Annotated in this window: 56 protein-coding genes (2 of these 56 running past the window's edge); 23 read left to right on the top strand and 33 right to left on the bottom strand. The window is 62.4% G+C overall.

Going from position 1 to position 55950, the window contains the following annotated elements:
• On the top strand, window positions 1-355 hold the 3' portion of the coding sequence (locus M0D67_RS29035) for an ABC transporter ATP-binding protein (RefSeq protein ID WP_266240646.1). 371 nt of this gene lie to the left of the window's left edge; the window shows 355 of its 726 coding nt (coding positions 372-726); its start codon lies beyond the left edge, outside the window; its stop codon occupies window positions 353-355.
• A gap of 100 nt (window positions 356-455) precedes the next feature.
• Here M0D67_RS29035 and M0D67_RS29030 read toward each other — a convergent pair whose 3' ends face one another.
• A complete protein-coding gene (locus M0D67_RS29030) occupies window positions 456-659 on the bottom strand; it encodes a cold-shock protein (RefSeq protein ID WP_007181784.1) in 204 nt (67 codons plus the stop codon).
• A 311-nt stretch (window positions 660-970) separates the two neighbouring features.
• On the opposite strand from M0D67_RS29030, the gene M0D67_RS29025 reads away from it, so the two are divergent.
• On the top strand, window positions 971-2416 hold the full coding sequence (locus M0D67_RS29025) for an NAD-dependent succinate-semialdehyde dehydrogenase (RefSeq protein WP_266240645.1): 1446 nt from the start codon (window positions 971-973) through the stop codon (window positions 2414-2416).
• A 127-nt stretch (window positions 2417-2543) separates the two neighbouring features.
• Entirely contained in the window at window positions 2544-3119 is a 576-nt protein-coding gene (locus tag M0D67_RS29020; protein WP_171927544.1) for a GNAT family N-acetyltransferase, read from the top strand.
• Between the two features lie 71 nt (window positions 3120-3190).
• Here M0D67_RS29020 and kdgT read toward each other — a convergent pair whose 3' ends face one another.
• On the bottom strand, window positions 3191-4213 hold the full coding sequence (kdgT, locus tag M0D67_RS29015) for a 2-keto-3-deoxygluconate transporter (RefSeq protein WP_171927545.1): 1023 nt from the start codon (window positions 4211-4213) through the stop codon (window positions 3191-3193).
• A gap of 303 nt (window positions 4214-4516) precedes the next feature.
• Here kdgT and kduI point away from each other — a divergent pair, with 303 nt between their 5' ends.
• From kduI to kdgR, 3 genes are all read left to right on the top strand, one after another.
• Window positions 4517-5353, top strand: a complete 837-nt coding sequence (gene kduI / locus M0D67_RS29010) for a 5-dehydro-4-deoxy-D-glucuronate isomerase (protein ID WP_154567799.1) — start codon at window positions 4517-4519, stop codon at window positions 5351-5353.
• Window positions 5354-5470: 117 nt separating this feature from the next.
• Window positions 5471-6226 (top strand): 2-dehydro-3-deoxy-D-gluconate 5-dehydrogenase KduD, encoded by a 756-nt coding sequence (gene kduD / locus M0D67_RS29005; protein WP_171927546.1) that lies wholly within the window; start codon window positions 5471-5473, stop codon window positions 6224-6226.
• 122 nt (window positions 6227-6348) lie between these two features.
• Window positions 6349-7224 carry a DNA-binding transcriptional regulator KdgR gene (gene kdgR, locus M0D67_RS29000; RefSeq protein ID WP_266240644.1) on the top strand — a complete coding sequence of 292 codons (876 nt, stop codon included), beginning with the start codon at window positions 6349-6351 and terminating at the stop codon, window positions 7222-7224.
• 109 nt (window positions 7225-7333) lie between these two features.
• On the opposite strand, the gene M0D67_RS28995 is transcribed toward kdgR, so the two are convergent.
• Together M0D67_RS28995 and M0D67_RS28990 are read right to left on the bottom strand one after the other, a co-directional pair.
• Window positions 7334-8266 carry a TauD/TfdA family dioxygenase gene (locus tag M0D67_RS28995; protein ID WP_266240643.1) on the bottom strand — a complete coding sequence of 311 codons (933 nt, stop codon included), beginning with the start codon at window positions 8264-8266 and terminating at the stop codon, window positions 7334-7336.
• Between the two features lie 473 nt (window positions 8267-8739).
• Window positions 8740-9300 carry a cytochrome b gene (locus M0D67_RS28990; protein ID WP_266240642.1) on the bottom strand — a complete coding sequence of 187 codons (561 nt, stop codon included), beginning with the start codon at window positions 9298-9300 and terminating at the stop codon, window positions 8740-8742.
• A 567-nt stretch (window positions 9301-9867) separates the two neighbouring features.
• On the opposite strand from M0D67_RS28990, the gene M0D67_RS28985 reads away from it, so the two are divergent.
• The 3 genes from M0D67_RS28985 to M0D67_RS28975 all read left to right on the top strand — a co-directional run bounded on the left by M0D67_RS28985 (window position 9868) and on the right by M0D67_RS28975 (window position 10769).
• Window positions 9868-9996: a hypothetical protein gene (locus M0D67_RS28985; RefSeq protein WP_266240641.1), complete on the top strand. Its 129-nt coding sequence runs from the start codon at window positions 9868-9870 to the stop codon at window positions 9994-9996.
• Window positions 9997-10049: 53 nt separating this feature from the next.
• Entirely contained in the window at window positions 10050-10442 is a 393-nt protein-coding gene (locus M0D67_RS28980) for a hypothetical protein (RefSeq protein ID WP_154567781.1), read from the top strand.
• Between the two features lie 78 nt (window positions 10443-10520).
• Window positions 10521-10769 carry a hypothetical protein gene (locus M0D67_RS28975; RefSeq protein WP_154567779.1) on the top strand — a complete coding sequence of 83 codons (249 nt, stop codon included), beginning with the start codon at window positions 10521-10523 and terminating at the stop codon, window positions 10767-10769.
• Between the two features lie 139 nt (window positions 10770-10908).
• Here M0D67_RS28975 and M0D67_RS28970 read toward each other — a convergent pair whose 3' ends face one another.
• From M0D67_RS28970 to M0D67_RS28960, 3 genes are all read right to left on the bottom strand, one after another.
• Entirely contained in the window at window positions 10909-11157 is a 249-nt protein-coding gene (locus M0D67_RS28970; RefSeq protein ID WP_154567777.1) for a hypothetical protein, read from the bottom strand.
• Window positions 11158-11424: 267 nt separating this feature from the next.
• Window positions 11425-12597: a 4-hydroxybenzoate 3-monooxygenase gene (locus tag M0D67_RS28965; protein WP_266240640.1), complete on the bottom strand. Its 1173-nt coding sequence runs from the start codon at window positions 12595-12597 to the stop codon at window positions 11425-11427.
• Between the two features lie 175 nt (window positions 12598-12772).
• Window positions 12773-13333 carry a TetR/AcrR family transcriptional regulator gene (locus M0D67_RS28960; RefSeq protein ID WP_233468938.1) on the bottom strand — a complete coding sequence of 187 codons (561 nt, stop codon included), beginning with the start codon at window positions 13331-13333 and terminating at the stop codon, window positions 12773-12775.
• A 343-nt stretch (window positions 13334-13676) separates the two neighbouring features.
• Between M0D67_RS28960 and M0D67_RS28955 the strand changes: the two genes are divergently transcribed.
• Window positions 13677-13988 (top strand): hypothetical protein, encoded by a 312-nt coding sequence (locus M0D67_RS28955; protein ID WP_154567772.1) that lies wholly within the window; start codon window positions 13677-13679, stop codon window positions 13986-13988.
• Window positions 13989-14049: 61 nt separating this feature from the next.
• Here M0D67_RS28955 and ilvA read toward each other — a convergent pair whose 3' ends face one another.
• From ilvA to mprF, 6 genes are all read right to left on the bottom strand, one after another.
• Window positions 14050-15621 (bottom strand): threonine ammonia-lyase, biosynthetic, encoded by a 1572-nt coding sequence (ilvA, locus tag M0D67_RS28950; RefSeq protein ID WP_266240639.1) that lies wholly within the window; start codon window positions 15619-15621, stop codon window positions 14050-14052.
• Between the two features lie 352 nt (window positions 15622-15973).
• Entirely contained in the window at window positions 15974-17791 is a 1818-nt protein-coding gene (locus tag M0D67_RS28945) for an alpha/beta hydrolase (RefSeq protein WP_233465152.1), read from the bottom strand.
• 22 nt (window positions 17792-17813) lie between these two features.
• Window positions 17814-18074, bottom strand: a complete 261-nt coding sequence (locus M0D67_RS28940) for an acyl carrier protein (protein ID WP_154566642.1) — start codon at window positions 18072-18074, stop codon at window positions 17814-17816.
• Window positions 18075-18118: 44 nt separating this feature from the next.
• Window positions 18119-19666, bottom strand: a complete 1548-nt coding sequence (locus M0D67_RS28935; protein ID WP_266240638.1) for an amino acid adenylation domain-containing protein — start codon at window positions 19664-19666, stop codon at window positions 18119-18121.
• A gap of 341 nt (window positions 19667-20007) precedes the next feature.
• Entirely contained in the window at window positions 20008-21273 is a 1266-nt protein-coding gene (locus M0D67_RS28930; RefSeq protein ID WP_266240637.1) for a virulence factor family protein, read from the bottom strand.
• Window positions 21270-23822, bottom strand: coding sequence for a bifunctional lysylphosphatidylglycerol flippase/synthetase MprF (gene mprF / locus M0D67_RS28925; RefSeq protein WP_266240651.1), 2553 nt, complete (start codon window positions 23820-23822; stop codon window positions 21270-21272). The genes M0D67_RS28930 and mprF overlap by 4 nt, the downstream gene beginning before the upstream one ends.
• Window positions 23823-24072: 250 nt before the next feature.
• Here mprF and M0D67_RS28920 point away from each other — a divergent pair, with 250 nt between their 5' ends.
• The 3 genes from M0D67_RS28920 (at window position 24073) to M0D67_RS28910 (ending at window position 25139) form a co-directional block, all read left to right on the top strand.
• The gene (locus M0D67_RS28920) at window positions 24073-24225 is read left to right on the top strand and encodes a hypothetical protein (RefSeq protein WP_154566646.1); all 153 of its coding nucleotides are present in this window, start codon (window positions 24073-24075) and stop codon (window positions 24223-24225) included.
• Window positions 24226-24338: 113 nt separating this feature from the next.
• Window positions 24339-24470 (top strand): hypothetical protein, encoded by a 132-nt coding sequence (locus tag M0D67_RS28915; RefSeq protein WP_266240653.1) that lies wholly within the window; start codon window positions 24339-24341, stop codon window positions 24468-24470.
• 126 nt (window positions 24471-24596) lie between these two features.
• Window positions 24597-25139, top strand: coding sequence for a PaaI family thioesterase (locus tag M0D67_RS28910; RefSeq protein ID WP_154566647.1), 543 nt, complete (start codon window positions 24597-24599; stop codon window positions 25137-25139).
• 152 nt (window positions 25140-25291) lie between these two features.
• On the opposite strand, the gene M0D67_RS28905 is transcribed toward M0D67_RS28910, so the two are convergent.
• Window positions 25292-25441 carry a hypothetical protein gene (locus tag M0D67_RS28905; RefSeq protein WP_171927554.1) on the bottom strand — a complete coding sequence of 50 codons (150 nt, stop codon included), beginning with the start codon at window positions 25439-25441 and terminating at the stop codon, window positions 25292-25294.
• Between the two features lie 235 nt (window positions 25442-25676).
• On the opposite strand from M0D67_RS28905, the gene M0D67_RS28900 reads away from it, so the two are divergent.
• Complete coding sequence (locus M0D67_RS28900; protein WP_171927555.1) at window positions 25677-27074, top strand: MFS transporter; 1398 nt, start codon at window positions 25677-25679, stop codon at window positions 27072-27074.
• 38 nt (window positions 27075-27112) lie between these two features.
• Here M0D67_RS28900 and M0D67_RS28895 read toward each other — a convergent pair whose 3' ends face one another.
• From M0D67_RS28895 to M0D67_RS28870, 6 genes are all read right to left on the bottom strand, one after another.
• Complete coding sequence (locus M0D67_RS28895) at window positions 27113-29086, bottom strand: PAS domain-containing sensor histidine kinase (RefSeq protein WP_266240636.1); 1974 nt, start codon at window positions 29084-29086, stop codon at window positions 27113-27115.
• Window positions 29087-29219: 133 nt separating this feature from the next.
• Complete coding sequence (locus M0D67_RS28890; RefSeq protein WP_266240635.1) at window positions 29220-30782, bottom strand: DHA2 family efflux MFS transporter permease subunit; 1563 nt, start codon at window positions 30780-30782, stop codon at window positions 29220-29222.
• A gap of 79 nt (window positions 30783-30861) precedes the next feature.
• Window positions 30862-32103, bottom strand: a complete 1242-nt coding sequence (locus M0D67_RS28885) for an HlyD family efflux transporter periplasmic adaptor subunit (protein ID WP_266240634.1) — start codon at window positions 32101-32103, stop codon at window positions 30862-30864.
• A 42-nt stretch (window positions 32104-32145) separates the two neighbouring features.
• Entirely contained in the window at window positions 32146-33678 is a 1533-nt protein-coding gene (locus tag M0D67_RS28880; protein WP_171927559.1) for an efflux transporter outer membrane subunit, read from the bottom strand.
• Between the two features lie 72 nt (window positions 33679-33750).
• Window positions 33751-34188 carry a MarR family winged helix-turn-helix transcriptional regulator gene (locus tag M0D67_RS28875; protein WP_154566652.1) on the bottom strand — a complete coding sequence of 146 codons (438 nt, stop codon included), beginning with the start codon at window positions 34186-34188 and terminating at the stop codon, window positions 33751-33753.
• A gap of 197 nt (window positions 34189-34385) precedes the next feature.
• Window positions 34386-35435 carry an NAD(P)/FAD-dependent oxidoreductase gene (locus M0D67_RS28870; protein WP_266240633.1) on the bottom strand — a complete coding sequence of 350 codons (1050 nt, stop codon included), beginning with the start codon at window positions 35433-35435 and terminating at the stop codon, window positions 34386-34388.
• 260 nt (window positions 35436-35695) lie between these two features.
• On the opposite strand from M0D67_RS28870, the gene M0D67_RS28865 reads away from it, so the two are divergent.
• Entirely contained in the window at window positions 35696-36805 is a 1110-nt protein-coding gene (locus M0D67_RS28865; protein WP_266240632.1) for a porin, read from the top strand.
• A 2-nt stretch (window positions 36806-36807) separates the two neighbouring features.
• Window positions 36808-37926, top strand: a complete 1119-nt coding sequence (locus tag M0D67_RS28860; protein ID WP_266240631.1) for a nucleoside hydrolase — start codon at window positions 36808-36810, stop codon at window positions 37924-37926.
• Window positions 37927-37988: 62 nt separating this feature from the next.
• On the opposite strand, the gene M0D67_RS28855 is transcribed toward M0D67_RS28860, so the two are convergent.
• The gene (locus tag M0D67_RS28855; RefSeq protein ID WP_266240630.1) at window positions 37989-38915 is read right to left on the bottom strand and encodes a LysR family transcriptional regulator; all 927 of its coding nucleotides are present in this window, start codon (window positions 38913-38915) and stop codon (window positions 37989-37991) included.
• 83 nt (window positions 38916-38998) lie between these two features.
• Here M0D67_RS28855 and M0D67_RS28850 point away from each other — a divergent pair, with 83 nt between their 5' ends.
• Window positions 38999-40345, top strand: coding sequence for an NCS2 family permease (locus tag M0D67_RS28850; RefSeq protein ID WP_266240629.1), 1347 nt, complete (start codon window positions 38999-39001; stop codon window positions 40343-40345).
• Between the two features lie 111 nt (window positions 40346-40456).
• Window positions 40457-41554, top strand: a complete 1098-nt coding sequence (gene add, locus M0D67_RS28845; RefSeq protein ID WP_266240628.1) for an adenosine deaminase — start codon at window positions 40457-40459, stop codon at window positions 41552-41554.
• A 44-nt stretch (window positions 41555-41598) separates the two neighbouring features.
• Here the strand turns inward: add and M0D67_RS28840 are convergent, their stop codons facing one another.
• Window positions 41599-42459: a LysR family transcriptional regulator gene (locus M0D67_RS28840; RefSeq protein ID WP_154566661.1), complete on the bottom strand. Its 861-nt coding sequence runs from the start codon at window positions 42457-42459 to the stop codon at window positions 41599-41601.
• Between the two features lie 165 nt (window positions 42460-42624).
• On the opposite strand from M0D67_RS28840, the gene M0D67_RS28835 reads away from it, so the two are divergent.
• Window positions 42625-44025, top strand: a complete 1401-nt coding sequence (locus M0D67_RS28835; protein WP_154563827.1) for a DHA2 family efflux MFS transporter permease subunit — start codon at window positions 42625-42627, stop codon at window positions 44023-44025.
• 3 nt (window positions 44026-44028) lie between these two features.
• Here the strand turns inward: M0D67_RS28835 and M0D67_RS28830 are convergent, their stop codons facing one another.
• Complete coding sequence (locus M0D67_RS28830) at window positions 44029-44802, bottom strand: SDR family NAD(P)-dependent oxidoreductase (protein WP_266240627.1); 774 nt, start codon at window positions 44800-44802, stop codon at window positions 44029-44031.
• A gap of 251 nt (window positions 44803-45053) precedes the next feature.
• Here M0D67_RS28830 and M0D67_RS28825 point away from each other — a divergent pair, with 251 nt between their 5' ends.
• Window positions 45054-45983, top strand: a complete 930-nt coding sequence (locus tag M0D67_RS28825; protein ID WP_266240626.1) for a LysR family transcriptional regulator — start codon at window positions 45054-45056, stop codon at window positions 45981-45983.
• Between the two features lie 179 nt (window positions 45984-46162).
• Window positions 46163-46405 carry a hypothetical protein gene (locus M0D67_RS28820; protein ID WP_266240625.1) on the top strand — a complete coding sequence of 81 codons (243 nt, stop codon included), beginning with the start codon at window positions 46163-46165 and terminating at the stop codon, window positions 46403-46405.
• Between the two features lie 63 nt (window positions 46406-46468).
• Here M0D67_RS28820 and M0D67_RS28815 read toward each other — a convergent pair whose 3' ends face one another.
• From M0D67_RS28815 to M0D67_RS28805, 3 genes are all read right to left on the bottom strand, one after another.
• On the bottom strand, window positions 46469-47185 hold the full coding sequence (locus M0D67_RS28815; RefSeq protein ID WP_154563821.1) for a Crp/Fnr family transcriptional regulator: 717 nt from the start codon (window positions 47183-47185) through the stop codon (window positions 46469-46471).
• Window positions 47186-47404: 219 nt separating this feature from the next.
• On the bottom strand, window positions 47405-47647 hold the full coding sequence (locus tag M0D67_RS28810) for a hypothetical protein (RefSeq protein ID WP_154563819.1): 243 nt from the start codon (window positions 47645-47647) through the stop codon (window positions 47405-47407).
• A gap of 117 nt (window positions 47648-47764) precedes the next feature.
• Window positions 47765-48016 (bottom strand): DUF1488 domain-containing protein, encoded by a 252-nt coding sequence (locus M0D67_RS28805; protein ID WP_093644935.1) that lies wholly within the window; start codon window positions 48014-48016, stop codon window positions 47765-47767.
• 405 nt (window positions 48017-48421) lie between these two features.
• Between M0D67_RS28805 and M0D67_RS28800 the strand changes: the two genes are divergently transcribed.
• A complete protein-coding gene (locus M0D67_RS28800) occupies window positions 48422-49501 on the top strand; it encodes a glycosyltransferase family 2 protein (protein WP_266240624.1) in 1080 nt (359 codons plus the stop codon).
• 107 nt (window positions 49502-49608) lie between these two features.
• Here M0D67_RS28800 and M0D67_RS28795 read toward each other — a convergent pair whose 3' ends face one another.
• The 3 genes from M0D67_RS28795 to M0D67_RS28785 form a co-directional block, all read right to left on the bottom strand.
• Window positions 49609-50334 (bottom strand): amino acid ABC transporter permease, encoded by a 726-nt coding sequence (locus M0D67_RS28795; protein ID WP_154563817.1) that lies wholly within the window; start codon window positions 50332-50334, stop codon window positions 49609-49611.
• A gap of 2 nt (window positions 50335-50336) precedes the next feature.
• On the bottom strand, window positions 50337-51062 hold the full coding sequence (locus M0D67_RS28790; RefSeq protein ID WP_154563815.1) for an amino acid ABC transporter permease: 726 nt from the start codon (window positions 51060-51062) through the stop codon (window positions 50337-50339).
• 105 nt (window positions 51063-51167) lie between these two features.
• Complete coding sequence (locus M0D67_RS28785; protein WP_154563813.1) at window positions 51168-51989, bottom strand: ABC transporter substrate-binding protein; 822 nt, start codon at window positions 51987-51989, stop codon at window positions 51168-51170.
• A 302-nt stretch (window positions 51990-52291) separates the two neighbouring features.
• On the opposite strand from M0D67_RS28785, the gene M0D67_RS28780 reads away from it, so the two are divergent.
• Entirely contained in the window at window positions 52292-52513 is a 222-nt protein-coding gene (locus M0D67_RS28780; RefSeq protein ID WP_054039606.1) for a hypothetical protein, read from the top strand.
• Window positions 52514-52638: 125 nt separating this feature from the next.
• Here M0D67_RS28780 and M0D67_RS28775 read toward each other — a convergent pair whose 3' ends face one another.
• From M0D67_RS28775 to M0D67_RS28760, 4 genes are all read right to left on the bottom strand, one after another.
• Window positions 52639-53952, bottom strand: a complete 1314-nt coding sequence (locus tag M0D67_RS28775) for an MFS family transporter (RefSeq protein ID WP_266240623.1) — start codon at window positions 53950-53952, stop codon at window positions 52639-52641.
• 187 nt (window positions 53953-54139) lie between these two features.
• Window positions 54140-54619, bottom strand: coding sequence for a hypothetical protein (locus tag M0D67_RS28770; RefSeq protein ID WP_266240622.1), 480 nt, complete (start codon window positions 54617-54619; stop codon window positions 54140-54142).
• Window positions 54597-55163, bottom strand: a complete 567-nt coding sequence (locus M0D67_RS28765; protein WP_266240621.1) for a nucleotidyltransferase domain-containing protein — start codon at window positions 55161-55163, stop codon at window positions 54597-54599. Before M0D67_RS28765 ends, M0D67_RS28770 begins: the two co-directional genes overlap by 23 nt.
• Before the next feature lie 177 nt (window positions 55164-55340).
• On the bottom strand, window positions 55341-55950 hold the 3' portion of the coding sequence (locus M0D67_RS28760; protein WP_266240620.1) for a GSU2403 family nucleotidyltransferase fold protein. The gene runs 443 nt beyond the window's last position; the window shows 610 of its 1053 coding nt (coding positions 444-1053); its start codon lies beyond the right edge, outside the window; the stop codon is at window positions 55341-55343.

Here is a 55950-nt window from a genome sequence, read left to right as displayed (position 1 = left end):
GCAACGCGTGGCGCTCGCGCGCGGCCTCTTCTCCCAGCCCGACCTGTTGCTGCTCGACGAGCCGTTCAGCGCCGTCGACGCGATGACCCGCATGCGCCTGCAGGACCTCTTGCTGTCGCTAACGCGCGCGCACGGCTCGGCGGCGCTGATCGTCACGCATGATCTGGATGAGGCGCTGTATCTGTCCGATCGCGTCCTGCTGCTCAACACTGAGGGACAGCGTGGCGCCGGACGGCTGGTGTGCGACATCGACGTTGCCGCACCGTATCCGCGTGACCGGCGCGACACGGCGCTCGCCGGCGTGCGAAACGAATTGCTCGATGGGATGGGTGAGGCGCGAAACGCCTACGCGTAACCCGACTCGCGTTTTGCGTTAGAAGCGCGAGCGAATCGCGCCTGGACGCGAAAAACCACTGCCGGTCCGCCCGCCTGCGCGTGCGGACCGGTCACTGCTTTTACACCGGCTTGATGTCCGCCGCCTGCTTGCCCTTCGGTCCCTGCTTGATTTCGAAGCTGACCTTCTGGTTTTCCTGCAGCGATTTGAACCCTTCGCTGCGAATTTCCGAGAAATGGGCAAACAGATCCTCCCCACCGTCGTCCGGTGTGATAAAGCCAAAGCCCTTTGCGTCATTGAACCACTTCACTGTACCGGTTGGCATGTCGATTCCTCGTTTGCACCTTGGTTGATTGGGTTGCATTCACCGGCTCCCGCCGGTTCGTGCTACTGCTGCTTGACTTTACGCCTGTTTGCGCGGCACCGCTCAGGTAGCCCTCAGGTACCCGTTTCTGCGCCGCGGCAACCGGAGTAGCAAAGCCCGTGCCGCCCGCCGCCCGTGGGCTCAGCGCCGATGCGATCGCGCGCAATCAGATAAGATGATTGGTATCGGCAGTCCATCCTTGGCCGCGCAGGGTCAGCCCAATGCATCACGACCGCGCGAGCTATCGTTCTCCCCACTTACAGGAACCCAGCATGGCCACCTCGAGCTATACCGACACCCGTCTTCTGATCAACGGCGAGTGGTGCGACGCCGCCAGCGGCAAAACCCTCGACGTCATCAACCCCGCCACCGGCAAAGCTATCGGCAAGGTGGCTCACGCCGGTATCGCCGATCTGGATCGCGCGCTGGCCGCCGCGCAGCGCGGCTTCGAAGCCTGGCGCAAGATCCCGGCCAACGAACGCGCCACCACCATGCGCAAGGCCGCGGCCCTGGTGCGCGAGCGCGCTTCCGACATCGCCCGCCTGATGACGCAGGAACAGGGCAAGCCGTTCGCCGAGGCGCGCGTCGAAGTGCTGTCCGCGGCGGACATCATCGAGTGGTTCGCCGACGAAGGCCGCCGCGTCTACGGCCGGGTCGTGCCGCCGCGCAATCTGGCGGTGCAGCAAACCGTGCTCAAGGAGCCGATCGGCCCGGTGGCGGCCTTCACGCCGTGGAATTTCCCGGTCAATCAGGTCGTGCGCAAGCTGAGCGCGGCGCTCGCGTGCGGCTGCTCGTTCCTCGTCAAGGCGCCGGAAGAAACCCCGGCGTCGCCGGCGGCGTTGCTGCAGGCGTTCGTCGAAGCCGGCGTGCCGGCCGGTACGGTCGGCCTCGTGTTCGGCGATCCGGCGGAGATTTCCAGCTACCTGATTCCGCATCCGGTGATCCGCAAGGTCACGTTCACCGGCTCGACGCCGGTCGGCAAGCAACTGGCCGCGCTGGCCGGCACGCACATGAAGCGCGCGACGATGGAGCTGGGCGGTCATGCGCCTGTGATCGTGGCCGAAGACGCCGACGTGGCGCTGGCCATCAAGGCCGCGGGTGCCGCGAAGTTCCGCAATGCCGGCCAGGTCTGCATCTCGCCGACGCGCTTTCTGGTGCACAACAGCATCCGCGAAGAATTCGCCGCGGCGCTCGTCAAGCATGCTGAAGGTCTCAAGCTCGGCGACGGTCTGGCGGAAGGCACCACCATCGGACCGCTCGCCAATGCGCGCCGTCTGACCGCGATGAGCAAGGTGCTCGACGACGCGCGCAAGACCGGCGCAAAGATCGAGACGGGCGGCGAACGCGTGGGCTCGGAAGGCAACTTCTTCGCGCCGACCGTGCTGACCAACGTGTCGCTCGAATCGGACGTGTTCAACAACGAGCCGTTCGGCCCGATCGCCGCGATCCGCGGTTTCGACACGCTCGAAGAAGCGATCGCCGAGGCGAACCGTCTGCCGTTTGGTCTCGCGGGTTATGCGTTCACGAAGTCGTTCCGCAACGTGCATCTGCTGTCGCAACAGATGGAAGTCGGCATGCTGTGGATCAACCAGCCTGCCACGCCCTGGCCGGAAATGCCGTTTGGCGGCGTGAAGGATTCGGGCTATGGGTCGGAAGGCGGTCCGGAGGCGATGGAAGGTTATCTGGTTACCAAGGCGGTTTCGGTGACGGCGGCTTAAAACGCCGAAGGCCGTCATCAGGCTTTCAGGGCGAGGTTTCTGACTTCGCCCGCCTGATTGATTGCTGTGCCAGGTCCGCGAGCGCTCGTTCGCGGACTTTTTTGTTTATTGCAACTTCCCTCACGTCATGCAACCCACACTGATCGGACAAGCCGTCGAACTCAGGCCACTTCAACAGGAACACGCCCAGGCACTGCTCGACGCAGCCGTGGACGGGCAATTGTGGAATATGAAGCTGACTGTCGTGCCGGGTCCTGAAACCATCGGCAGCTATATCGCGACCGCGCTCGACGGGCGCGCGGCCGGCACGGTGATGCCGTTTGTGATCGTGAGGCGCGACACCGGGGCGATTGTCGGCAGCACGCGGTTCTGGAAGATCGATCGGATGAACCGGAAGCTGGAAATCGGCCACACGTGGCTGGGCGAATCGGTACAGCGCTCGGCGGTGAACACCGAGGCCAAGTACCTTCTGCTGAGTCAAGCGTTCGAAGCGATGCAGTGCGTGCGCGTGCAGTTCACTACCGACGAGCTCAACGAGAAATCAAGAGCGGCGATTCTGCGGATCGGCGCGAAACAGGAAGGGATTGTCCGGCACGAGCGGATCATGCCGGATGGGCGCAAGCGCAATTCGGTGCGCTTTAGCATCATCGATGAAGAGTGGGCGGAGCTTAAGGCGATGTTGGAGAGGAAGCTGGGGCGGTGAAGCCCCACCTCCACGTCACGTGACTCGCCCCACTTCTTCGCGTTCAGACGCAAACCAGCCGCCCCACCCCTTCAAACGTGCACGTCCCGCTCACTAAGCGGCTGCGGTGGCGTCGTCGCTGCCGCAAACTCCTCGCGCAACGCATCGCGCGTATGATGCCGGCGCACCCAAAGCGCGGTCAGAATCGGCACCAGAATCGCGGTCACGAGACACGCCGTCGCGACCATCGCCGTCGCAGCCGGCACCAGCGGCTTGAAGCGCGGAATCATCTCGCCGATGATCGCCGGATTCGCCACCGCGGCCCCCGCCGTCGACGAAGCCGCCAACCCCGCCGCCCCATTTCCGCCCGCGATCCACCGATCCGCGAGGATCAGCGGAATGCCCGTCACGACGATCACCCCAAGGCCCAGCACGATGCCCGGCAAGCCGCTCGTGACGATCACATTCAGGTCGATACCGTTACCGAGCGCGAAGCCGAAAAAAGGAATCAGCGGATGCACGCAGCGGCCAAAGAACTCGCGCAACTCGCTGTCCAGGTTACCCAGCGCGAAGCCGATCAGGAACGGCAGCACCGCGCCGACGAACAGCCGCGGTTCGAAGAACGCGACGCCGGTCGCGCCGAGGATGATCATGCTGACGAGCGGCCCCGATTCGATCGACATCAGGACGAACGCGCCCGCCTCCTCCTTGGAGCCGTATTGCTGCATCACGGCCGCATAGAGACCGCCGTTGGTCATGTCCATCGACGTCGTGATCGCGAGCACCGAGAGGCCCGCGAACAGGCCCGCCTTGACGCCGTCGATCGGAATGAAGTGCGAAGCAACGATCGTTGCAATCCACGCCACCACCATTTTGGTCACGAGCAGCGTGCCCGACTTGCGCAGTACCGTGCCGGTCGCCCGCAGGTCGATCGTCGCGCCCATGCAGAAGAACCACACCGCCAGAATCGGCACGGTGCCGGTAATCAATCCATTGGTGAACGACCCGAGGTACTTCCCTCCGCCCGGCGCAAACGTGTGGACACAGGCGCCGAGCAGCAACGGCACCAGCATCAGGCCGCCTGGAATGCGGTCGATGGCCTTCTTGAGCTTCATGCCTCCTCCATGGACTTTGCGTCCAGTTGTCGGGTGGATCACCCGGGGTGATGTCCCGTTCTTGCGCCGGGCGACTCCCTTTCGGCGCAATATAGCATCGCGATAGGAACAACGTTCCGATTTTGATAGACTTCCTGATCATCGTTTACCCGTGTGTCACCCAGAAGGCTTGCCGCGCTTGATGTGGCAGTGCAATATTTTCGGACCGATGTTCCAGATTTGAAATTCTGCGCTACAGTCAGCAACAGAACGCCGTCGTAAAACGGCACGGCAAGACACCCCATCCGACCGGAGGCAAGAGCAATGGAAGTGAGACAGAGCATCAACAGCGAGCACGCGAAGACCCTGGATACCGCCGGACTGCGCAAGCAGTTCCTCGTCGAAGACGTGTTCGAACGCGACGCGCTGCGCCTCACGTACAGCCATATCGATCGCATCATTGTGGGCGGCGTGTGGCCGGCGACGCGCGCGGTCGAGGTGCCTACCTCGCTAGGCAAAGCGATCGGCGTCGGCTATCTGCTGGAGCGTCGCGAGCTTGGCGCGATCAACATCGGCGGCGATGGCTGGGTCGACGTGGACGGCACGCGCTATACGGTGCGCAACGAAGAGGCGATCTACATCGGCAAGGGCAAGCAGGCCGTCGCGTTCGGCAGCGACGACGCGGCGCGCCCCGCCAAGTTCTACCTGAACTGCGCGCCCGCGCATGAGTCGCACCCCACCCGCACGATCTCGCTCGCGCAAGCATCGCCCGAAACGCTCGGCGACCCCGCCACAAGCAATCGCCGCACCATCTACAAGTTCATCGTTCCCGAGGTGCTACCCACCTGCCAGCTCTCGATGGGCATGACGAAGCTCGAACCGGGCAACCTCTGGAACACGATGCCGTGCCACACGCACGAGCGCCGCATGGAGGTGTACTTCTATTTCAACGTCGCCGACGACGCGGCCGTCTTCCACATGATGGGCGAACCGGACGAAACGCGGCACATCCTCGTGCACAACGAGCAGGCCGTGATCTCGCCGAGCTGGTCGATTCACTCTGGCGTCGGCACGCGCGCGTACACGTTCATCTGGGGCATGGTCGGCGAGAACCAGGTGTTCAGCGACATGGATCACATTGCGGTGCGCGATCTGCGTTGAAGGCGAGCAGGCTCCTCCCTCAGCGCTGCACGGGCACCGCAAGCACCGCAGGCACATAGGTACCACGAGCACCCTGGACGCCACCGGCACCGCGAACGACATAGGAACCTACGCACAGTGAACAGCTTCGATCTGACCGGTAAGGTCGCCATCGTCACCGGCAGCAATGCGGGCCTCGGCGCCGGCATGGCCGTCGCGCTCGCCATGGCCGGCTGCGACATCGTCGGCGTGAGCCGCGCGGACGCCGGCAATACTCCCGCGCACGTCGAAGCCACCGGCCGCCGCTTCGCGGATGTGCGCGCCGATCTCGCCTCGATCGCTCCAGTCGACGACATCGTGCGCGCCGCAGTCGAAGCGTTCGGCCGCGTCGACGTGCTCGTGAACAACGCAGGCATCATCCGCCGCAAGGACGCGCTCGACTTCGGCGAAGACGACTGGGACGCCGTCATGGACGTCAACCTGAAGAGCGTCTTCTTTCTTTCGCAGGCCGTGGCGCGGCAGTTCGTGAAACAGGCAAGCGGCGGCAAGATCATCAACGTCGCGTCGATGCTGTCGTTTCAGGGCGGCATCCGCGTGGCGTCGTATACAGCGTCGAAAAGCGGCGTGCTCGGTCTCACGCGGTTGCTCGCGAACGAGTGGGCCGCGCAGGGCATCAACGTGAACGCGATCGCGCCGGGCTACATGGCCACCGCGAACACGGCGGCGCTGCGCGGCAACGCGCAGCGTAACGATGAAATCGTCGGACGTATCCCGGCGGGCCGCTGGGGCACGCCGGCGGATCTCGCGGGACCGGTGGTGTTCCTCGCGTCGTCCGCGTCGGACTACGTGCACGGCCATACGCTTGCAGTGGACGGCGGCTGGCTCGCGCGCTAGCGTGATGGAAGCAGAGAGGTCACGCGGCTCGCGCGACGCGGTATGCTCTCGGCGCTGGGGGCGATCGGCATCGGGCTGTGAGCGGATTTTGATCGGTTTGGCATCAACAGGGAATGACGGACATGGCAGCAATGGGCAAGCAGCGCAAGGACGACGACGCCGTACACATGCAGGAAGCGGACAGCGCGGGCGGTATGGCTAACGACAGAGGCGAATCGGCCTCGTCGATCGGCAGGGTCTTCGCGATTCTTGGCGCGATCGGCGACAGCGGGCAGATCGGCATCAGCGAATTGTCGCAGCGGCTCGGCATGTCGAAGACCACCGTGCACCGCGTGATCCAGACGCTGAAAGCGCTCGGCTATGTGACGCAGGAAATCGAAACCGAGCGCTACCGGTTGACGATCCGCCTGTTCGAACTCGGCGCGAAGGCGCTGGAAAGCGTCGATCTCGTGCGCGAGGCCGATGTCGAGATGCGCCGCATCGGCCAGGTCACGCGCGAGGCGGTCCACCTCGGCGCGTTTGACGAAGACGCCATCATCTACATCCATAAGATCGACGCCGACTACGGGCTGCGCATGCAGTCGCGAATCGGCCGCCGCAATCCCCTGCACAGCACGGCGATCGGCAAGGTGCTGCTCGCGTGGATGGACCCGGCAGAAGCGCGCGAAGTACTCTCACACGTGGAATTTCGCAAGTCGACGCAAAAGTCGCTCGCCTGTGCCGACGCCGTGTTGAGCATCCTGCCGCGTGTGCGCGAGCAAGGCTACGGCGAGGACAACGAGGAACAGGAAGAAGGGCTGCAGTGTCTCGCGGTGCCGGTGTTCGACCGCTTTGGCCGCGTGATCGCCGGCCTGTCGATTTCGTTTCCGACGATGCGCTGCGGCGCCGACACGAAATCGCACTACGTCGCGCTACTCAAGCAGTCGGGGCTCGCGATCTCGATGCGGCTCGGGTATCGCGAAGCGACGGAGCATGTAATTGTCGAAGGGTTGAACTGAAAAACGCAGGCCCCCCAAAAAATTCGACGGAATTCTTCGGGGCGCCTTCATCACGTACGCAAGCAGTGTGGCATGCGCAGTGTACGCATGCATACGCGGCCCGCGACGTTCAAGCAGCCTTCGCAGCCAGATTCGGTTCGACGCTGCGCGTAAAGCTGCGGCGACCGTCGACACTCACCGGCACGTCGCCCTTCAGCGTCACGCGACGCACCACGCGGTGAACATCGCCGTAGTCGTTGACGGCGTAGTGCTGGGTCGCGCGGTTGTCCCAAATCGCGACGTCGCCTGCCTGCCAGCGCCAGCGCACGATGTTCTCGAGACGCGTCACATAGGCCTGCAGCAGTTCCAGCACATGCGCCGACGCGCTCGGCGTGAGACCGACAAAGCTCTTCACGAAATGACCGAGAATCAGCGTCTTTTCGCCGGATTCCGGATGCACGCGCACGACCGGATGCTCGGTCTCATAGCGTGTCGACACGAACACTTCGCGATAGCGTTTGAGCGCTTCGGCATCTCGCCCGCGCTCGCCGACGTTGCCATAGTTCGCGTAGTCGTATTCATTGCTGTGCACGGCCCACAGTTGCTCGGCGAGCGCTTTGAGCGGCGGCGGCAGATCGTCGTATGCGGTCGCGGTGTTGGCCCAGACGGTGTCGCCGCCCACTTCCGGAATCGTCACGCCGCGCAGGATCGACGCTTGCGGATATGCGTCGACGAAAGTCACGTCCGTGTGCCACGAATTCGCACGGCCGCCACGATGCGAATCGAGTTCGAGCAGGTAGTCGGTGCCGTCCACCACCGGCACCGTGGGGTGTGAAACCGGCTCGCCAAGCAGCTTGGCGAAGGCCTCCTGATCGGTATCCTGCAGGTGCGTCTGGCCGCGGAAAAAGATCACCTTGTGGCGCACCAGCGCGGCGCGAATCGCTTCGACGGTGGCCGGTTCGAGCTGGCCCGACAGGCGCACGCCGCGAATTTCCGCGCCGATGCGGCCGGTGACGGGATGAATGTCCAATGCGCTGGACGTCGCGAGACTGAGATTCGACATGCGATGCAACTCCTGGGTTTGAGGATGAGACAGGTCAGAGCGCCGGTTGAATCAACACTTGATTGGCTCTGTCTGCTGAATCGACGAACCATTATCGGCAGAGTGGGCGCCGCGAATCTATCGCGCTTTGGACACTTGATAGAAGAGCTTTTTATATCGTTATGAGTTTTCTCACGCTGCATCGCTCACTTCCCGCAACGCGTCCATATCGATCACGGTGATCCGGCTTTAGCGCACGTCCACGATGCTAACCAGTGTTAGCGGCGCGCGTAAAAGACTTGTTTTTTTATGTGCTTATCACGCACTCGGGAGTGGCGATCGCGCGCCGATGCAATGACGTCGAAATCGCCATGATCCAGGCATCAGGGAAGGATATTGGTAGGCCCGTTGGCCACCGACGGAACGCGGCTCGCACGCAGACGACAGGCGATTAATACACGAGAAGCAACAAGCCGCTAACGCACACTAACCGATCACGGCAGCATCCGCTGCATTGTCTGATCCTTGAGCACGAAGCGATGAAACAACGCGCCCGCGATATGCAGTGCAACCAGTGCGAACAATACCCAGGCCAGATATCCATGAATATCGCCCATTTCATGCCCCACTGACGAACCGACCGCCGAGATGCCGGGATATGGCAGTACGCCGAGCAGCTTGACGGACCATCCACGCGAAGAAGCGTTGGCCCATCCCAACAAAGGCACAGCCACCAGCGCGAGATAAAGCAGACCGTGCGTGATGTCCGAAACGACACGGAGGAAAGGCGAGAGCGAGGCTGGTGCTGGTGCTGGCGTGTGCGTGAGACGCCAGACAATTCTCACCACCACCGCTGCAATCAGCGCTGCCCCCACGCCGAGATGCCACGCGATCAGGCCGTCGGGCCGCGTGCCCTTATGAATATCCGGCATGGTCCAACCGATCACGAACTGCGCGGCGATCAACAGAACCACCAGCCAGTGAAGAAACCTGGCTATACCGTCATAGCCTGATGCATAGCGTGAGAAACTGGCCGAGTCCGAGCGCATAGTCATGAGAATGTTTTAGCCGCAGTGAAGCCATTGAATGAAGAAAGCGTATTTGCGCCGAGGATACACACATTCTGGGCGCGCTCACGCAGGATGCTACGGATCAAACCTTAAGAAAAGCTGATGCCGCGTTTGACGATCTCTTTCACGCCCATGGGGCGGCGACGCATCGGCAACGCATCAGCAACCACGTAGAAAGTGCAAACCGCACCCCATCGCGTCGGCTCACATCCCTAGTCTGCAACTGAATGTATCCGTCAGGCATACGCGTAGCGACCTGCCACGCCCTGCTTGCCTCGGTTGTTCATACGCGTGTGTTTCAACCTGCCCGAGCACGGCGGATGCATGAAGGCCCGACGTTTTTCATAGCGCGCTCAACGGGTTGCCCACCGCGGGTTGCCCACCGATTTCTCGCTGGCGGAACGACTAATCGCAGCGTCGCAACGCGTCCCCATACCGTGTCACATGCGCGGCCGACATGCGAATGAATCGACACGTCCTGTTACACACGAACACACCGGTAATCCAGCCGCTCAGTAGAGTTCGATCACACGCAAAGGGGAAGGCAACGTCATGAAACGAATTTTCGCGCTGGTGCTGTTGGCTGTCACCCTCGGGAGTGCATTGGGCGGTTGCATCATCGTGCCAGAGGGCGGCTATCACGACCATGACCACTACTACCACGATCACGACCATTACTAAGCGCTGCTCGCGCTGCGCACTCCACTCTCAATCGTAAAACCCGAGAATAAAACATGAGCAATTCACGAAACCGCTGGCTGTCCATGGCGATCGTTGCAGGCCTGGGGATCGGTGCATCTTCTGTCGCGCTGGCGCACGTCGATGTGGGGGTGAACATCGGCATTCCAGGCGTGGCCTATGCCCCTGAGCCGGTCTATGCTCCGCCTCCGCCTGTCTACGTACCCGCTCCGCCGGTGGTAATAGTGAGTCCGGGCTGGTACGGCGAGCGCTATTACGACGGCCACCGCTACTGGGAACGACGCGAGTGGGAAGAACGCCATCACGAGCGCGAATGGCATGACGCGCGCGGCTATCGCGACGGCCCGCACGGCGACTGGCACGGCCACGACGGCGATCACGGCGATTGGCACGGCCATGGCGATGACCACGGCCGGGGCGATCACTAATGCATGGGCCGGTGCAGCGTCGCTGACGCCGCCGGCCCGCGCAGGCATTCGCGCCACACCTTTTTCAGGAGCGACGATTTGCTACGCAGCGATCCACGGCGTGTAACCGCACAAATCGACGGCACGCTCATCTCCGCCGAATACAGTGAACAAACCGGCCAACTATGTTTGCGTCAGGATGGCGCCGTGCTCCGCGAATGGTTCCCACCTCATTCGTGGATCGCGATTGCATCAGTGGCGGGAGCTCGGCACTGGGGTACGCGGCCCACCGACGAGGACCTTCGCGCCCTGCTGCGCAACGAAATGACCTTGTTGCGCACGCCATAACCGCGTGACGGATACGAAAAAAGGCCGGTCATCGGACTTGTTCCGATGACCGGCCTCTTATTTTCAACTCGCAGATATTGAACGAGCCGAACTGCGCCGGAATGATCCGCGTGTTTCGTTGTGCCCTATCGTTGTGCCCTTAGCGCGCGTTATAGATCGGCGGCGAATACGAGCTTACCGACATGTCGTTGCCGTGACCTGCTTGCCACGTGCCGCGACTGGCCGAACCATAACCGCTGGTATCGGCTTGAGCAGCGCCCTGCTGCGTGGAAACTTGCGCTTGCGTGCCCTGCGCGTCTTGCGGGGCAGGCTGATTCGATTGCGCAAACGAAGCGATCGGGGCGCCAAGAACAACGGCAATAGCAACAGCTTTGATGAGCGATTTCATGAAACCACCTCTAGAGAATGTCTTATACGCGCTGCAGATGTCACAGATCGTGCAGTCGGTGGAAGCAGTCTAGAGGTCGATCAGACGCGGATAAATCCTCCATTCCTGAATTCAGTGTTGCTTTTGACACGACAATCGCGGAAGCCCGCCCATCAAGGGTTTGCCGGAGTGCGCGGGTCCCGCCGGGGTTCGTCTGAGCAAAAATTTCCCGCGCACATTCTATAAACGCTGGCGACACAAGGCTGCGCGCGCAGATCTCCATCCCACTTAAACGGCGGCGATGCCCACGTAGTTCTCCGCCATCACGGTAGCCGCCGCACGCGACGTGGTCACGTATTCGAGCTCGGCCACCTGCAACTGCTGTTCGAACGGCGAGGCGCCTTCAATGCGGTGCATCATGCTCGTCATCCAGTACGAGAAATGCTCCGCGCGCCAGATACGCTTGAGCGCGGTTGCACTGTAACTGTCGAGCAGATCGGTGCGATTTTCGACGTAGAACGCGCTCAGCGCCTGGGTCAGTACACGCACATCGGCAACGGCGAGATTCATGCCCTTCGCGCCGGTGGGCGGCACGATATGCGCAGCGTCGCCGGCGAGAAAGAGCCGGCCATGCTGCATCGTGGCCGACACGAAACTGCGCATGCCGACAATGTTCTTCTGGAAGATCTTGCCGTCCACGATGTGCTGGCCGTCCTGCGAATCGACGCGCGCGTGCAGCTCGGCCCAGATCCGGTCGTCGGACCAGTTGTCGACAGAATCCTTCGGGTCGCATTGGAAATACATGCGCTGCACGTTCGCCGAGCGCGTGCTGACCAATGCAAATCCCCGATCGTGCCGCGCGTAGATCAATTCTTCCGACGACGGCGGTCCTTCGCACAGAATGCCGAACCAGCCGAACGGATAGACGCGTTCGAAATCTTTGCGCAAGGCCTGCGGGATCGATGCACGCGACACACCTTGCGAGCCGTCGCAGCCGATCACGAAGTCGCATTGCAATTCGCACGCTTCGCCTTCGTGGCGATAGCGGATCGACGGCTGATCGGTATCGATGCCGTGCAGCGACGTCTCCGTCACACCGAAACGCAATGCCCCGTCAGCAGCCAGGCGCGCGGCGACCAGATCCTTGATGACTTCGTGCTGGGCGTAGACGGTGATCGAACGGCCGGTGAGCCCGGTCAGGTCGATACGGCGCCGCTTGCCTTCGAAAGCCAGTTCAAAGCCGTGATGCAACGCCCCTTCGGCCTTCATGCGCGCGCCGACACCTGCATCGGTGAGCAGGTCCATCGTGCCTTGTTCGAGGACGCCGGCGCGGATGGTGGATTCGATCTGTTCGCGAGTGCGCGATTCGAGCACGACCGAATCGATGCCGCGCAAGTGAAGAAGATGGGAAAGAAGCAGGCCCGCAGGGCCGGCACCGATGATGCCAACTTGGGTGCGCATGAGTTGTCTCCTGAATGCGGCGTTTGATATGCACGCAGTTTGACGATCATGCGCTGTATCGCGCAACGCGATATGGAGGATATGCAGTATCTAGTTTTGAGATAACGAATGTACCGGTTCGAGCGAACTGGACACAGGTCAATGCGTCATCCCGTTGCCCAGTCGGCTCTTGCGCTTACTCGACCGATAACCGATCGTCCGTGTCGCTTTGCGCGGCCTCAAGGTAAACCCTGGTCAATTTCCGGATCTCGGCAAGCAACCTCCGGCGCACTGCGGGCTTCTCGTCGTTCGCCCCGGCGACTGCTTTGAGCACATGCAGAAGCAGCACCGCCTTCGTCTCGGACTGCGCCTTCGTCAGATGCGGAATCGCGTTACGCAAAATCGTGGCGATGCTGCCGCGCATCGTTTCGCGAAAACGTGCGCGCCGCTCGTCGCTGCCACCGCGCGCATCAACAAGTGCGATTGCCAGACTGCGCTGCGATTGCAGCGACAGCATGAAATCGACGAATGCATCGGCGAGCTGGCCTGGAGTCATTGCCGACGACTGATCGGCGAGCGCGGTAAAGCTGCTCGTCGTGTCCTGCACATAGCGCGAAAGCAGCGCATCCGCCAAAGATTCTTTGGACGGGAAGAACCGGTACAAGGAGCCAATCGCGGTGTTCGAGCGCGCGGCGATCTCGGTCATGGTGGCCGCGTCGTAGCCCTTCTCGGTAAACACCGCAACGCCTGCTTCCATGATTGCCGCGACCCGTAGATGCCCCCGTTGTCGTTTCGGCTCCTGCGCACCGCTAGAAAGTGTCGTTGCCATATCGGAGAGTTTTAACCGCTGTTTTCTTGCGAGCCTAGTTTCGCATCGTGATGTGGATTCCAGCGTGCATGTTAACCCCGCGGCTGGCGACGGCCAAGACTACTGGCGCCGCACCGCATGTGCGCCGTTGCTCACCGTCCGCAGTCCGGTCTGGTCGGGTTTGACATATGCGAGGGCATCCTCTACTATCTTTTGAGAGGATACCCTCGCATAAATGCGGCATGATCCATGTCGCCCGATCGCGTTTTTTGCTAACCAGACGAACCATTCCATGAGCTATCTCGCCCTGTTTTTCTCCGGCGCGTTTCTGTGCAATTGCGTCCCGCACCTCGCGAGCGGCCTGCGCGGCGAGCCGTTTCCGACACCTTTCGCGAAACCGCGGGGTGTCGGCGATTCGTCGGCATTGGTCAACGTGCTGTGGGGATATTTCAATCTGCTGGCCGGCCTCTATCTGCTCACGCGGCAGCCTGTCACGATCGGTGTGAATGCAAACTGCCTCGCGGTATTTGCAGGCGCGCTGGTCTTAGGCGTGTATATGTCCGTGCATTTCGGCAAAGTCTGGCAGGGTAAGCACGCTCGTTAATAGGCGAAGCAGCGGCGCCTGTCGCCAGGCGCTGTCTTCTGCCACGCTGCAATTCGCTCCGTTACGCGAGGAACAATCGGTACACGGGATTCTGCGTCTCTTCCCAGCACGGGTAACCAAGCGTCGTGAGAAAGTGGTCGAACTCGCTGTTCTCGCTTTCCGGCACCTGGATGCCGACCAGAATCGAACTGTAGTCCGCACCCTGGTTGCGATAGTGGAACAGGCTGATATTCCAGTTCGGCGCCATTGACGACAAGAACTTCATCAGCGCGCCCGGCCGCTCCGGAAACTCGAAACGGAACAGACGTTCGTCGTGGGCCAGCGGCGAACGGCCGCCGACCATGTAGCGGATGTGCTGCTTCGACAGTTCATCGAAAGTCAGATCGACGGTGGCAAAACCATGCGCCTCAAACGCGCCCGCGATCTGCGCCGATTCGCTGCGATTGCGGATCTGCACGCCAACAAAGATATGGGCTGAATTCGCGTCCGCAATGCGGTAGTTGAATTCGGTGACGCTGCGCGTGCCCACCAGTTCGCAGAACCGGCGGAAACTGCCGCGCTCTTCCGGAATCGTCACGGCGAACACGGCTTCACGCGCTTCACCGACTTCAGCGCGCTCCGCCACGAAACGCATGCGATCGAAGTTCATGTTCGCGCCGGACGTGATCGCAATCAGCGTCTGGTCCTCGATGCCTTCGCGCTCGGCATACTGTTTGGCGCCCGCCACGGCCAGCGCGCCGGCCGGCTCCAGCACGCTGCGGGTGTCCTGGAACACGTCCTTGATCGCGGCGCACAGCGCATCGGTATTCACGAGCAGCACGTCGTCGAGATATTCGCGGCACAGGCGGAAGGTTTCCTCGCCGACCAGCTTCACGGCCGTGCCATCCGAGAACAGCCCGACTTCGTTCAATGTGACCCGTTCGCCTGCTTTCAAGGAAGCCGCCATCGCACACGAGTCGTCGGTCTGCACGCCGATCACCTTGATCTCCGGGCGCACCGATTTCACGTACGCGGCCACACCTGCCGCTAGGCCACCACCACCGATCGGCACGAAGATCGCGTGGATCGGGCCCTGATGCTGGCTGAGAATCTCCATCGCGACCGTGCCCTGGCCGGCGATCACGTACGGATCGTCGAACGGGTGGACAAACGTCAGGCCGCGTTCTTCCTGCAGCTTCACCGCGTGCCCGTACGCATCGCTATAGGATTCGCCGAACTGCACGACTTCGACGGTCGCCCCGCCATGCGCGCGCACCGCGTCGACTTTCACCTGCGGGGTCGTCACGGGCACCACGATGATCGCCTTCACCCCCATGCGGGCTGCCGACAACGCGACGCCCTGCGCATGATTGCCCGCCGACGCGGTAATGACGCCCCGCTCCAGCGCATCCGCCGGAATATGCGCCATCTTGTTGTACGCGCCGCGCACCTTGAACGAGAACACTGGCTGGTTGTCCTCACGCTTCAGATAAACCGGATTACGCAGCCGTGCCGACAGATTCGGCGCGCGTTCGAGTTCGGTCTCGCGGGCTACGTCATAGACGCGCGCGGTCAGGGTTTTCTTCAGGTAGTCGTGGCGCAATGCGACGCTGTCAGCGGCTTCGTCGACCTTATTGAGTTCGTGTAACGGCAAGGCAAGCTCCTGTGCGGCAAGGACAAGTCATCAAAGAGATCACCAGGAGGCAGGCAGAAAGCGGACATAAAAAAACCCGCCTCGTGGGGCGGGTTATTGTCACTGCGTATCAGACGCGCGCTAACCCACCATTCGATGAATGGTGCTAATAATCAGCGCAATACGGATGTCGAGGCAGTTCATGCGTCCGATCTTCGTTGACTGGACGGGCTTTGTCAATCCCTGTTCGTTACGCCGGGCAGCGTCGTCTATGGGCCTCACGAGGTCGACCGCGTCACGCAGTATTGCTGCCAGCGCGGCAAACGGCATGGCAACCCACGCGGAAACCGGTGCCGCGGAAGACACCGCGAACTCAAGGCTGCGGGACTTCCGCGACATGCAAGCGGGGATTCGGCGCGACGGTTTCACGCCGCGCACCCAGCACGCTTTCGCGCAGAAACGCGTCGAACTGCGCCATCACCGCATCACGCGCCGCGCGTGAAAAGAGCGCGTGATCCACCTTCCCCACCACCTTTACGCTGACGTTCCTCAGCTTGCCGAGCTGGCTGCCGTTCGGTCCAAAATGAATCTCCAGCTCGTCCAGCCCCTCGTCGAGCGGACCGTACATCAGCGCGGTTCGCACACCCTTGCGCTCGAGTTCCAGCGCGATTCTGCGGACCGATCCACCTGGCGTCGACTGCCCGAAGAGCCGTTCGAGCGCCGTACTGACACGCGCGGTGATGCGCGCGCATAGACGGCGCGTGAGTTCCGCGATGATCGCGCGACCGTTCGCCTGTCCGGTCAATAGCCGCAGCCACTTGCGTGGATTGCGCATCGCGCGCCGGTAGACGACGCTCGACGCCACGTGCTGCGCGCCCGGCCGCGTCCGCGCGCCGCCCCACACAAAAAACGGCAGGTTGACGGAGGCGCAGCCTGCCACGGCTGGGTGAGCGAGCGCCGTATGAAGACTGACGTACGCGCCCGTGCAGACGCCGAACATGACGGTCTTCGAATGGCCCTTTGCCACCAGCCAGTCGACCCCGGCCCTGGCGTCGGCGACTGCGTACCGGGCGTACGCCATGTCGAGCGTCAGCGCTTCATCACGACGAAGACTGTCGCCGAGACCGCTGAGGTCCATGCGCAACGACGCGATGCCCTGAGCCGCGAGATGCCGCGCCATCAGCACCGTGAAGCGGCCGTCGCCGACGCGGTGCACGCCGCCCGTGTTGACGAAAAGCACCGCCGGGGCGCCTTCAAGTGCGCGCAATGGCTGACAGAACACGCCGGCGTAACGCCCGCCATCGAACACGACTGGCGTCTCACGGCCATGCGCGAACTCGATCCTCGCGGTGGCTGCGCAGCCTCGCATCTCGACGGCCGTCCCGGCCGCTGTGCCTGCGCTCGCACCCAGCCATTCGAGCGCGCTATCGAAAGCCTGGCCAGGCGTCTCGCTGTAGCTAGGATCGAGCAGGAACCTGCTGTACTCGCTGAAAATCTGCAGGTCAACCTGGACGCCCTGCGCCTGGTAATGCGCGGCCAGCCGCTTCAGACGCGCACTTTCGTTCAGGTCCTGCAGCAGCACCCGCTGCGCGGGACATTGCACGCCCTGCTCGAGATCGATCTTCGCGAGCATCTCGAGCGAGTCCGGATAGAGACGGAAGCCATGCGCACCGATCGTTTCCGCAGCCTCCGCATCGGGAGTGAGTCCGAGCGCTTGTTGCGCACTGAGCCAGCTTTGATGCTGGATTTCCAACTCGCGGATATAGCTCTTGCCCGAACTGACCGGCATGAGCAGCACGAGATTTTCGACGCCGCCCAACTCCTCGGCGGCCAACGCCGCGAGCGTGGCCCCCAGACGCAACCCGCATAGACTCAGGCGCGTCACGCCGGTTTCGGCGCGAAGCCACGTCGCAGCCGTCTTGATACTGTCGAGCCATGCGCGTAAGCGCTGCGGATCTTCCTCGTGGCCGCTCGAATCGCCGGTGCCGGGGTAGTCGAAGCGCAGCGTGGGCATGCCGCGCGCCGCGAGCGCCTCGGCGAATTCGCGCCAGCCGTGATACGTGCACAGTGCTTCATAGCCGAACGGATTGCAGAGCACCACGCCCATCTCCGCCTGAGCGCCAGCCGGCCGGTGCAGCCATCCGAAACAGCCGTCGAAAGTTACCGGCGTCATGGTGGACGGATTCGTCATGATCGGTTGCCGGAGCGCCACGTCAGGTTCGCGGCGCAAGCGATTCCTCGGGCACGAGATGCGCAATCACGCGAGCGAGGGAATCGATGCTCTGAAACAGATCGTGGGTAATCAGCGCGGCTGGAATTTCGATGGCGAAGGTTTCTTCGATGGCCATCATGAGGCGAACCGATCCGAGCGATGACAAACCTGCCGCATAGAGATCGTCGCGATCACCTAGTGCATCGACCGGTACGTCGAGACAGGCGATCTCCTGAAGCAGGCCGCGCATGTGATTTTTCATTTGACACCCCGAATACCTGAATTTTCAGCTACAGCATCGATGCATCAGGCGAGCGCATCGCTGCTTGCACAGCATTCGGCGAGCGCCTTCCTGTCGATCTTTCCGTTCGTACTGAGCGGCAACGCGTCGAGTTGCACGATCCGTTGCGGCACGGCATAGACCGGCAAGCGCTGACGGCACGCCTGCAGAATCTGTAGCGCGCTGCCTTGCGCGCTGGTCACGAAGGCAATCAGGCCGCCGGCACGGCCCGCATCGTCGACGGGCCATGCGACCACCGCGCAGAGCGCCGCCTGGCTGCATGCCTGCACGACATGTTCGACTTCTTCGAGCTCGATCCGATTGCCGCGTATCTTGATCTGCGTGTCCAGCCGCCCTTGAAACACAATGCCCTGCCCGGCTACCTCGCGCGCGGCGTCCGAGCTTCGATACCAGCGTTGCGACCTGCGGCCCGGATAGGTCATCGAGACAAAACGGCAATTGCCTGGCTCGTCCGCTGACAGATAGCCCGCGGCTAACTGGGGCCCGCCGATCAGCAACTCACCGCTTTCACCGGGCGCTACCGGCGCGAGCGCCGCGTCGACGATCAACAGTTCCATCCCCGGCAATGCGCCGCCGAGCGGCATAACCGCATGCTGCGGATCGCCGGGAGAATCCGGCGTGACTTCGAAAGCCGCGCAGGCCACCGTGGTTTCCGTCGGTCCGTACATATTCAGTACCCGGCTGTTCGGCGCGGCTTGCAACCACGCCTGCACCAACAAACGCGGCAAGGGCTCACCGCCGAACAGGGTGACGCGCACGCTCGGAAATTCGTTCGCGCCCAGTTTGCGAAATTGCTGCATGAAGCCGGCCACCGAGGGCACGCTGCTCCAGTGCGTAATCGCGTGGTCCTTGATAAAGGCCGCGTTGTAGATCGGCTCGACAGTCTTCGGCACGTACAGGCAGCCGCCGTTTGCCCAGCACACGAACATGTCGTGTACTGACGGATCGAAAGTGAGTTCGCACCATTGCGCGTAGCGCGCACGGGGCATCCTGCCCAGCAGTTGCAGTTGCCCGGTTACGTAGGCGTGAGCGTTGGCGTGCGAGATCGGTACGCCTTTGGGCGCGCCGGTCGAGCCGGACGTGAAGAGTACGTAGGCCAGATCGTGCGGTGCGCGTGACGTGGCGGCTTCTGCAACTGATGGTTCGGAATGGAGCCCGCCTTCGTCATCCAGCAGCAATATCCGCGGACAGTCGTCAAGCAACGGCAACACTTCGCCGAGTACTGCCATGCAACGCCGGTCGACCAGCAGCAGCGGCGCGCCCGACTGCTCGATCACGGCTGCAATGCGCGCGGCAGGTACGTTGGGATTGAGCGGCACATAAGCAAAACCCGCCTTGAGGATCCCCAGCAGGCCGGCGTAGGCGGCCACACTGCGATGCGCGAACAGCAGACAGCGTCCGAGCCGGCCGGCCGGCATGGCGGCCGTCAATCCGGCCGCAATCCGGCGCGCCCGCGATGCGAGTTCGTCATAGCCATAGAGGCGTTCATCGACCCATAGCGCGGGACTATCCGGCTCGCTCGCGGCAGTGTCGAAGAAGAAGGAATCCAGCATTCGCAATCTCGGTCCATTGGGCATGGAACCGGCGCGCCCATCGGCTTATCCGAACGGGCGCGAAAAAAGTTGCCGGTTATGCCGAAAGCACGCTGCCGGAGGCGTGAGCGACCCAGTAACGCGCTGCGTTATCGCAGGAGAGTTTCACAAGAAAGAGGCGCGGACGACACCGAGGAAAGCCGGTGTCCCCACGCGATATCGCTAGAGAATGCTGTCGTCCAGGGCTTCGTGAGAATCATAGGATCCGGCACGGCCGGTATATGTGCGATACCGCTCTCAACAGACGAATGAGGGGTGTTTGACGGTGCGCCGCTGCGAGCGGCGCGCTTCATACAGGTGTGTTAATTACGCACACCGCTTTGCTTCCGGAAGGCGTCCAGAATGTGCCGCTCCAACGCGTTGTAGTCGCGGCCGAAGTGATGGTCGCCCGACGTACGAATCACCTCGACGCCGGTGTTGGTCAGCGCCGGACACAAGGTGTCCTTCTCGTCTTCACCGTAGAAGCACTGCACGATCGCGGGTGGTACGCGTGCAAATTCCGGCTGCACCTGCAAGGCTTTGTCGCTCGCCGGCATACCGAGCCAGCCACCCACGCGGATCTGGAAATCGGCATCGGGCGCGAAACCGAGCAGCGCAATCAGCGACACTTTCGCGCGCAGCGCTTCAGGCAGGCGGTTATACGCGAACGGCATGACGTCGGCGCCGAACGAATAGCCGACGAGCGCAATATGGTCCGCATGCCAGCGCGCCCCGTAGGTCTGCATCACGCGCGCGAGATCGCGGCTCGTCTGAGCCGGCGTCTTTTCGCTCCAGAAGTAGCGGAGGCTGTCGATGCCGATCACCGAAACGCCGTCTTTCTGCAAGGCGAGCGAGATGGTCTTGTCGAGGTCGCGCCAGCCGCCGTCGCCGGAAATCACGATCGCCATGAGGCCGTTCGGATGCGCTGCGGGCAATTCGATCAGCGGCAGATCGGAGACGTCGTCATCGTTCGTCGACGCTGTCTCCAAATGCGGCGTGACCATCGCAACGAGCCGCGTGCGATCGCCGTTGCCGGGCGTCGCCTTTTCGACGAAGCCAGGCACCTTGTCGCGGATGATCGTCGGGTCCGGCGGGCACGGTTGGAAGCGCGAATCCAGCGTGCGCTCCGCGTCCACCGAGACCGCGCCGGCAACCGTATTCGACGGCGCCTGTTTGAGCACATGCATCGCCAGCGTCGCGCCCTGCCCCGTACCCGCGACGATCGGCGCGAAATAGCGGCTCGATTGCGATTGCCGTTCGAGTTGATGGCTCAAGGCTTCAGCATCACCCACCAATTGATGGCAGGCTTCTTTTTTCGCGCTCAGATTGGCCGCATAGCGTGCCGTATCCACACCGACGGTCATCGCCCCGGCCTTGGCGAGCGCATCGGCGGTTTGCTGGTCGGCCGCACTCCAGCCGCCGGCCGCCGAGTAAAGCACCACGAAGCCGCGCAAGGGGCCGGCTGGCTGTGTCACCGTCACGTCGCCATAACGGCCACCGGATACGGTGGTGGTTGCGGCCAGGGCGGCCGCGCTGCCAACAACAAGGCCCGCCGCCACGGCGAGCCTGAAAAACGGATGCAATGTCATGAACGCCGGCCTCCTGCCAGCAATGACAGGTCCGCGAGCGTGAAGAACACACCCATCGAACCTGACGCCGCGAGATAGCGCGGCTCCCAATGCGGCTGGAACTTGCTCTTGAAAGCACGCAGTCCGCGGAAGTTATAGAAGCGGCCGCCGAAGCGCCACACGATGCCCGCCAGCCGATGCCAGCGCGACGCGAGCGGTGTCGGCTGCATACCGGAGAGCGGCGCGATGCCGAGACTGAGCGAGCGAAACCCCGCCTGCTTCAGATGCAGCGCCAGTTGGGTAAACAGATATTCCATCGCATACGGCGACGCGCTTTCCACGTGCCGCATCACGCCGACCGTTGCTTCGGTGTTCATGTCGGTTGTCATGAAGGTCACGAAAGCGGCCGGCTCGCCGTTCTGGCGCACCAGCATCACGGATTGCGCGGCGAGGTATTCGTCGGTAAACGCGGCCACCGAAAAGCTCTTTTCGCGCGCGTCGCGGCTATCGAGCCAGCCGTCGGAAATCTCGCGCAACGTTTCGAGCGACGCGGGCACGTCAGCCTGATCGATCACTTCGACGGCAAAGCCGTCACGTTCGCTGCGCTTGAGCGCATAGCGCAGATGCGCGCGATGCGAGCCCTTCAGGTCGAAATCGTCGAGCACCACGTGGGCTTCTTCGCCGAGTTTCATCAGCGTGAGGCCGGCGTCGAGATAGAGCGGCAAGGCATTGGCGCGCACCTGATAGAACGCGGCGCGGCCGCCGTGCGCATGCGCGAGCGCGACGAACTTGCTGATCAAGCCGGCCCACTCCTCGCGCGGCCCAACCGGATCGTGAAGCGCGGCCCACGTGCGGCCGTTTTTTGCGTACATCAGGAAGGCTTCGCGCGATTCGGAAAAGAGGAAACTCTTGTCGCCCATCAGCGCGAGGCCGGCGTCGCTGCGCTCCTGGGCGCGCACGATGCGTGCAGCGTCTTGCAGATCCTGCGGAGCAGGCATGACGAAACGGCCCGCCGCAGGGCGCAGCAATTGCCAGAAAGAGAACGTGGCGGCGAACAGGCTGGCGGCCAGGGTCGCGCGCAGCGCACGCGGGGCGCGTTCGTCGAAAGCGAATTGCCACCACAGGTCGCGCGTGTACGGCACGTCGCGGAACGCAAACAGCATCACCCACACGGCGAGCGCGAGCACCATCGCCACCGACACCAGCCAGCCCGCCGTAAAGCGCTCTGCAAACAGCGACGAATGGCGGTTGAAACGGCGGCGCGTGGACAACAGCAGCGCGATCAGCATGCCAAGCACACTCGCTTCCACGAAGGCGAGGCCTTTGGTCAGCGAGAGCGCGAGGCTCAGCACCGCCAGCAGCAAGGTCATCCACCACGCGGCGTCCAGACGCCGCAGCAAACCACGCGCGACGAACAACAGCAGCACGCCGAGCACGCTGCACAGCATCTGTGAGCTTTCGAGCACCCACAGCGGCAGCACGTCGCGCAGAATCCGGATGCGCTGCCAGAACGCGGGGGTCGCGCTGGAAATCACCAGCATGCCGCCCACGACGAAAGTCACGAGGCTCAGAAACAGCGGCGCGAGTTTGTAGGCACCTGCCGCGTGCCGCAGTGGCAGGCGGCTTTTCAGCGCGCGACCTTCGAAGCCGGCGAGCAGCGCCGCCGAGACGATCAGCGGCACGCCGAAGTAAATCGCGCGATAAGCGAGCAACGCCGCGACCATCTGATGCGTTTGCACGCAGCCGTTCAGCGTGAACACCATCGCGGCTTCGAACACGCCGACACCGCCGGGTGTGTGGCCGATCATGCCGAGCAGCATCGCGGCGGCATAGACGGTGATGAAGGCCACGAAGCCGACGTCCGCATGCGGCAGCAGCGCCCACAGCGCGAGACCCGCGGCCACCACGTCGAGTACCGCGAGGGCCACTTGCGCGAGCAGATCGCGGCGCGCCGGGATGTCGAACGACAGCCACTGCCAGCGCGTGCGGATCGGGCGCGTGTCGCGGCGGCAGGCGGCGGCCGCGAGTCCGAGCACGACGAGCAGCGCCGCGCCGCTCCAACGCAGCGTAAGCGGCGGGAGATGCAGCATCGTCGCAAGCGGGTCGGCGAGGCAGACCATGCCGAGTGCCGTCATCAACACCAGCGCGAGCCCGAGCGACAAGCTCGTGAACACGGTCATGCGGCCGATCTGTGCGGGCGTGACGTTCGACACCCCGTAGACGCGCACGCGCACCGCGCCGCCCGTCAACGCACCGAAGCCGGTCGCATTGCCGAGCGCGGAGCCCGCGGTCGCGCCGATCCACAGGGCCGCGCGCGGCACCGCCGCGCCCAGGTAGCGCAAGCCGACCGCGTCGCGACCGACCAGCGCGATATAGCTGAGCGTGGTCGCGCCGAGCGCCGCGGCCCACTCGCCTGCCGTCAGGTGACGTAGCTCGCGCATGACCGAGCGATAGTCGACCGCTTGCGAGAGATGTTGCAAGACGAGCAGCAACAGCCCGCAAATGACGAGTGCGAGCAAGGGCGAGAGGAGGCTCCGCTTGCCAAGCGTCTTCGATATACGGTCGAACATCGCGCCTGGCTGGTCGAATTTATTGTTATATCGGTGGAACATGGTCAATGCGGACCTTCGTAGAGCTGTCGTGGCGACGGGTCGTCTGTCACGGCGTCGCCTTACTTCGGCGATTACAAATGGATAACGGCAAAGTGTTGAAAAGGTTGACAGTGTCAGCCAATGTCAGTGAATTCGTCGGGTTTTAACCTGGGCCGGTCATTGAAGCTGAACGCACTTCGCGGCATGACGGGGCGCATGGCAGAGCAATATGGCCGATAAAACGGTCGATATTGCCGATTGGCTTGGCGTGCTGATGAGGACCGCTACGCTCGACAAGGGGCTGGATTTTAAACGCTTATTGAAGATCGCGAGACAAAGATTCGACATGGGGTCGATATCGTTCGATCGCGCACCGTTTTAAAGGCTGATTCGCTCCATCAAGATTTTCGCTGCGCGTGCCGTAATCGAGATCAAGAGCACGGCGCAATGTTAGTTTTTTGCGGCGGAAATGGCGGCAATTGAAGGAGAACGATGATGGCAGATCAGGATTGGGTGATGGCCGGTGTGTATCTGGTCGGGTTGGTGTCGATGGCGCTTCTGATGAGCGCGTTGTCCGCGCGAGCGACCAAAGTGCAGCGCGTGGTTGCATCGCGAATCAGGAAGTAACGCACGGGCGCTGCGCGTGCCGGCAATCCAGAGGTCGCCCTCCAGCGCCCTGATGCGGTTTGGTGCTCTAATCGATGACGATGCATCGATTCCGAAGCACGCTTCCCTCAGGACAGGAGACACGGATTGACGAACGAACAACAGCTCGAACGCTGGCTCGCACGCGAGCAGGAAGTCTTGGCGACGCTTAACGCCGGCCCGGGCCCCGGCGTCGCAAGCCCCGAACAGGTGGCGGGCAAGACCGGCCTGGAAGTCATGCAGGCGATGATGAACGCGGAGCTGCCCTACGCCCCGATTGCGCGCACGCTCGACTTTACGATCGTCGAAGTCAGTGCCGGGCAAGCGGTCTTTCAGGGCACGCCCCTCGCGCAGCATCTGAATCCACTCGGAACCGTGCACGGCGGCTGGATCGCCACCTTGCTCGATTCCGCGCTAGGCTGCTCGGTGCACACGATGATGGCGCCGGGCCGCGGCTACACCACCGCCGAGCTGAGCGTGAATTACGTGAAAGCCGTGACGCCGCGCGTGCAACGCGTGCGCGCCGAAGGCAAGGTGATTCATTGCGGACGGCAACTGGCCACGGCGGAGGCTCGCCTCGTCGGCCCCGACGGCACGCTCTACGCGCATGCCACGACGACCTGTCTGGTGTTCGAGATCCCGAGCCGCTAAAAGATACGGTCAAAACCGCCGGTTGCTTGCCACGGTCGGTGACTTGGCGGCAGCCCGGCTATGCAAGCGTGCGATCCGGCAACTGGCGCTGCGCATGCGTGCGCCCCGCCTTACTTTGCAGCGCCCGTGGTGACACTGGCGCTTCCCGATGCTTACTGCGGACGGCGATGCGCTTCAGCGATCACAGCGCAGTTTTGCAAATGCAGGTTCAGTGCATGCAGAGCCAGTGCGCGGAGCTTGCCCAGCCAGGTGTTAGCGGCGGGTGCAGTGCGGACAGCAGCGGCGTTGGAAGCGGTGTTCATGGTGGACTCCTGTATAGGGTTTATACCTAGGCAATAACCCGATTATAGCCCTCCCATGCCGCACCGCAACAAATATCAAAAATGTCAGCGGCATGTTGTGGGACGGCCACATCCGCGATCGCCGCAGTCTCGAAAAGGGGCGGCATCAGGCGCTGCACTATTAACCATCCGCACCGTACAGGTGCAATAATGTCGCCTTTGCCTGCGACCTCCCGCCGCAGATCGCCCGCCCCTCATGACCGTCGTTCAGAAAGCCCTGATTGCGCCCCTTATCGTCGCATGTGCGATGTTCATGGAAAGCGTCGATGCGAATGTGATCGTCACCGCCTTGCCGGTCATGGCGCGCGACTTCGGGCGCGATCCGGTCACACTGAAAATCGCGGTGACGAGCTACGTGCTCGGTCTCGGTGTGTTTATCCCGGTGTGCGGCTGGCTTGCGGACCGCTTCGGTGCGCGGACGATTTTCCGCACCGCGATCGGCATCTTCGTGACCGGCTCGCTCCTGTGCGCCGCGTCGAACTCGCTGGCCACCTTCACCGTCGCCCGTTTCGTGCAAGGCGTCGGCGGCGCGATGATGGTGCCGGTCGGGCGGATCATCATCTTTCGCGTGGTCCACAAGTCCGACTTCATCCGCGCGATGAACTATCTGAGCGTCCCGGCGCTGCTCGGGCCGGCAGCCGGACCGCTGCTCGGCGGCTTCATCACCACCTATCTGCACTGGCGCCTGATCTTCTTCATCAATGTGCCGATCGGCATTTTGGGTATCTATCTGACCAACCGGTATATCGCCAACACGCGTGAACCGGATCCCGGACCGCTCGACTGGATCGGCTTTTTTCTGTCGGCGGCCGGCGCGGTGCTGCTTCTGCTCGGACTGTCGCTAGTCGGCGGCGAACTCATGTCGAATCGGGACGCGTTCGGCATGTGCGCGAGCGGCGCTGCTCTGCTGGTGGTCTACGTCGCGTACGCACAGCGCGTCAAATTGCCGTTGCTCGATCTGCGCTTCTTCAAGGTACCGACTTTTCAGGCGAGCGTGCTCGGCGGCTCGCTGTTTCGCATCGGCCTCGGTGCGCTGCCCTTTCTGCTGCCGCTGATGCTGCAGGAAGGACACGGCATGAGCGCGTTCGAGTCCGGCCTGATTACCTGCGCGTCCGCGTTCGGCGGCATGTTCATGCGCACGTTCGCCTCGCGCGTGCTGCATCGCTTCGGCTTCCGTTCGGTGCTGGTGGTCAACGCGGCGCTGTCAGGGATTGCGATCGCGGCGTGCGGACTGTTTTTCCCCGGCACGCCGACCTGGATCATCTGGTTCGTCGTGTTGCTCGGCGGCTTCTTCCCCGCGCTGCAATTCACGAGTCTCAACTCGCTGACTTACGCGGAAATCGCCAGCCGCGACGTGGGGCGCGCGACGAGTCTCGGCAGCGTCGTGCAGCAGATGTCGCTTGGTCTGGGCGTGACGGTGGGCGGTATCGTGCTGCAGATTTCGCGCGTGCTGCACGGGCATCCAGGCATCATGTGGTCGGATTTCTGGCCCGCGTTTCTGGTGGTGGGCTTGTGCTCGTTCGCTTCGATTCCGGTCACGCTGCGCATGCCGCATCGCGCGGGTGAAGAGATCTCGCGAGGCGGTCGAGGCTAGCGCCCGCGTTTATCCAGTCAGGAAGCGCGCGTTGACGGCTAGCCGGAACCGCACGGCCGGCGCCGCGTTTCCGCCTGCTCCAGCAACGCTTCGAATAGCGCGAGTTCCACCGGCTTGACGAGATGGGCGTGAAATCCCGCCGATTGCGTACGTTCGCGATCGCTTGCGTGACCGAAGCCGGTCATGGCGGCGAACACCGTGTCGGACAGAGCGGGCATCGCGCGCAACGCCTCGAGCGTCGCGTAACCGTCCATTCTGGGCATCGCAAGGTCGATCAAGGCAAGGTGGGGCGCGAGGCGCGGCGCAACGGCGAGTGCCTGCTGGCCGTCGTAGGCAATGCGGACTTCGTGGCCTTTGAGTTCGAGCAGCATGGCGAGGCTGTCGGCGGAGTCGCGATTGTCGTCCACCAACAGAATACGCAACGTAGACACCGCGTTTCCCGCCACGCCGGCCTGATGAGCCTGCTCTGCGGGGAGCGCTGCGGCAAACGGCAAACTGAGCGTGAACGAGCTGCCGCACCCCACTCCCTCGCTGCTCGCGATGATGCTTCCGCCATGCAATTCGACCAGCGATTTGCACAATGTAAGGCCGATGCCGAGGCCACCTTCGCCGAGGCTTTGCCCTTCCTTTTCCTGCGCGAACAACTCGAAGATCGAATCGAGCGAACGTACCGGAATGCCGCGGCCACGATCGCGCACTTCCAGCACAGCCATCTGATGATCGACGCGTCCGAAGATCTCGACGCGGCTGCCAGGCGGCGAAAACTTCGACGCGTTATGCAGCAGGTTTTGCAGCACCTGCACGAGCCGCGTCGTGTCGCCGTGCACGATCAGCGGCTCGACCGGCATATGCGTCCCCACGCTCTGTTCCCGCGCATCGGTAAACGGCCGTGCCGCTTCGATCGCACGCGCCACCACTTCGGCCAGATCGACACGCGCGAGGCGCAACTCGACCTTGTCCGACATGATGCGGCCGACGTCGAGCAGATCGTCGACGAGACGCGTGAGGTGCGTGACCTGGCGGTCGATCAGATCGCGCGAGCGCGCCAGCGTGGGACTCATGCCCGCTTCGAGTTGCATCACGCCGATCGCGTTGCGCACCGGTGCAAGCGGATTGCGCAACTCGTGGGCAAGGGTCGCGAGAAACTTGCGCATGCGCTCGCCGGAGCGCTCCAGCTCTTCGCGCTCACGGCGCTCGGTCAGATCGCGCGTGACCTTGGCGAAACCACGCAACCGGTTCGATTCGTCATAGACGGCGGTGATGTTGACGTTGGCCCAGAAGGTCGTGCCGTCCTTGCGCACGCGCCAGCCCTCGTCTTCGACACGGCCGAGCTGCCTCGCGATCGCCAGTTCGCGCGCGGGCTTGCCGGCCGCTGCTTCTTCGCGCGTGTAGAAGTTCGAGAAATGCTGGCCGACGATTTCCTCGCGTGTATAGCCTTTGATGCGCGCGGCGCCTGCGTTCCAACTCACCACATAGCCGTCCGGATCGAGCATGAAAATCGCGTAGTCTTTCACGTTGTCGACCAACAGACGGAAGCGTTCCTCGCTCTGCCGCAACGCTTCCACAAACGCGCGCTGGGTGGTCAGATCGCGGGTAATTTTGGCGAAGCCGGTCAGCACACCCGCCTCGTCGCGCACCGCCGTGATGACCACGTTGCACCAGAAGGTCGTGCCGTCTTTGCGAACCCGCCAGCCTTCGTCCTCGAAGCGGCCAGTCAGCGCTGCCTGCTGCAACTCGTAAGCGGGCCAGCCGCGCGCCACGGCTTCGGCAGGGTAGAAACGCGAGAAGTGCTCGCCGATGATTTCGCGCGCCGCGTAGCCCTTCAGTTTTTGCGCGCCGGCATTCCAGCTAACGATACGTCCGGTCGGATCCAGCAGGAAGATTGCGTAGTCTTCAATCGACTGGACCAGCGCCCCGTAATCGACCTCGGCGGGCGTGTTCGCGTGGAGCACGCGCGGCTCGTCAGCGGTCTCGCCGTTGTCGCCTGCGGGGGGGACATCAGTCTTGTTCATGGTGAAAAGCGTCTATTGGTATGTTCTGGCAGCATACACCGGCTCACTTCCATATTTCGCTCATGACCCAGCCTCATTGGACAACGTCAGCGGGCTCGATCAAACCACGACCACGCCGCAGAAACTCCGTCCCTCAATGCCCCCCGGCACCAGCCGCCGCTGCCGCACTCGCCTTGTCCGGCTTCGTCACCCAGATCAACGCAATGATCACCACGAAAATCACGGCTGAAAGCCAGAAAATATCGTTCAGACCGAGCATCGCTGCCTGCGTATTCATCGACTGTTCGAAGAACGCCAACGCCTGAGAAGCGCTTCCGCCCAGCGACGCTTGCACGGCGTCCAGAGCGGAAGTGAACGTTGGATTGTTCACACTCGTTTGCTCGGCCAGCCTCGCATGATGCAAGATCGTACGGTCATTCCAACCCGTAGTAGCAAGCGACGTTCCCACTGCCCCGGCAAACACCCGCGCGAAATTCGATAATCCCGCAGCGGCCGGAATCTTGTCGGGAGTGAGGCCGGAAAGAATGATCGCCGTCAGCGGCACAAAGAACAATGCAGTCGGAATACCTTGCAGCAGAGTCGGTAAAACCAGGGTCCACGTATCCACGCCAGTCGTGTAATGCGAGCGCATGAAAAACACGCCGGCAAACCCGAGAAACGCCAGCGTCGCCAAGACTCGCGCATCCGACTTCGGCATGATCTTCGCCATCACCGGCGCGAGAATCACGGCAAAGATGCCAAGCGGTGCGGTAGCCAGACCGGCGTCCACCGACCGGTAGCTCAAGTACTCCTGCATCCATTGCGGCAACAGGACAAGGTTCGAGAAAAACACCGCGTAGGCCACCGAAATCGCAATCGTGCCACCCAGAAAATTACGCCCTCCGAACAATCGCAAGTCGACGATCGGATTCTTCTCGGTCAGCTCCCAGATCAGAAAGAACACAAAGCTGATCGCCGCGAATACGGTCAGCGCGACAATCACAGGCGAATTGAACCAGTCCAGGTCCTTGCCCTTGTCGAGCATGATCTGCAGGGAGCCCACCCATGCGATCAGCGAGAGCAGCCCCACCTTGTCGATCGGCAAGCGTTTGGTCGGGGTTTCGCGCGTGCGGTAGATCGCCCACGTCACGCCTGCTGCAAAGATGCCTACAGGAATATTGATGTAGAAGATCCATGACCACGAGTAGCTATCGGTAATCCAGCCGCCGAGCGCCGGGCCGGCGATCGGGCCGACCGTCGCTGTCATGGCCCACAACGCCAAAGCGTGCGAGCTCTTTTCCCGCGGATACGAGCCGAGCAGAATCGCCTGCGACAGCGGAATCAACGGACCCGCCACCGCACCCTGCACGATCCGCGCCGCGAGCAGTACCGGCAGAGTCGGCGCAATGCCGCACAACCACGACGAGAGTACGAACAACAGAATTGCCCACACGAACAGTTTGATTTGCCCGACGCGCTGCGTGAGCCAACCCGTCAACGGAATCGCAATCGCGTTGGCCGCGGCGAACAGCGTAATCACCCACGTCCCCTCGTCCACCGACACACCAAGATTGCCCGCAATGGTCGGAATCGCGACGTTCGCAATCGACGAATCAAGCACGTTCATAAACGTGGCCAATGCCACGGCAAGCGTCGCCAGCACGAGCTTGCCGCCGGTCAGAGGCGGGAGCGTGGCGGAATTGGGCGAACCATTCATTTCATCACCTATGGAAGAAGGCTAATGCCTGACTTGTCAGCTAATCGGTTAAAAAAACGGGCGTCAGGAGATCGCCCGTTCAACCTGCTATCCGTGCTGCGTTCTTTGGTGTCGCGCTTGCCGCTACAGCGCGTGCCGATGGCATGTTCTGCGCGATGATCCTGGCGATTTCGGCGTCGGCGTCGGCGCCGTACTGGGCGAACACGTCCGTGCGATACGTGGTGTTGGTTGCCGCGCCCAGTTGGGTGCCTGACTCGTCGCGCGTTTCGACATCGACTTGCATCGACAAGCCGATCCGCAGCGGATGAGCGTTCAGTTCGTTCTGGTCAAGCTGGATTCGCGCCGGGAGGCGCTGTACCACCTTGATCCAGTTGCCGGTCGCATTCTGCGCGGGCAACACAGCGAATGCGGCCCCCGTGCCCGCCGAAAAACCCACTACGTGGCCGCGATACTTGACGCTCGACCCATACACGTCGGCAGTCAGCGTGACCGGTTGGCCGATGCGCATGTGCTTCAATTGGCCTTCCTTGAAGTTCGCATCGACCCACACGCCGTCGAGCGGCACGATCGCCATCAACGGCGTGCCCGGTGCCACGCGTTGACCGACCTGCACCGAGCGGCGCGCCACATAGCCCGTAACCGGCGCGGGCAAGGTGTTGCGTGCGTAACTTAGGTACGCGTCGCGCACTTTCGAGGCGGCTGCCTGCACGTTCGGATGCTGTTCGACCGACGTGCGATCGGTTAGCGCGTGATTGGCCGCGGCCTGCTGGCGAGCGGCGTCGAGCGCGGCTTGCGCGGAGCTGACGGCGTCGCGCGCATGAGCGATGTCCTCGCCGGATACCGCGCCCGTTTCGGCAACGGCCTGGCGGCGCTTGAGGTCGTCTTCGGCGCGCGCGAGATCGGACTGACGTTGCGCGACGGTCGCGGCGTAGAAGTCGTTGTTCACGTAGAGGCCACTGACCTGTCTCACGGTCTGGCCGAGCGTCGCTTCGGCGTTCGACAGCGCGACTTTCGCGTCGGCGTTATCGAGCGTCACGACCGGTGCGCCCTGCTTGACGATCTGCGTGTCGTCGGCGTTCACCGCCACCACGGTGCCGCTCACTTGCGGCGTCAACTGGACGAGATTGCCGTTGACGTAGGCATCGTCGGTCGACTGATGATATTGACCGTTCGTGATGTAGTAGGCGCCGTAGCCCGCGCCGGCCAACACTACTGTGGCGGCCAGCAAGGCGAGCAGCAGCTTGCGCTTCGCAGGCGCCGTCACCTGCTTGGCTTGGTCCGCGTCCGCCGTCTCGCGGTTGGTGGTGATCGTATCGCTCATTTTGTGGGTCCTGACAGAAAGTGAAAGCGTCGCGATGGCGTCTTAGCGGGTGGCGACGACGGGGTTGGTTTGTACTGCCGAACTGGCCGAGGTTGCCGACGCGGCCACGCTGCCCTGTGCGCGCGAATCAGCGCTGTCGGTATAGCCACCGCCCAGTGCGGCAGCCAGAGCAATTTGCTGATCGCGCCGGTTCATCTTCAGATTCGCGACCTGCTGGTCGGCGGCGAGCGCCGTGGTGTCGGCATTCAGTACCGTTAGCTGATTCGCAAGACCGGCCTTGTACTGCGTGAGCGCCAACTGATCGGCACCGCGGGCGGCTTCCTGGGCGGCTTGCGCGTCGCCGAGTTGCTCGTCGGTCGAACGGATTTGCGCGAGTTGCGTCGCGACTTCGGACAGCGCGGTGACGAGCGTCTGGTTGTACGTCGCGACGGCGTAGTCGAAATCGGCATACCGGCCCTTTAGTTGCGCGCGCAACTGACCACCGTCGAAGATCGGCAGATGGATCGCGGGACCGACCGACGCCGTGCGGCTCGCTGCGGTCAGGAAGCGGCCGAAGCCAAACGCGTCGAGACCGATAGCCGCACTTAGGTTGATGTCGGGATAGAACTCGGCCTTGGCTTCCTTCACGTCATGCGTGAGCGCGTCGACGCGCCATCTGGCAGCAACCAGATCCGGGCGGCGGCTCACCAGGTCGGCAGGCAGGTTGTCCGGCAGACGTACTTCGTCACCGATTCCGAGCGTTGGGCGCGCAATCGCGAGGCCACGGTCCGGGCCGGCGCCGAGCAAGGCGGCCAGTTGATAACGGGTGGTGAGGATGCTGCCGTCGAGCGACGCCAACGTCGCACGACTCGTGGCGAGGTTCGCTTGCGCCGTCTTGCGCTCGACCTGGGTATCGAGGCCCGTTGCGATGCGGCCGGCGGTGATGCGGTCGATCTGCTCGCGCTGCGTGATTTCCTGCTGCGCGATGTCGCGTAACGCGTACAGACGGGCGAGCTGGTTATAGGCCCGTGCCGTTGCGGACGTCAGCGACAGCCTGACGACTTCGGCATCCGCCTCGCTCGCCTGCAGTTGAGACAACGAGGCCTTGAGTGCTTCGCGATTCTTGCCCCACAAGTCCAGATCGTAGGAAGCGGATAACAGGCCTTTGTTCTCCGATTGCCATGAACCGCCAAACGGCGGCGGCACCAGCGCCGTGCCCGAATACTGCTGGCGCGTGAACGAATACGTGGCGCCGACTTGCGGCATCGTGCTGGCCTTCGCCGTGTCGCTATACGCAGCGGCTGCGGCAACGCGTGCCCGGGCCTGTTCGATCGACGGATTGCCCTTCAGCGCTTCCACAAGCAAGGCCTTCAGTTGCGCGTCGCCGAATTGATCGGCCCAATCGGCGGCGGGCCAATGGCCGTGATCCGCGGGGAGGCTTTGTTGCGTCGCGTAGGTCTGCGGCTGTGCCATCTGTTTGTCGCTCGAGATGCCAGCGTAGTTCGCGCAAGCCGACAGCACGGCCGCGAAGATTGCCGTCACGCCCACCTTCGCGATGCGTGACCTGGCTGCCTGCCTATTTAGCTGCAATATCATTTGCTGACCTGTCAGATATTAGGGTAAAAAAATGGCTGCAATCGTTCGCAGCGTTGTTTGCCTCGTTGCTTGCTAGTCTTCGAGAAACTTGTTCAGCAGGCGGCGCAATTCCTCGAATTCGGCTTTGGTGAATTTCCTCAAACGCCCGTTCAGCACCGCCGGAGCAATCTGCGGAAGATGCTCGGCGACGTCCTCCCCTGCCTTCGTCAACTTCAGATTGACGACGCGCCGGTCCTCGATACTGCGCGAGCGCTCCAGCAGACCTTTGGTCTCGAGCTTGTCGAGCATGCGTGTCATCAAACCCGTGTCGATACCGAGATGTTTGGACAACTCGAACGGCGTGGTCGCAATGTCCTGACGCAACGACAGCAGGATGCCCATTTGCTGGCTGGTGATATCCAGATCTTTAAGCGCGGCGTCCATTTCCGTAATCAACACGTTGCGCGCCTTGTTGATGGCGAACCCCACACTGTTTGTCAGACCGAAACTCTCCGGCGTGTAGTGATCCATGCGCAGCTCCTTGTTGGTTGGAATCAATATATCTGCATAGTCAGATACTGTCAAATTTAAATTTGTAGAAGTCAGATTCATGAATGCAAGACGGGACGACAAGTATGTGCAGACGAATCCATTGCGCGTGGGCCGATGTTCGCGGGGCGGACCGCGGAGGACGGCCTCCCGCGCCGGCTGGACGATATAGCCCGCCGTCAGGCCGCCGCGCCAACCTTTTCCGCCAGCTTCGCGTCGTAGCTGGAATGGACGTGCACCCGCTTCTTCTCCGGATAGGCGTACGCGTATGCCTTGCGCAGCGCCAGCGACGCCTCGTGAAAACCGGACAGAATCAGCTTCTGCTTGTTTGGATAGTTGGCGATGTCGCCGACCGCGAAAATGCCGGGCCGCGAGCTTTCGTAGTTGGACGTATCCACGTCGACGCGGCCGCCGTGGATCGACAGATTCCACTGCGCGATTGGCCCGAGATCGGCAACCAGCCCGTACAGCACGACGAGTTGCTCGGTGTCGAGTTGCGTTTCGCCTTCGATATGCCGCAGCGCGATCGACTTCAGCGTATCGCCTTCGACGTTGAGCCCCGAAATCGCGCCGACGATGAAGTCCATCTCGCCGGCCTCGACCGCGCGCCGCATCGACTCGACGCTCGAATCCGCCGCACTGAAGCCGTTGCGACGATGCACCAGCGTTACGCGCCGCGCGACCTTGCGCAGCGCCAACGCCCAGTCGAGCGCGGAATCGCCGCCGCCGGCCACCACCACTGTCTTGCCGGCGAAATCGGCGAGACGTTGCACGCTGTAGTGCACGTGACGCGACTCCAGCGGCACGGCTTCCGCGAGCGTCAGTTTTTGCGGCACGAACGCGCCATTGCCGGCGGCAAGCAGAATCGCCGCCACGTCGAATACGAGGCCGCGGTCGGTGCGCACGGTCCAGCGTCCATCGTCGCGCTGCTCGACCGACTCGACCCGTTGCTCGAGATGGATGGGCACATCGAACGGCTTGCATTGCGCCATCAAACGCTCGACCAGTTCGCGCGCGGTACACGAGGGAATCGCGGGAATGTCGTAGATCGGCTTGTCCGGATAGAGCTCGATGCACTGCCCGCCCACCTTGCCGAGCCCATCGACGATCTGGCACGACAGACCGATTACACCGGCTTCGAAAGCGGCAAAAAGGCCGACAGGCCCGGCGCCGACAATCAGGACATCGGAGCGAATCGGTTGCAAAAGCGGGTCTGTTGCGGGCGTCATTCGGAGTCTCATCGGGCAGATCGATGATCCACCATACAGAATCGCCCGAAGCCCGGCAACGATGCCATTACAGGCGATAAGGACGCTTGGGTTCAGCAGGACTCAGACCGTCGGCGGCGCACGGAGACCTCGTTGAATAGATTCAATTTATGGAACTATAAGAAAACAACATTATTTTTATAGCCGACGGCTTCGTATAGTCGAGCCCAGTTCGAATGCGCCCTCCGCTCGGCGCCCTCCTTTCCCGCTACTGGACCACGATGAAACTACTCAAGTTCGCCCCTCTCGCGATTGCCGGCGCGCTCTCCAGCGCCGCCCATGCGCAAAGCAGCGTGACGCTGTATGGCCTGATTTCGGCGGGCGTCGGCTATGCGACGAATCAGGGCGGCAAGAACGCGTGGCAAGCACTTTCGGGGACCAACCAGAACCCGCGCTGGGGTTTGAAGGGCATCGAAGATCTGGGCGGCGGCACGACCGCGATCTTCCAACTGGAAAACGGCTTTAACGTGATGACCGGCACCGCGTCGCAAAACGGCCGCGAATTCGGCCGGCAGGCGTTCGTCGGGCTCGCCAGCAAGACGTACGGTACGTTGACCTTCGGCCGTCAGTACGACACAGTGCACGACTACGTCGGCCCGGTGATCATTGCGAGCAACGGCGTGAACATCGGCGACAACGACAATGGCTATAACGACATCCGCGTGCAGAATGCGGTGAAGTACGTGACGCCTGACTATCGCGGCCTGAAGGCCACGGCCGAGTACGGTTTCAGCAACGCCACCGGTTTCGCCAACAACAATGCATACAGCTTCGGTGCCGGTTACGAGAACGGCCCGCTGAAGTGGAGCGTGGTCTACGCGCAGTACAACCACCCGTTTAGCGCGACCAATCCGGACGGCGCGATTTCGAACGACTATGCGTCGTCGCTGCTGATCTTCGCGAAGAGCGCACTGCATCCGGCCGCGTACGCGAGCAAGCAGCGCATCTTCGGCACGGGTGGCTTCTATACAGCCGGCCCTGCGCAATTTGCAGCGCTCTTCACCGATGTCCGCTACGATTATCTCGACGGTTCGCATCTGCATTTGCAGAACTACAACCTGAACCTGAACTACCACGTGACGCCCGCGCTCGTTCTCGGCGCAGCGTATGCCTTCACTGACGGCAAATACGATGTGATCAACACGAGCCCCAAATGGCATCAGGTCAATCTGCAAGCCGACTATTTCCTGTCGAAACGCACCGACGTCGCGCTGACGGTGATCGCCCAGCAAGCTGCTGGCGACGCGCAACACGCGCAGATTTTCGCGTATGCGCAATCCACCGGCATCCGTCAGATGATCACAACGGTCGGCATGCGCCACGTATTCTGACGATGATGAACGCCTTCGATCCAACGCAGGACCGGCGCGCGTTTTTGCGCACGGCCATGGGACTGGCTGCGGGTGCATCGGCGTGGCCGATGCTGGCCACCGCTTCAGGTGGTGCGGGAGCGGCTGACGCGGCCAGTGGCACGTCCTCTTCGAGCGCGCCCGCCTTGCAAAGCGGCGCGCGCCGCAGCGTGATCATCGATTGCGATCCCGGTCAGGACGACGCGATTGCGATCCTGTTCGCCCTCGGCGCGAGCGACCGGCTCGACGTGCGCGCGATCACAACGGTCGCGGGCAACGTGCCGCTCAACCTCACCGAACGCAACGCGCGCATCGTGCGTGACTGGGCCGAGCAGTCGCAATCGCTGCCGGTCTATGCCGGCTGCCCGAGCCCGCTCACGCGCGAACTGATCACGGCCGCCAACGTGCACGGCAAGACCGGTCTCGAAGGTGTGCCGCTGCATGAACCGCTCGCGCCTCTCGCGTCGCAGCATGCGGTCGCCTTCCTCATCGACACCTTGCGCGCGGCGCCGCCGCATAGCGTGACGCTGTGCGCGCTCGGGCCGTTGACCAACCTCGCTACCGCGTTCGCCGAAGCACCGGAGATCCGCAACGGCATCCGCGAAATCGTGCTGATGGGCGGCGCCTTCTTCGAGCGCGGCAACATCACGCCCGCGGCCGAGTTCAACATCTATGTCGACCCGCAGGCCGCGCAAGTCGTGTTTGCGAGCGGTGTGCCGATCGTCGTGCTGCCGCGCGACGTCGCCGTGAAAGCGCCGATCACGCCGGCCCGGATCGCGCCGATTCGCGCGCTCGGCAATCGCTGCGGCACCATGGCCGCCGACATCATGGCCGCGGAAGTCGCGTATCAGAAGGGACGCCGGGGCATTGAAGAAGCGCCCATGTACGACCCCTGCGCGACCGGCTACCTGATCGAGCCGTCCCTGTTCAAGGGACGCGAGGTCAACGTGATGATCGAGACAGTCGGCGAATGGACGCTCGGTGAAACCGTAGTGGACTGGAGCGGACACAGCGGCCGCAAGCCGAACGCGACCTGGATCACCGAAGTCGACGCGGACGGTTTTTATGCCGCCTTGCGCGCACGGCTCGCCACACTGCCGTGAAGCGGCGAACGCGTGAACTCGTGAAAGGCTCGGTAACGGTCATGCATACCGCACGCGTTGTGTCAGATATGCGCGGCGAGCCATTCGCGGCAAGCACGCACGTGCGGGCCGCGGTCGTCGCCGGCGAGCGAAATCAGTGCGATCGAACGGGTGACGCGCGGCTTGTCGAGGCGCAACGCGATCAGTTCCGTGTCGTGCAGATGCATGGTGTAGAGACTGGGCAGCACTGCAATCGCCAGACGGTTGCGCACGAGTTCGTACAACGGCTCCGTGTACTCGACGCGGTAGGCGACCGTCAGTTGCAGACCTTCGGCCCCGCCGGTGCGCTGCAATGCATCGCTGACGCTGCCGCGCACGAACACCGCGAGGTCGCGGCCCACCAGCTTTGCCCACGCGAGGCTCTTTTTCTGCGCGAGCGGATCGTCGCGCCGCACCACCACCACGATCTGATCCTCGAACAGGTCCTGGTAGCGCAACGCGGCTTCGCCGTCGTTGTCCGCCGCGGCCGCATCGGGTTCGTGCACACCCACGCCGAAATCGACTGCCCCCTGGCGCACGGCATCAATCAAGGCGGTGTTCGGCATGTCGTTCAACGTGAAGCGCAGCGACGCTTGTTGTGCGCGCAACAAGGCGAGCGCGGGCAACAGGCGCGCCGCAGCCGACGGAATCAGTCCGATGCGCACCGTCTGCACGCGTTCGGCGAAGGTGCTCGCCATATCGTCGAAGGTGCCGCGCGCCTGATTGAGCAGACGCTCGGCGAGCGGCAACACGCTCGCGCCCGCATGCGTGAGCGTCAGCCGATGCGCGGAGCGCGCGAACAACGGGCCGCCGAGCAGGAACTCGATCTGCCGGATCGCCGCGGTCAGCGCAGGCTGCGTCAAGGCGAGCGACTGCGCGGCCTGCGTGAAGCTGCGTGCATGCGCAAGCGTCACGAAGTACTGGATTTGCCGCAGCGTGAGCGCGGGCAAGAGGGACGAACGGTCGGTCATGGAGAGCAATGCATCGACGCAATGCGCAGCAGTATAAATGGCGTGGTTACAGGATGAATCAATTGATCAATAACGAATCTTCAATGCCTACAGCAAACAACCTGGCACCCGCAGCGCGCGGCGGCTGGCTCGAACGGCGTTTCGCACTCGTCGAACGCAAGACCAGCGTGCGTATCGAAACGATCGCCGGCATCACGTCGTTTCTGGCGGCCGCCTATCTGCTGGTGGTGATTCCGTCGCTGCTGTCGGCGGGCGGCATGGATCGCGGCGCGGCGACGACCGCAACGATTCTGGTGTTCGTGCTGAGCACGGTGCTGATGGCGCTGTATGCGAATCTGCCGTTTCTGGTGGGGCCCGGCATCGGCGGCTCGGTGATTCTCGGCATTACGCTCGCAGGCGAGCATGTCGCGTGGCAGACGGGCCTCGGCATCGCGTTCGTGTCCGGCGTGCTGTTTCTGATCCTGACGCTGGTGGGCGCGCGCAGTCTCGTGGTGCGGCTGATTCCGGCGCAAATCAAGCTTGGGCTTGGCGCCTCGATCGGCTTGTTCATCGCGGTGCTCGGCTTCCGTAATGCGGGGATGGTGGTCGCCAACGCGAAAACCAATGCGCTCGCGCTCGGCGATTTCTCGCGACCCGGCACCCTGGTCGCCTTGATCGGCCTTGGCGCGGCTGTCGTGCTGCAGGGCCGCCGCGTGCCCGGCGCGATCTTGTGGGCGATCCTGATTGCGGCCGCTGCCGGTGTGCCGCTCGGTGTCACACATATGCCCGCGTCGTTTCTGTCGCGGCCGCATAGCATCGCGCCGATTGCGTTCAAGCTCGACATTGCGAGCGCATTGAGCGTGGCCGCCATTCCGTATCTGTTCGTGTTCTTCGCGGCGGAGTTTTTCTCGACGCTCGGCACCACGCTCGCAGTCGGCGCCAAAGCGGATCTGCTCGACGAAAACGCGAATCTGCCGAATATCAACCGCCCGTTTCTCGTCGATTCGATCGCGGCGACGCTCGGTCCGGTGTTCGGCATTCCGGCGCTCACGGCGCTTGTGGAATCCGCGGCAGGTGTTGAAGCGGGTGGACGTACGGGCCTTTCTTCGCTCGCGGCCGCCGCGATGTTCGCGCTAATGCTGTTGTTCGTGCCGGTCGCGCTGGCCATTCCGAAAGAAGCCACCGCGCCCGCGTTGATCCTGATCGGACTATCGATGTTCAGCACGATCCGCCATACGCATTTCGACGACTTCAGCGACTCGCTGCCCGTTCTTTCGATGGTGCTGCTCACGCTGATGTCGAACAGTTTCGGCACCGGCATTGCGGGCGGTCTGCTCTGCTATGTGCTCGTCAAGCTGCTCGCCGGACGTTTCCGTGAAGTACCGTGGGGCCTCTATGTGCTGGCCGTGCCGCTCGGCTATTACTTCTATACCGTGGTCAAGCCGCATTGAGATTTGCACCTTGGCAACTCTGTTACCCGACTTTGCTGCACATTGTTATCCTGCATTCGCACTAAACTGAATTAGCGTCGAGTTTTACGCACTACCGAAAACCATACCGACATGAAAGAGACATTGGGCAACGTGCCCGCATCGCGCCTTGGCATTACGCTCACCGATGCCCATCGCGCCTTCTTCACCGCCCTGCCGAAGGTCGAATTGCATTGCCACCTGCTGGGCGCGGTGCGTCATGAGACCTTTATCGCGCTCGCTAAAAAGAGCCGCGCGCCGATCGACCGCGAAGAGATCGACGCGTTCTATACTCGCGGCGAAAAGCCCGTCGGCGTGCTGCGTGTGCTGCGCGCGCTCGACGAGCATCTGCTCACGCATGCGGACGACCTGCATCGCATCGCCTACGAATATCTCGCCGATGCCGCCGCACACCAGGTGCGTCATAGCGAATTCTTCTGGAATCCTACCGGCACGGTGCGCGTCTCGAAGATTCCCTATGCGGATGCGCAAGCGGCCATCGTCACCGCGATTCGCGACGCCGCGCGCGATTTCGGCATCAGCGCGCGACTGATCCCGAGCATCGACCGCGAAGCCGATCCCGACGAAGCGGTCGCGCTGGTCGACTGGATGTGCGCGCATCGCGCGGACGAAGTAGCGGGCCTCGGCATCGACTACCGCGAGAACGACCGGCCGCCTGAGTTGTTCTGGAAGGCGTACCGCAATGCGCGCAACGGCGGCTTCAAAACCACCGCGCATGCGGGCGAATTCGGCATGCCGTGGCGCAATGTCGAGACGGCCGTCGACCTGCTGCACTGCGACCGGATCGATCATGGCTATACGATCGTCGACAACCCGCAGTTGGCGGCCCAATACGCGGAACGCGGCATCGTGTTCACCGTGGTGCCGACCAACTCCTACTATTTGCGCACACTCGCCCCGGAAGTCTGGGCCGAACAGCATCCGATGCGGCACATGCCGGGTCTGGGCCTGAAAATTCACCCGAACACCGACGACCCGACACTGCACAAAGTGACGCCAAGCGAAGCATGGCAATTGATGTATAGCCACTTCGGCTTCAGCATCGCCGAGTTGCGGCAGTTCATGTTGAACGGCATCGACGGCGCATGGGTCGACGATGCAACGCGCCACGCATGGCGCGCGGCGTGGGGTGTGGAGTTTGACGCGTTAGCGGCGGCCTTGCCCGCTTAAGTGCGGACAGTGCCTCGGCTCAGGCTAGCCACTCCCACGCGGTTTCATTCACCAATCCACGAACCGCGCAAATCGCTGTCGTGCAGCAATTGCAGCAACGTGCCCGCCGGACGGCTCAGCCGTTTGGCGGCCAGCGCGATGAATTCCACCGAGGGCAGTGTCGGCAGACTGGCCGCGTTGAGCGGCGGCGTCAGGCCTCGCGCGGCCAGATACTGCGGACGAACTGTGATACCGAGCCCGCCGCGCGCGGCCGCAATGCAGCCCGAGTGACTGCTGCTCGTACACACCACCTGCCAACTGAAACCGGCTTCAGCGAGCGCATCGAGCACCACCGCCCGGGTCACGCTCGGCTCGGCGACCAGAATCAGCGGCAACGGCTGGCTAAGATCGACCAGCGTGCCGGTGCGCGCCAGCCACTCCAGCCGCCCCGTGAACAGCGGCACGCCGCGCCGGTCACCCAGACGGCGCTTGCCGACCAGCAGATCGATCGAACCGGCGTCCAGCAATTCATATAGCTTGCCGGTCATGCCGATCGTGATTTCCAGTTCGACATCGGGATGCGCGTCGCGAAACGCCGCCAGCACCGTAGGCAGCGGCCCGAGCGCGACGTCGTCCGATGAACCGAGTCGCACGCGCCCTTTCAGCCGCGGCGCGCGAAACTGCGATTCGGCCCGCGCGAGCGCTTGCAGGATCACGCTGGCGTGCGCGAGCATGGCCTCGCCGTCCGGCGTCATCGCGAGCGAATGGGTGTCGCGAACGAACAGGCGCCGCCCGACGCTCTGTTCGAGCCGGCGGATGTGTTCGCTAACGCTCGACTGCGTGAGGTCGAGTTGCCGCCCCGCCTCAGTGAAGCTATGGCAGGCCGCGACGGTCGCGAAGGTCTTGAGCCAGATGGGATTGAGCATGCGTCATTGTGATCCTGGTCATCGGCAAAGTCGATAACAGTCAACAACTCTAGTGGGGTTCCCGATCGACGACGATGTCAATATGATGACGGAATCCCCCCAACGATCGCTCCGAGCTCGGCCCGCCGGTCCGTCCGCCCCGCCGCCCCCGCAGCTCAATTGAACATGAACAAGGATTCCGCCCAGACCGCGCTGCTCTGGATCGTCGCCGCCGGCTTTTTCATGCAGTCGCTCGACACGACGATCGTCAACACCGCGTTGCCGTCGATTGCGAACAGCCTGCACGTCGCACCCCTCGCGATGCAGCCGATCGTGGTTGCCTACACGCTGACCATGGCGATGCTCACCCCTGCGTCGGGCTGGCTCGCCGACCGCTTCGGCACGCGGCGCGTCTATTTCGTGGCGATTCTGATATTCGTGCTCGGATCGATCTGCTGCGCGAGCGCGCATACGCTCGGTCAACTGGTGATGGCGCGGGTCCTGCAAGGCCTGGGTGGCTCGATGCTGCTGCCGATCGGCCGGCTCGCCGTCCTGCGGAGCGTCTCGAGCGAGCAATACGTGTCGGCGCTCGCGTTCATTTCGATTGCCGGCCAGTTGGGGCCGATCGCCGGCCCGACACTCGGCGGCTGGTTCGTTGAGGCCATCACGTGGCACTGGATCTTTCTGATCAATGTGCCGATCGGTGCGTTGGGGCTCTACGCGGTGCAGCGGTTTTTGCCGGCGCATGGCGAAACCCAGGCGCCGCCGTTCGACTTCGTTGGTTGTGGGCTGCTGTCGCTGTGCATGATCGCGTTTTCGCTGGCCGTCGAGGTGCCGGTCGAGACGCATCGCGCGGCATGGTCGGCAGGTCTCTTCGCGCTCGCGGTAGTCAGCGCGCTCGCCTACATTCCACACGCAAAGCGCCGCAATAATCCGCTCTTCAAACTCTCGCTCTTTAGCGAACCGAATTTCAGCGTGGGTCTGATCGGCAACCTGGTGTGCCGCATCGGCTCGAGCGCCGTACCGTTTCTCGTGCCGTTGCTGCTGCAATTGCAACTCGGCTACACACCGCTGCATTCCGGCCTGATGATGCTGCCTGCCGCACTTGCCGGCACCCTCACCAAACGCTGGATTGCGCCGCTCGTGCGCCGCTACGGCTATGACACGTTCCTGCTCGTCAACACGATAATCGTGGGGTCGGCGATCGTTGCATTCGCATTGATTACGCGTGGTACGCCGCTCATCGTCGAGATCGTGATTCTGGCGGTGTTCGGCGGCGCCAACTCCATGCAATTCGCGGCGATGAACAGCGTCACGCTCAAAGGCCTCTCGCATGAAGATGCCGGCAGCGGCAACAGCCTCTTTTCGATGGTGCAGATGCTGGCGATCGGCTTGGGTGTCTCAATCGGCGGCGGGCTGGTGAATCTGTTCTCCGCGCAATGGGGATCGGCGGCGCTCGGGTTCCGCCTGAGCTTCGTGTGCGTGGGCGTCATCACGCTGGTGTCCGCATGGGTGTTTCGCCATCTCGACGAAGCGCCCGTCACACGCAACGTGCGTGGCCAGGCGACCCAGGGCGCGGGGCGTTGAATCTCAGTCCGGCAAACGAATACCGGAAAATCCCTCGCACGCTTCGAGCAAGCGCTCTTGCACCGCGACGTCGTGGACCGCCGGATGCGTCTCGCGCGGCTTCTTATGATAGAAGTACGCGCCGCTGACGGTGGCCGACGGTTCATCGCTGGCAGCGAGCCACACCTGCGTTTTCGGCGCCGCTTGCAGATCGTCCGGCGCGCCTGCTCCGCCCATTTTCGTCGCCACCCAACCAGGCTCCAGCGCGTTCGACAATACCGCCGGCCAGCGGCGCGCTATCGCAAACGCCAGCAGCGCATCATGCAGTTTCGAGTCGGAATAGGCCGCCGTGCCCCACCATGGCCGCCGGTCCCATGCCAGATCGTCAAGGCTCGCGTCGCCGCTTCGATGCAGGCCTGAGCTGAGATACACGAGCCGCTTCGGCTTCCTGATCAGCGCGGTCAAGATGTAGGGGGCCAGCGTGTTGACCGCGAACACGTGCGGCAGGCCGTCCACGGTGGCAATCCGGCGCGGCTCCTGGTAACCGACCGCCGCGTTATGGATCACGGCGTCGAAGCGGCCGAGTGTGTTGACCTGCTCCGCCAGCGCGACTGTCGCTGCAATGCTTGACAGATCGCCTGCTAAAGCAGTTTCCGCTTCCGGCACGGCCTTCAACGCTTCCTCGGCACGCGCGGCATTGCGTGCATGCACAACCACTTGATGGCCGGCGTCGACGAGCAGACGCGCGGCCATCTGGCCAAGACCGTCGGCGGAACCGGTGATAAAAACTCGCGACATGATGGTGCACTCCGTTGATCAGTCATCTATGCCTGACGCATGGTGAGAACCGCGTTCCATCGTGCAGCAGGCGAACCCGTGCAGATTAGCGCCAAACGAGTGCCTGACGCGATAGCGCGGCTGTCATTCCACTCATGACGCCGTGTCATTGATTGACCCGGACAGGTGGCGTTTCCCGGCGTCGTCGCGTGAATTCAAACAGTATTTCGCGATAGCATGTCATGCATTAATACGTAACAAGGGAATATCACATGCCATTTGACGAGCGCATGCTGAACGGCATGGGCGTGCTGACGGCGATTGTCGACTGCGGCAGTTTTGCGGCGGCAGGCGAAGCACTCGACATGTCGCAATCCGGCGTCAGCCGTTCGGTTGCACGGCTCGAAGCACGCCTCGGCATCCGGCTATTCGACCGCACCACCCGCTCGGTTACGCTGACTGACGAAGGCCGGCGTTTCTACGAACAGATCGTGCCGCTGCTCGGCGGACTCGAAGAAGCCGCGGCTTCGGCAGCGCAGGGCGCCACGGCGGTGCGCGGACGTCTGCGCGTGAACATGGACCCGTTCTTTTCGCGCCTCGTGCTGGGGCCGAGGCTCGGCGGCTTCGTCGACAAGCATGCCGATCTGCATCTCGAGCTGATCACACGAGACCAGTTAGGCGATATGGTGGCCGACGGTTTCGATCTTGCGATCCGTTTCGGCGACCCGCCGGTTTCGTCGCTCATTGCGCGCAAGCTGCTCGACACACGGGTTCTGACCGTCGCCGCGCCCTCGTATCTGAAGAAACACGGTCATCCGGCAAGCCCGGCCGAACTCGAAAGCGGCAAGCACGCATGCATCAAGTTTCGTGATCCGCTAACGGGTTACCCGTTCAGTTGGGAGTTTCATCGCGGACGCAAGAAGACGACGATTACGCCGCAAGGCCGCCTGACCGTGAACGACGTCGGCACCTTGCATAGCGTATGCGCTGCCGGCCAGGGCGTCGCGCAGATTCTCGCGTTCGGCGCCGAGTCATTGCTCGCCAACGGCAAACTGGTCGAACTGTTTCCCGACTGGAGCGACGAGGTTTATCCGCTGTATGCGCTCTATCCTTCGCGTCATCATCCGCCGGCCAAGGTGCGGGCATTCTTCGACTTCATTGTTTCGCTGACTGGCGGCCCGACACGCGAACCGGCCGCTTGAATGGCGGCTGGGCGAGTGTGACGCCTCGCTGACAGCCATCGAACGGCATCCGTGCATTTATCAGCTGGAATTTGTCGGCGTAGAAAGCGCGACTTCGCATCTTGTACGCTAGCGTGCAGACACAATCTCGCGGTGCGCGCAGGCTGTGTGAAGGCACTCACGGCGCGTACGGAAAAACTATGTCGAACTACCCATTTGAGAGCGAGCTCGCCCATCTCGAACAGATTATTCCCTTTCTCGTGCCTGCTCCGCCGTTGGGCCTGCCCTATTGGCGACGCCGGATTCTCGCCTTGTCGCCGCCTGAAGGACGTCTACCGGTTGGCAGTGTCCAACGTATCGGCAGGTTAATGGACGTATTCGAGGAAATCGAACGCAAGGCTTCACCGGACGCGGCGTCCACAGCAAGGACAACGACACGCTAGCGCGCTGGACGGCGAGCCGGATCAGCAAGCAGTGCTCGCCCTCGCTTCGCCAGGGGGCGTTCGCTAGATCGCCTGCAATGCAGGCAACAGCCGATCGAATTCGCGCTTGACCACCGCGTAGCATTCACACACGTGGGCTTCCAAACCGGGCCGGTCCAGCACGGTGATATGGCCGTGGCTATAGCGGATCAAGCCGGCATTTTGCAGTTTCAGCGCCGCCGCAGTAACACCGGAGCGGCGCACGCCGAGCATATTGGCAATGAGCTCCTGAGTCATACGCAATTCGTTCGACGGCAAGCGGTCGATGCTGAGCAATAGCCAGCGGCACAATTGTTGATCGATCGAATGATGGCGGTTGCATACCGCGGTCTGCGCCATCTGGGTAATGAGTGCCTGCGTGTAGCGCAACAGAAGGCGCTGCATGGGCCCCCCGCGATTGAATTCGTCTTTCAGCATGCGGGCATTCAAGCGCCAGGCGCGGCCCGCGCTTTGCACGATCGCGCGGCTCGGCGTAGTCTCACCGCCCATGAACAGCGACACGCCGACAATGCCTTCATGTCCCACGATGGCGATCTCTGCCGAGGCGCCGTCTTCCATCACATAGAGCAACGAAATAATCGACGTGGTGGGGAAAAAGACGTGTTCGAGTTGACCGCCGGATTCGTAGATCACCTGACCTAACGGCAAATCGACTTCAACCAGATGCGACTCGATGCGCGCCCACTCCATTTCGGGCAACACCGCCAACAGGTGATTCGCTTTTGGGTCACCCTTGAGCATCGGTGGCTCCTTGCTGGGTTCCGGACGCGCCAGCGGCGCGGCTACGCATTGATCTGCGGAAACGGCGCAAGCACGCGTTCCGCTGCAGCGGTGATTATGAACCGCGCGCCGGACGCGCGGAATCGGGTAAAGCGCCCGCTTCGCTGCTGCCGTGAGCTTCAACGGGCACGGCACAAACAGAAAAACCGGCTTGACGCCGGTTATTTTCGTTCCGAATGCCTACAGAGCGACGGGTTTCTTTTTGAGCATCAAGGGTCGGCGCGTTTGCATCAGCGTGCGTTTCGCACCCAGCCACTTCGTCACGTGCTTGACCCATTGCTTGGGCGGGGCTTCATTGCCCTGCCCCTGCTGCGGCTCGTTTGCCGCCGGTGCGGCCGTTTTTTCGCTTTCGGCGAGGCGTGCTGCTTCGCGCCGCCGTTTGCTGTCGGCAATTTCTTCTAGGTTGACCTGGTCATCATCCATGCTGGAACTCCCGCGACAAAGCAAGGCGAGACGCCGGTAGGCGCCGCGCTGCTTCGGCTGTGGAACAAGGCGGCGCACGGCAGGTCCGGTTGGACCTACCGCGCCGCGCTCGCTGTATCAAGAAATCGTGTAGCGGTTTTGCGGACCGCCGACATACAGACCGCGAGCGAGCGTGAGGATTTGCTCGCGATGACGGTCGAAGGCTGCCAGCACTGCCGGCTCGTCGGAGCCTGCGCTCGGGCTCAGATTCGAAATGACCGAATTGTTGACAGTGAAGGCGATTTCGCGCGCATTGTCATAGCCCCAGAAATTGACACAATGACGGAAGGCGTCATAGCTGCGGCTTGGGTTCGGGAAGTTGAGGGACATTTCACGCTCCCGTGGTGTTTTCCTTCTCCACGGTGCGCTGAATATGGGGCGCGGTCAAGGTGTTGTTTGTAAGTGTGGGTGTTAGTCGGGCAAGCTGCCCGAATGCCACGACGAAGGGCGCGATCAGTCGCCGGCAGACCGTTCCGGAAAAAACCCGACGAAGGCGAACCGTCAGTGAGTTGATTTATTAACCGCTGACCCAACCGCTAGCCCAAGCGGCTTTGATGCGTTTTGGCATCAAAGCCGCACAAATTTTCCCCTTCGAACCCCTTTCACAGCGCGGACATTTCTTCCGATTTATTACGGATTATTTTTTTCCTGCAATGGACTATTTTGCTGCATGCAGCAATGTGTGCGCAAAGCGAACCGGCTGCCGCCCCTTAACAGATAAGAACGGAGACGCCTGTGTTCACCTTCTCCACTCCTACGTCCCGCACCTCTCCCAAGGTTTCCATTTGCCTGCCCACCTACAATCGGCCTGAGTTGATCGTCGAGTGCATCGATTCGTGCCTCGCGCAGACGTATGGCAATCTGGAGATTGTGATCGGCGACGATTCAAAGGACGCACGCACCCAGCAGTTGATCGCGCAACGCTACGCGAACGAGCCACGCGTGCGCTATGCGAAGAACCAGCCGGCACTCGGCCAGGCTCGCAACGTTGCGAGTCTGTTCGCGCGCGCACGCGGCGACAAGATCCTGCTGATTCACGACGACGACCTGCTCACCACCGACGGCGTCGAAAAGCTGGTGTCGCTGTGGAAGCTTCATCCGCGGCTCGAAGTAGCCTTCGCCGATCAGTACGAGGCCGATCACACCGGCGCCGTCGACTTCGAAGGCAGTGCACGCCTGAACACCGCGTTTCGACGCACTCGGGACGCTGAAGGCTTGCAAGCTTTGCCGGGCAGAACCGGCCTGATCCAGATGTTCCCGAACAACGGCTGGATGGCGAACGCGGAGCTTGTCAAACGGATCGGCTACAGCGACCAGCACGGCATGTGCTGCGATTTCGTGTTCGGCACCGAACTCTGTCTCGCGGCGCGCGAGGTGTTTTATCTGCACGAATACGTGTCGGTGTATCGGAAGACCGCGACGTCGATCTCGCATAGCACGCGCGGCACGACGGTTGCCGCGACCGTCAGTGCGTATGCGTTCGTCAAGGCGCTGAAACTGCCGCCGCAACTGGAACCGTCACGCAAGCTGGCGTTGCGCCGTCTCGCGCCGATCGTCGTCTCGGTTCATGCGAACAATCGCCAGGTCATGCCCGGGTTGAAGATCGCGTTCACGCATCTCTTCGCCTACAACTATGGTTTCAGCACGCGGCTCTATTACCACCTGCTCATGCTCTCGCGTGCGGCCGTGAGCGTACGGCAGCGCGCAACGGTGGCTGCGGTGGTCGCGGCAGCACCGGCTGTTGTCACCGAGCCAGCCGCCGCTGTGACGGAGCTCGTCACGGACCTCGTGACCGATCAATCCGAACTGGTCTGACGCTGCCGTAGCTGGAAGCGGCTGTCCGTTCCTTCGCCGCAGCGCGTTCTATCGGCCCAATCGCCGGACAAACATCGCTGCGGTTATAAGGCTTTACGGCTAGCCGCTTAGTCGCCAGACAACGCCTGGGTGGCGGCCGGTGCGCGTGGCCGCACGATGCGCTTGCGCCGCGTCAATGCATAAGTGGCGATGCGGTCAAGCGCCGTGCACAACACAAGATAGATGAAGCCGACGAACAAAAAGATCTGTGCGGGATAGACCATCAGCCGATTGCTGACCTGCGTCGCGACGAACGACAACTCGCCGACGCCGACGATATACGCAAGCGAGGTGTCCTTCACCAGCGACACCCATTGATTCACGAACGAAGGCGCCATGATGCGCATCGCCTGCGGCAGCGAAACATAGCGCAGTGTTTGCATCCGCGTGAGACCGAGCGAGAGCCCGGCTTGCCACTGGCCGTCGCCGACCGCACGAATGCCCGCGTGCACCGAGTGCGCGAGGTACGCACCGCCGATCAGCGAGAGCGCGCAGACGACCGTTGCGAGTCCGGGCACATCGACATGGAAGACCATCGGCAACAGGAAATACGTCCAGAAAATCAGCATCAGCACCGGAATCGCGCGGAAGAATCCGATCACGAGCAGCAATGGCACACGGGCGATGCGCCCCGCCAACGCCAATGCAATGCCACCTGCAAGGCCGAACACGGCCGACGCAAGCGCCGAACACAATGCCAGCACCAGCGTGAGCGCCGCGCCGCCGAGCGGTCCCTGCGGAAATGCGCCGATCAGCAGATACGGCAGGTTATGGGTGAACAGTGTCCACGTCATGCTCAGCGCCTCGCGAATGAACGGTCACGCGCATGCGCCACCGTATGCGAGACGGCTTCGATCAACGCGATAGCGACGATATACAACACGGTGGCCACACCGAACGCCTCGAACGTTTTTAAGCTCTCCGTTTCGACCTGACGCGACGCGTACGACAGTTCGGCCAGACCGATCGCCATGGTCAGCGATGAATTCTTCACGAGGTTCATGTATTGGCCGAAGAGCGGCGGCAGCGAAATGCGCACCGCTTGCGGCAAAACGACGTAGCGGAATGCCTGCAATGGCGTAAGGCCAAGAGCCGCGGCTGCGGCATGCTGACCACCCGGCACGCCACGCAAACCCGCCTGGAACTCCTCAGCGATGAAGGCCGCCGTGTAGCACGTAAGCCCGAGCCACCCGGCGACAAACTCGAACGACGGCCAGCGCAACACGTACGCGCCGAGGTGCACGTCATGCGGCGTGTTCAGCCATTGCATCAACGCGTCAGGCATCAGCGTGGCCGCGCCGAAGTACCAGAAGAACAGTTGCACCAGCAACGGCGTGTTGCGAAACACCAGCACATACGCGGCCGTTGCGCGGCGCAGCCAGGCATACCGCGCATGACGCGTGATCACCAGCGCGAAACCGGATACGGTGGCCGCGAGCGCCACCGTTAACGCGAGACCGACGGTGACACCGAAGCCTTGCCACAGCCACATCAGATACTTTGGAGCGAGCCACGCTTGCATCTTTGAACCTGCTTCTTTAAATCCGCTCTTGCGAAAACGCCGACGGGCACGTTGCCAACGTGCCCGTTCATTGCTGGGTGCCTGGGTGCTACAGCGACACGACGATCAGGTCTTGTCGCCGATCTTGAAGATGCGCGCGAGCGGCGTCTTCGTTTGCGGACCGAACCAGCGGTTGTAGATTGTCGCGGCCGAGCCGTCGGCTTCCAGTCCCTTCAGCGTGTCGTTCACGAAGCCGACAAGGCGCGTCTCGCCCTTCGGGATGCCGACACCCATGTAGTCGTTCGAAATCGTGAACGCCGGAATCTCGTAGTTCTGCTTGTCCGGCACGTTCGCGAGCAGGCCGACCAGCTTCGGACCATCCTGCGTGATCGCCTGCACGTTGCCCGCGCGCAAAGCCGCAAACGCGAACGGCGTGTCGTCGTATGCGACGATCGTGGCCTGCGGGAATTTCTCGCGCAGCGTGATCTCGTTGGTGGTGCCCTTGTCGGCACCCACTCGCAGGCTGTTGATCTGATCCGTCGACTTCAGCACGCCCTTCTTCGCCAGGAACTGCTGGCCCGACGAGAAATACGGAATGCTGAAATCGACCTGTTTGGCGCGCTCGTCGGTGATCGTGAAGTTGGCGAGCACCAGGTCCACTTTCTTCGAGGTCAGGAAAGGAATGCGGTTGGCCGGATTGGTCGGTTGCAGTTCGAGTTTCACGCCGAGCTTGTCGGCAAGCGCCTTCGCGTAGTCGACGTCGAGGCCGACAATATGGTTGCTGGTTGCGTCGACGTAACCGAACGGCGGATTGCTGTCGAAGGTCGCGACGCGCAGTACGCCGGCTTTCCTGATGTCGTCGAGACGGTCGGCATAGGCGAGCCCCGGTACCGTCAGCGAGAGTCCCGTCAGTGTCATTAACCAGGCAGCGAGTATTTTCGATTTCATTTTTATGGATCTCTTGGTTTGTGCACGATGCTTGTTCAATATGCGTGCGATGTTTCAGAAACGGATGCGTGTTGGCGATATCCGTCATCAATCCGTCGCAAGCGCGAGGTGCAACCGATGGCCACGCATGGGCGTCACATTAGCAGCGACGCCTCGCGCTCCGAACCAAGAAATGCTCCTGTAATAAGCGCGTTTTCTGCTAAGCATCCACTCATTAGCAAACGTGTATTTGTCGCTTGGGCTTGCACGCGCGACTGATTAGGATGGGCCTCGAAGCGTCATCAGCCCGGAGGTTAATCGCCATGTCCGACAGTGCCTGTTTCAAGCCGCGTGTGATCGAGCCGGTCGTCGTCAATCAGCCGGAAGGACTGGGGCTTGCCGTGGAGTTGTGGCTTGCGCATCCCGTCGATGGGATCGCAGGGCGCGCCGTGCAGATTCATCTGCGCAGCGATGCGAAGATGGCGCAAGCCGAGTCGCTGCGCGACCTGCTTCATGCGCTGGGAACGGAGATTGTGGTGGCTTGAGCGTGCGCTTCGCGCCGTGCTTTCCGATGCGATAAAAAAACGGCGGCCGGGTTGCCCCGGGCCGCCGTCCTCAAAGAGCGCTCATGCGCGCTCTTCGAGCGTATCGCTGAAGCTCAATCTCACGCTCAAGGCTCAAGGCGCAGATAGCCTTCTTTCGAAGGATCGCGCATGCGCAGCGACACGAGACCTGCGATCGCGCACAGCGCGGTCACATACCAGTAGAACGTGGACTCGCTGCCCACCGATTTCAGCCACAGCGCGACGTATTCCGCCGAACCGCCGAAGATCGCATTGGCCACCGCATACGACAGACCCACGCCGAGCGCGCGCACTTCCGGCGGGAACATTTCAGCCTTGATCAGGCCGCTGATCGACGTATAGAAGCTGACGATCGCCAGTGCCACGACGACAAGGCCGAAGGCCGCATACGGGCTCGTCACGTCTTTCAACGCGTGCAGCAGCGGCACCGTGCCGATGGTCGCAAAGAAGCCGAAGAACAGCATCGAACGACGGCGGCCGATGCGATCCGACAACGCGCCAAACGCCGGTTGCATGATCATGTAGACGAACAGCGCCGCGGTCATCACGTTGCTGGCCGTCTTGGCGTGCATACCGGCCGTGTTGACCAGGTACTTCTGCATGTACGTCGTGAACGTGTAAAAAATCAGCGAGCCGCCGGCCGTAAAGCCGAGCACCGTCGCGAATGCACCCTTGTGCAACCACAAGCCGCGCAGCGTGCCGGCTTCCTTGCGTTGGCGCGTTTCAGCCGTGGTCGTTTCTTCGAGCGATTTACGCAGATACAGCGCAACCAGCGCCGCCAACGCACCGATCACGAACGGCACGCGCCAGCCCCACGCTTTCAGTTCTTCGGTGGAGAGGGTTTGTTGCAGGACCACCAGCACCAGCAGCGCGCACAACTGGCCGCCGATGAGCGTGACGTACTGAAACGACGCGAAGAACCCGCGACGGCCCTTGAGCGCGACTTCACTCATATAGGTGGCGCTGGTGCCGTACTCACCGCCCACCGACAGGCCCTGGAACAGGCGCGCGACCAGCAGCAGCGCCGGCGCCAATGCGCCGATCTGCGCATACGTGGGCAACACGGCGATCACGAGCGAGCCGCCGCACATCATGAACACCGACACCATCATCGCGGTCTTACGCCCGTGCTTGTCGGCGAGCCGGCCGAAGAACCAGCCGCCGATCGGGCGCATCAGGAAGCCCGCGGCGAAGACGCCGGCGGTGTTGAGCAACTGCGTGGTGGTGTTGCCGCTCGGGAAGAAGGCCGGCGCGAAATACAGCGCGCAGAACGAGTACACGTAGAAGTCGAACCACTCGACTAGATTGCCCGATGAAGCGCCAACGATCGCGAAGATGCGGCGCCGGGTGTCGTGTGCGTCGTAAGTCCTGGCCACGGTTTGGTCGGATAGGTCGGTCATGCTGTTGTCTTCCTTGTCTTTTAACGGAGGTAGCGGTCGTGGCGCCGCCTTCACAACACGCGCATCGAGGTGCCGCGATGGCACCTATAGCGCGCGTGCGCGAATTTTACAGAATGGCAAGGGAAAGATGGGGGGTTGTTAGGGGCAACGGGGCACTGGGCGGCATGATGCTGCAGCGCGGCATCGGTTATGGCTTGTCGGCTTTCAGCGCGTACCAGCTTGGCCATTGCTGCCTGATCAGTGCCTTGACGTTACCCACACTCGCGATCAGGTCTTCGACAGCCTTAACCGACGGCGGCGGCGCAGGCGATTCATAGATTTTCTCGTTGCGTTGCCGCGCGGCGTATTCAATCTCCGAACGGTCGTCGAGATCGAGGTCCGGTTTGACGTGATCGAGCAAGGTTCCGATTACCTTAATACGGTGGCCATCCCCGCCGCCTGGCGCCAGGCCATGGATGTAAATAAATCCAACCGCCAACGCGTGCACCGCTTCATAGGCATTGGCATAGCGCACGATGGGCGAATGTCTGTCGTCCTTTGCCGCCTGGAAAAACGACGCGGCGTTGCGGCGAAACTGCACGGCGTTCGCCGCGGTGAACGGCGTCTTACGGACGTACGCGGCGTTGAGCATGCCGGTTAGCTTTTCAGTCAGTTGAAGTGGAAACATCGAGCATGATTTTCGGGCCTTGATCGATTGACTCTAGCACGGGATCCGAGCGGCGCTTTTGCTCCCACTCATGCTCCGGGTACACGCTCATGTGGATTTCCCTGCCAAGCGCCTCACCTGCCACGTCGAGTTCGCGTTGCACGCGGCCGAGACGCGCGTCGCCGATCACCATGACGTCGATGTCACTAGCGGACCCAGCCGTTCCAGCGGCCATCGAGCCGAAGATGAACGCGTACTTTATTTTGTCGCTGATCATGGCCAGCGCGCGCTCGATCGGCTCCTTCAGGCCAAAGCTCTTGACCGCGATTTGTCGCAGCTCCGGGTAAAGCGGATGCTGAGTGTTCGCCTGGTAAAGCGCACGTCCGCCGGACTGCTGAAGGACCACGTCACCTGCAAGCAATTTCGCGACGAAGTCCTGAGTGGAGCTTCGGCCGCCGCCGGTCAACTCGAACAATTCAGAAAGCGAATAAGCGCGTTCCGGGTTCAGAACAAACGCGCCCAGAATGCGCTGCTGTTTAGGTGTGAGAAGAAAGTCCGCGAGCATCAAATACCCTTTTTCGGTACTTTGTTACCGGAAATCGGTATTTGAAATTAAATACCGGAAACCGGTAAAATAGTACCGTTTTCCGGTAAAAGACGCAATGCGACGGCGGCATCGCGCATGTCGTCATCGAGCACCGAGAACAGACGCATCTCGCGGATCAGATGCGGCGGATGTCGCTCATCCCGAGAGGCTCGTTGCAAGCTCTTCGAACCCGGCTTCGTGAGCGTCACGCATTAACGCTTCGACTTCAGGCAAGGTGCGGCGCACAAGTGCTCGCGCCGATCGCGGAAGCTCGGCGCAGGCGTCTTCGATGTCGCCGGTGCGATGTTCACCGAGCATGGCCAGCAATACCGACGCCTGGCGCACATCCTTTTGCGACTTGACGAGCGTGTTCGTTCGCAGGCGCGACACGAGTAGTTTGTGAATGGCAAAGCGGGCTGCGTCAGGCACGCGCACGGGCACAGCGCCATGCCGTGACACGAGCGTTCCGGCCTGGGATCGGCCTAGCAGGTAGGCCAGATACGGCAAGCCCGTGGCATGCGCATTGAGCTCGGCCACAGGCACCGTGGGAAACGAATCGTCATGCGAGGGAACCAGCAAGTCGACATGAAAGCGCGACTTCCCTGCCTCTGTAAACGATGTGGACGCCTCGCCGCGTTTCATGGCAGGGACCGGCACGAAGTTAATTCCAGTCTCCTTGAGCATCGCGAGCAGTCCGCCTTCGGGAAGATTGACGAGCGCGAGCTGATGCCGGCGCGCGATATCGATATCCTCGGTCTCGTATGAG

It is taken from the genome of Paraburkholderia sp. SECH4, from assembly GCF_030511745.1.
GTDB classification, from domain to species: Bacteria; Pseudomonadota; Gammaproteobacteria; order Burkholderiales; family Burkholderiaceae; genus Paraburkholderia; species Paraburkholderia madseniana.
The sequence above is the reverse complement of the archived record's forward strand: the minus strand, read 5'-3'. Positions and strand labels throughout refer to the sequence as shown.

Excerpts from the sequence above, each read along its gene's own strand:
- M0D67_RS29030 (WP_007181784.1), bottom strand. The coding sequence starts at position 659 with ATGCCAACCGGTACAGTGAAGTGGTTCAATGACGCAAAGGGCTTTGGC.
- M0D67_RS29025 (WP_266240645.1), top strand. The coding sequence starts at position 971 with ATGGCCACCTCGAGCTATACCGACACCCGTCTTCTGATCAACGGCGAG.
- M0D67_RS29020 (WP_171927544.1), top strand. The coding sequence starts at position 2,544 with ATGCAACCCACACTGATCGGACAAGCCGTCGAACTCAGGCCACTTCAA.
- kdgT (WP_171927545.1), bottom strand. The coding sequence starts at position 4,213 with ATGAAGCTCAAGAAGGCCATCGACCGCATTCCAGGCGGCCTGATGCTG.
- kduI (WP_154567799.1), top strand. The coding sequence starts at position 4,517 with ATGGAAGTGAGACAGAGCATCAACAGCGAGCACGCGAAGACCCTGGAT.
- kdgR (WP_266240644.1), top strand. The coding sequence starts at position 6,349 with ATGGCAGCAATGGGCAAGCAGCGCAAGGACGACGACGCCGTACACATG.
- M0D67_RS28995 (WP_266240643.1), bottom strand. The coding sequence starts at position 8,266 with ATGTCGAATCTCAGTCTCGCGACGTCCAGCGCATTGGACATTCATCCC.
- M0D67_RS28990 (WP_266240642.1), bottom strand. The coding sequence starts at position 9,300 with ATGACTATGCGCTCGGACTCGGCCAGTTTCTCACGCTATGCATCAGGC.
- M0D67_RS28985 (WP_266240641.1), top strand. The coding sequence starts at position 9,868 with ATGAAACGAATTTTCGCGCTGGTGCTGTTGGCTGTCACCCTCGGGAGT.
- M0D67_RS28980 (WP_154567781.1), top strand. The coding sequence starts at position 10,050 with ATGAGCAATTCACGAAACCGCTGGCTGTCCATGGCGATCGTTGCAGGC.
- M0D67_RS28970 (WP_154567777.1), bottom strand. The coding sequence starts at position 11,157 with ATGAAATCGCTCATCAAAGCTGTTGCTATTGCCGTTGTTCTTGGCGCC.
- M0D67_RS28965 (WP_266240640.1), bottom strand. The coding sequence starts at position 12,597 with ATGCGCACCCAAGTTGGCATCATCGGTGCCGGCCCTGCGGGCCTGCTT.
- M0D67_RS28960 (WP_233468938.1), bottom strand. The coding sequence starts at position 13,333 with ATGGAAGCAGGCGTTGCGGTGTTTACCGAGAAGGGCTACGACGCGGCC.
- M0D67_RS28955 (WP_154567772.1), top strand. The coding sequence starts at position 13,677 with ATGAGCTATCTCGCCCTGTTTTTCTCCGGCGCGTTTCTGTGCAATTGC.
- M0D67_RS28945 (WP_233465152.1), bottom strand. The coding sequence starts at position 17,791 with ATGACGAATCCGTCCACCATGACGCCGGTAACTTTCGACGGCTGTTTC.
- M0D67_RS28940 (WP_154566642.1), bottom strand. The coding sequence starts at position 18,074 with ATGAAAAATCACATGCGCGGCCTGCTTCAGGAGATCGCCTGTCTCGAC.
- M0D67_RS28935 (WP_266240638.1), bottom strand. The coding sequence starts at position 19,666 with ATGCTGGATTCCTTCTTCTTCGACACTGCCGCGAGCGAGCCGGATAGT.
- M0D67_RS28930 (WP_266240637.1), bottom strand. The coding sequence starts at position 21,273 with ATGACATTGCATCCGTTTTTCAGGCTCGCCGTGGCGGCGGGCCTTGTT.
- mprF (WP_266240651.1), bottom strand. The coding sequence starts at position 23,822 with ATGTTCGACCGTATATCGAAGACGCTTGGCAAGCGGAGCCTCCTCTCG.
- M0D67_RS28920 (WP_154566646.1), top strand. The coding sequence starts at position 24,073 with ATGGCCGATAAAACGGTCGATATTGCCGATTGGCTTGGCGTGCTGATG.
- M0D67_RS28915 (WP_266240653.1), top strand. The coding sequence starts at position 24,339 with ATGGCAGATCAGGATTGGGTGATGGCCGGTGTGTATCTGGTCGGGTTG.
- M0D67_RS28905 (WP_171927554.1), bottom strand. The coding sequence starts at position 25,441 with ATGAACACCGCTTCCAACGCCGCTGCTGTCCGCACTGCACCCGCCGCT.
- M0D67_RS28900 (WP_171927555.1), top strand. The coding sequence starts at position 25,677 with ATGACCGTCGTTCAGAAAGCCCTGATTGCGCCCCTTATCGTCGCATGT.
- M0D67_RS28895 (WP_266240636.1), bottom strand. The coding sequence starts at position 29,086 with ATGAACAAGACTGATGTCCCCCCCGCAGGCGACAACGGCGAGACCGCT.
- M0D67_RS28890 (WP_266240635.1), bottom strand. The coding sequence starts at position 30,782 with ATGAATGGTTCGCCCAATTCCGCCACGCTCCCGCCTCTGACCGGCGGC.
- M0D67_RS28885 (WP_266240634.1), bottom strand. The coding sequence starts at position 32,103 with ATGAGCGATACGATCACCACCAACCGCGAGACGGCGGACGCGGACCAA.
- M0D67_RS28880 (WP_171927559.1), bottom strand. The coding sequence starts at position 33,678 with ATGATATTGCAGCTAAATAGGCAGGCAGCCAGGTCACGCATCGCGAAG.
- M0D67_RS28875 (WP_154566652.1), bottom strand. The coding sequence starts at position 34,188 with ATGGATCACTACACGCCGGAGAGTTTCGGTCTGACAAACAGTGTGGGG.
- M0D67_RS28870 (WP_266240633.1), bottom strand. The coding sequence starts at position 35,435 with ATGACGCCCGCAACAGACCCGCTTTTGCAACCGATTCGCTCCGATGTC.
- M0D67_RS28865 (WP_266240632.1), top strand. The coding sequence starts at position 35,696 with ATGAAACTACTCAAGTTCGCCCCTCTCGCGATTGCCGGCGCGCTCTCC.
- M0D67_RS28860 (WP_266240631.1), top strand. The coding sequence starts at position 36,808 with ATGATGAACGCCTTCGATCCAACGCAGGACCGGCGCGCGTTTTTGCGC.
- M0D67_RS28855 (WP_266240630.1), bottom strand. The coding sequence starts at position 38,915 with ATGACCGACCGTTCGTCCCTCTTGCCCGCGCTCACGCTGCGGCAAATC.
- M0D67_RS28850 (WP_266240629.1), top strand. The coding sequence starts at position 38,999 with ATGCCTACAGCAAACAACCTGGCACCCGCAGCGCGCGGCGGCTGGCTC.
- add (WP_266240628.1), top strand. The coding sequence starts at position 40,457 with ATGAAAGAGACATTGGGCAACGTGCCCGCATCGCGCCTTGGCATTACG.
- M0D67_RS28840 (WP_154566661.1), bottom strand. The coding sequence starts at position 42,459 with ATGCTCAATCCCATCTGGCTCAAGACCTTCGCGACCGTCGCGGCCTGC.
- M0D67_RS28835 (WP_154563827.1), top strand. The coding sequence starts at position 42,625 with ATGAACAAGGATTCCGCCCAGACCGCGCTGCTCTGGATCGTCGCCGCC.
- M0D67_RS28830 (WP_266240627.1), bottom strand. The coding sequence starts at position 44,802 with ATGTCGCGAGTTTTTATCACCGGTTCCGCCGACGGTCTTGGCCAGATG.
- M0D67_RS28825 (WP_266240626.1), top strand. The coding sequence starts at position 45,054 with ATGCCATTTGACGAGCGCATGCTGAACGGCATGGGCGTGCTGACGGCG.
- M0D67_RS28820 (WP_266240625.1), top strand. The coding sequence starts at position 46,163 with ATGTCGAACTACCCATTTGAGAGCGAGCTCGCCCATCTCGAACAGATT.
- M0D67_RS28815 (WP_154563821.1), bottom strand. The coding sequence starts at position 47,185 with ATGCTCAAGGGTGACCCAAAAGCGAATCACCTGTTGGCGGTGTTGCCC.
- M0D67_RS28810 (WP_154563819.1), bottom strand. The coding sequence starts at position 47,647 with ATGGATGATGACCAGGTCAACCTAGAAGAAATTGCCGACAGCAAACGG.
- M0D67_RS28805 (WP_093644935.1), bottom strand. The coding sequence starts at position 48,016 with ATGTCCCTCAACTTCCCGAACCCAAGCCGCAGCTATGACGCCTTCCGT.
- M0D67_RS28795 (WP_154563817.1), bottom strand. The coding sequence starts at position 50,334 with ATGACGTGGACACTGTTCACCCATAACCTGCCGTATCTGCTGATCGGC.
- M0D67_RS28790 (WP_154563815.1), bottom strand. The coding sequence starts at position 51,062 with ATGCAAGCGTGGCTCGCTCCAAAGTATCTGATGTGGCTGTGGCAAGGC.
- M0D67_RS28785 (WP_154563813.1), bottom strand. The coding sequence starts at position 51,989 with ATGAAATCGAAAATACTCGCTGCCTGGTTAATGACACTGACGGGACTC.
- M0D67_RS28780 (WP_054039606.1), top strand. The coding sequence starts at position 52,292 with ATGTCCGACAGTGCCTGTTTCAAGCCGCGTGTGATCGAGCCGGTCGTC.
- M0D67_RS28775 (WP_266240623.1), bottom strand. The coding sequence starts at position 53,952 with ATGACCGACCTATCCGACCAAACCGTGGCCAGGACTTACGACGCACAC.
- M0D67_RS28770 (WP_266240622.1), bottom strand. The coding sequence starts at position 54,619 with ATGTTTCCACTTCAACTGACTGAAAAGCTAACCGGCATGCTCAACGCC.
- M0D67_RS28765 (WP_266240621.1), bottom strand. The coding sequence starts at position 55,163 with ATGCTCGCGGACTTTCTTCTCACACCTAAACAGCAGCGCATTCTGGGC.